Origin of the sequence: Candidatus Acidianus copahuensis (assembly GCF_000632495.1) — an archaeon.
Lineage (GTDB): Archaea > Thermoproteota > Thermoprotei_A > Sulfolobales > Sulfolobaceae > Acidianus > Acidianus copahuensis.
Genome location: NZ_JFZT01000035.1, coordinates 1 through 57,671 on the forward strand (window position 1 = coordinate 1; position 57,671 = coordinate 57,671).

Genomic DNA, 57,671 nt, shown 5'->3' on the forward strand with positions numbered 1-57,671 from the left:
GTGATGAAATGATACCCAGAATAGACCCACAACTATTAGAAGGATCCATAATTTTAAGTGCGGATCAGAGAGCTGTTGAGTTCTGGAAGGAGTTACCTTTAAGAAAGTATGCTGAAGTTTTTAAAGTTGAATTAGCTGACAGTATTAGAGGTAATTTACCTTCATTACCTAATTTGAATTCTACTGTAAATTTAAACGCCAATAAGGGAGATGAAAGTATAAAGAGTTTTCTCTTAATTGAATTAGGTATAGCTCTAAAGAAAATATTTTCTATTGACGTCAAAGTCTGTCTACAGCATGAAGACAAATGCGTTATTCCTAGCTATAGTTAACAACGGTTTATGTATCCCTCACTAGTTCTAATATTTTTATTTTGAATTTGCGCGTGTCCAACAATTCGCATGTAAAAGCAGTATAGTTCTTAAAAGCCCATTCTCTTCGATTGTCTATTAAGGATTTTATTATTTTTTTAATGTATTAATCGTCCCATAGGTTCTAACACGTTTGCTTCATTCACCCGAATTAAGGGTTTAATCATTTTTATATCAAAACAACATTTAAATATGTATTCCATGTTAAGGTAGTATATGATTAAACATATGATTTTACTATTGCTTCTTTTTTTATCTATTGTAAACACTTTTATCTTAGTTTTACCTTCTCAATCAGAGAATCTACCCGTTTATACTGAGAAAGAAGTTTCCCCTTTTAGACCTATGGAAAATACATCTCTCTCTAACATGTACTCTCCTAATGGAGTTAACGTTAATGCAATATATAGTTCTGAGCCTGCACCTATGGGGATTGCAGATTACGGAATCGGTCCTAACGGTCCTTATATTAGGACTACTACGCAATGGTTAGGGAAAATTTTCATTCAGAAATTAAGTGCAACGAATTCCTTTAATACCTTTTGCGTATCCTTTCAGGAGAACGTTAATCTTCACTATGAAGTAAATGGTAATGAATATGATCTCTGGGTTCAAAATGTGATTGCCTATAATACTACCGATAGTTGTATATATTTTGTTAATAATATATGGAACGCTTCATCATATAAGGCAAATGTAACTTCATTATCAGGGAACGGTAATATTTATATTGATCAACAAGGCGAATCTTATTATGCCTATGTAGCTAGTGGTTATCCAGGGAGCTTCATCAATTTACCCCTACCTAGAGATATTGAAGTTCTAGTTAACGTTACAACTAACGGTTATGGAGAACCTGTAATATGTTTTTGGTATAACGACGGTTATGGTTGGATAAATTACGATAGAGTTACAGTGACAAATGCACCATACGCATCGCAGGTTTATTTTATGGTTGATGGGTATCAATATACTCCCGTTGGTAATTTTTGGGATGCTGAACTAGTTTTGGGTGGTCCAGGAGGAGGATCGGAAGCCTATATTTTATATTCTCAAGTTTACATGCAACTGCAGTATTGGAATGGGAATAACTTTCAGGAAATCAGAAACGCTTATAATTTTGGATCTGATACCGCTGAGACTTCAACGGGAATTAACGATGGCGCTTATTATCGCATAGCGTCTGGGATAGTTGAGGCAGGTCTTACAGCAGGAAGCTCATCATTAACAACATTATGGCAGTCAAATCAAATTGAAACTCTTAAAGTTTATACGCCGATAAGTCAAGGATATGCTTACGTGTTTAATTATACCGATGGATATGGTTATCAAGATAATAATTACCTTCCACAGCATTATTTTGTGGGCGGTTCTTTAGAACTTACTCTGTCTTCAGAGATGAGCTATATAATCCTTGTTTATAATCAATATGGAGAGTTGGTTTCTGAGGGCTACTCCCCAATGATTGCCGGAAATTATACGGTATATACAGAACAGTTTTCCATCTCCCCTTCAATTTACAACGCCACATTATCTCAAGGTGGAGAAACCTCAATTCAGTTTACGGTAAATGGTGAAGGTCCAGTTTATATTAGCGTCTCGTCACCTCTTCCATATTCTCTTTCTCAGAATAGCCTATATCTTCAAGGTCAAGGAAGTTTTACTCTAACCTTAAGCGGTACAAATGTAGGCATTTACACTGTAAATGTAACTGTAGATTTCCTTAATGGTATGTATGAAGCCACGCCTATCGAGGTTGTTGTTAACTCGTATTCTATTCCAATAACTTTTTACATTCAAGTAAACGGCCAGTCCTTGCCTTCATCTCCGACTGTTACCTTCGAGTTTCCTAACGGCACAATAATTGCCATGCCGATATCTCAAGGAACGACGTTAAGAGTCCCACAAGGAACAACCTATTCAGTTCAACAGATTATAGGGGAAGGCAATGTTAGATGGTCTCTTCCTAGTGCGATAGCTGGGACTATTGAGGAGTCATTAACTATAAGCCTAACATATTACCAGCAATATTTGGTATCCTTTACCTTTTCAGTTCAAGGAGGAGAAGGATACTCTACTCCTTCAGTTAGCTACTACTATTTTGGAGGACTAACATCAACTTCTTTACCAAATACCGTTTGGGTTGACGCTAACTCTGAGTACAAGTTCACCCCCGTTATTCAAGGATTTCAGGAGAGATGGATTGACTTCTCATCAGAAGGAGAAGTCTCTTCTCCTGGTACAATATCCGGCTATTACTACAACGAGTATTTTGTAAACGTTGAGTTTCCAATTCAAGCTTACATTAATGGGACGCAAATGAATCTCAACTCAGGCTGGTATATTCAAGGTACAAACATTCAAATAATTAACAATAGTATTCTTTTAGGGCAAGGGATAAGAGAAGTTATAACTTCTGTTTCTCCAGCGATCGATTTTATTGTGAATTCACCAGTAACTGTTACAATTAAACTTCTGCCTCAGTATTTCATTACGTTTAATTCTCCAATTCCAGTGAAGGCATTAGTAAATGGAACTTTTGAGGAAGTAGAGACAGGATGGTTTAACAATAACACAGTAATTCAGATTGAGAACTACACATATTATGTGAACAACTTAGAAAGATATGTACCTATGTCCATATTTCCTTCAACCTTAGTTGTAGATAAGCCCACTACAGTTACAGTTAACGCTATCAAGCAATTCTACCTTAACGTTACGTCGCCAATGCCAGTTAAAGCCTTAGTTAATGGTAGTGAAGAGATAATTAACTCCTCTTGGATAAATCAAGGAACTAGTATTCAGATTATTAATTACACTTACTATCCGTCGAACCAAGTGAGGTTCGTAATAATTAGTGTGAGTCATTCCAATTTAATAGTCAGCTCACCGGAACATGTTACAGTTAACGCTATCAAGCAATTCTACCTTAACGTTACGTCACAGATACCAGTTTATGCCCTTATTAATGGAACAAGGGAGGTAATTGAACCTTCTTGGTTTAACGCTAACACAGAGGTTGACGTGATAAATAACACTTTTTATATAAATTCACAGGAACGCTTTATTATATCTAGGATTTCACCTGAGGAAAACTTTACTCTAAAGTCACCGGTAAACTTAATCGTTTTTACTATCAAGCAATTCTACCTTAACGTTACGTCGCCAATGCCAGTTAAAGCCTTAGTTAATGGTAGTGAAGAGATAATTAACTCCTCTTGGATAAATCAAGGAACTAGTATTCAGATTATTAATTACACTTACTATCCGTCGAACCAAGAAAGACTAATAACTTCTTACTTACCACCTAAATCAACAGTTGAATCCCCTTTGCAGATCTACATACCAGCTGAAGTGCAGTACTTAGTAACAATAAACGGTAACTCTACGTGGTATAATAAAGGATCAAGTATAGCGTTAAATGCCAATGTTCCAATATATATGGTGGGAAAATTTGTTGGAACTTATAACATATCTCCAGGTGGAGAGATAACGGTGAATTCTCCAGTAAATGAAAAGCTAGTTGAAAGCATTAATATCTTATTTGTAGGTGGAGTAATAACAGTAGTAACTATACTAATGGCTACAATCATTATATTCTTATATAAACAGAAGAAATAGATTTTTTTTAAAAATTCCTTAAATTATTTGTGTCATTGGATATGATTATTCGTTAAAGTAAAGAATAATTAATATCTTTTATTAAGATTTTGTAATATATTGTCTTATATTGTTAAAATCAATAAATCATGCTAATTACGTCTCGGCTAGTTGGTTAATCATGGTAAGATGACGCTATGAGGTTTTATCGACATTTGACGACGTTCAAGGATTTTTTAAAAATTATCTATTTATTTGGTATAACGTGACACTAAACGTTTCAGTTATTAAAATTTTAATACTATGAATAATATCTGAGAAGAGTTTTATATAGATCCCATAAGAGGTTATCCATAATCCATGATAAGATCTTTCCTTAACTATCCTTAAGACAAAAATTTCTTGATTTATTAGGACGTCCTACTGCACTATTATATATGAAATTAGCAGTTCTAGGTTCAAATAAGTTAGTTACAACAACTGATGCAATACTTACTGAGATCTTTGCTGGGGTAAGACCTGATGAAGTAATTATTCTCGCTGAGGAGGAACCGAAAAAGCCATTTAATGAACTAAAAAACGTCTTATCAGTGGTAGGATTAAACGCCGAAATTAAAGCGAAAGTCCTGGGAGAAGGGGTAAAGTCATGGAGAGAGAATATTCCTTCTGTAGAAGCAGACGTCGCAGACGTAACACCTGGAAGGAAATATATGGCATATGCAGTCTTAGCCTATTCGAAAACAAGGGAGATAAGATACGCTTATCTTAAAGAGGAGCAAAAGGGTTACAAGATTTTTGGATATGTCCCTTTTGATAAGATTAAACTTCTTGAAATGAGATCTGGTAATGAAGTCCAACTTGATCCACCAAAGACAAAAAGAGGATTAGAGAGAAAAGTAAAACTTTCTACGGATAGCCTGAATGCGCTTATAAACATCTACTCCCTTCTCGGAGAAGTTACCATAAGGTATGATCAAAATGAGATGAAAAAGAAAGACTTATCAAAACAAAATTTTTATGATCTATCTAATGAAGAGCAAATGTGTTTAACAAGGAGCGGATTCTTTAAGTTTGAAAGAGAGAAAGATGTCATGCAAGAGGCTATGGGGGACAGTTTCTTTTTTGCGGATACTAACATATATATAAAAATAGGTGATAGACTAAGAGATATAGCCTATAATAGAGCATCTGGAATGAGATTGCTCTCTTCCAGAGCAGTGTATAACGAACTAATAGAGCACACTAAGAATACTCAAAGGGATAATTCCGTTATTATGTTTCATTTAGGCATGTCAACTTATAGGAGACTCCATCAACCACCATTAACCTCTGAAATACGAGGGCAAGGAGATATTCCGTTAATATTTGAGGCTAAAAAACTCAAAGCAGAACTCCCTAATAATCTAGTTATTATAACCCAAGATAAGAGAGTATCCTCATCTTCTTCCTCTCAAGGCGTAAAGAGCATTTACGTAGGGAATCCCTCTCCTTCAATGAATGGAAATATAGGGGAGTTTTTATACTGTCTTAGCTTTTACAAGAATATTGACATAGTTGTAAAGGGAGAGAGAATGGCAGAGTTGCATAACGAAGTTTTATCTGACAATTTTACTAATAAACTTTCTCAGATTAAGACAATAAATGATGAATACAATTATCCCAAATTTCTTAGCGAACTAGAAAAATTTTTAATGCCCTCTGAGCATTAGAATCCCTCTTGATCTAAAGGGGAAACCGAATTCAATATATTTTCAATTTTATCTTTATTCTATAATTTTAGATTATTGAGTTATTTCAAATTTAATAAAATTTCATTGAGAAATTATCTCTATTTAATCGATAAATTAATTTATTAATACTCTTCCCTTCTAGAGGATAATTTCCTGATCTGAATACAGAAGAAAAATTTTTTATGAATAAGTAGAGTAAATTTAGAATTTAAAAAGTTGTATAAATTTTTATAACCCCCTATTTTAGAATTCCGCGTAGATATACAAAGGAAAATTATTTGTTCAAAATAGCATATAATTCCATATCTATAGGTTTAAATATATGGAAAAACGTTTTATATTCTTTGTGTTCAAAGAATTAAAAAATATTCATCCGTTAAGACAGTTAAGATCAAAGGTTAATTGTAAGGTTCTTCTAGGATAATTTTTAATCTTTGAGGTTAAATAATTTAACTTGTGTCCAGCGACATTGTAGAGAGGTTGAAAAACGATTCTGAATTCATTAAAAAAGTAGCTGAGGCACTATCTACTAATGCTATACTTTCACAGTTAGGTGTTATCGAAAGAAAAGTGGACTATCTGATGGATATAGATAAACTCGTGTGGGAGAAATTTTCAGAGAACGATAAGAAGTTTAACGCGTTACTAGAGGAAATCCATAAACTAAGGGAAGACTTAATCAAGGAAGACATGAGACATAACCAAGAAATGGAGAAGATGAGACAGGACTTTGACGAGAAGATGCAGAAGGAAGACATGAGACATAACCAAGAAATGGAGAAGATGAGACAGGACTTTGACGAGAAGATGCAGAAGGAAGACATGAGACATAACCAAGAAATGGAGAAGATGAGACAGGACTTTGACGAGAAGATGCAAAAATTTAGAACTGATATCAGAAAAGACGTTAAAGTTATAAAAAAGACTCTTGAAAACTTGAGTATATCTATTGAGGATGAAGCAATTGAGTTCTTAGCCTATAAGTTAAGAAAAGATTATAACATTGACGTTAATGTAATCTCTCTTAATATCCAAAAGGTAGTAGAGATAGACATTTTCGCTGAGTTGAGCGATTCGATAGTTGTTGGCGAAGTAAAGGTAAGAGCGGGAATAAAAGCAATCAAACAGCTTGAGGATTCAATAACTAAGTTAATGAAAGTTAGGCCAGAGCTAGGCAAAAAGAAAATAATCCGAATGATTTATGCTAAAAAGATGACTCCTGATCTAATCGAAGAATGTAGAAAGAGGGGCGTTTATTTAACTAACGGTATATCGGATTTAACCCATCTAGTTTTGTAAGTTTTTTAAAGACTTCGCGGAAAAGTTTGAAAGTAAATCAACGTCGAATAATTCCTTTATACCTTCTGAAGTTAAATTTCAGGGGAGATCTAAAGTAAGAGCAATCTGGTCTTTTCCATATATTATAAGTTGATAAACCTGCCTTCCTTTTTCCGCCTATATCAATTTGAGAAGTTACAGTTGTAGTCCAGGTAAAGGCTTGATTTATTGCTAGAAGACTCATAACGATTAAGAGGATAATAAACGTCTTGGAAAGGAAAAGGAGAAGATCTAAAAAATAGCTACTATCCAACCATACATCAGTATCCTTTTCCTTCCTAAAACATCTGAAAACCTTCCAGCTATAAAGTTAAAGCTTCCTTTTACAAATCCAAATATAATTAGCGGGATAAATATTAACGTGCTTTCCAAGCTCTCTTGGGCATAAGGGACAATTATTCTTAAAAAACCTAGATAAATGCCTGTAAATGTCACGAGTATTGTGAAAAGTAGAAATTGTCTCTTCATAAATGAAGTTAAAAAATATAAAGATAAAAAGGAATTATTCATTATGGAGAGTGAAAAGACCATCAAAAATCTCTTAAAGTTAGGATTAACAGAATATGAGGCAAGGATTTACGTTATACTTCTAAAGAACTGTTATATGACCATGAAGGATCTTTCTGAATTATCTAAGGTACCTTATCAAAGAGTATATGATGTAGTGAAAATGCTAGAGCAAAGGATTAGTTAAAGTAATATATAGAAGACCGAGAAAAGTAAAGTTAATAGATCCAAAAATAGCTCTCCCCACATAGAGGGATTCTATTGTAAAAAGGATAGATTTATGTATTAACTCAATTCTCGTTTCGTGGAAGCCTGAGATTGTTAAGTTAGAAAGATCTATTCATCTTGAAGGAGAGAGGACAATAAGAAGAGAGTTTAGAAAGTTAATGGCTGAATCTAAGGAGCTGAGAATAGTTTATGATAATCCTCCTGCTTGGATGTTAAACTACCTAAATAAATTTAGAGGAAAAGTGCAATTTATAACTTCAGCTAAATTAAGGGCAAGGATTGGATAATTAAGGTTGTCCCAAACGTTAAATCAAAGTTTATTATTTTTGATAATGCGATAATGATGACAATAAATGACAATGATGAAACTGCCATTATAGATTCATGTATAGGTTGTATAATACAAGGAAGTGAGCACTTTGAATTACAGTGGAAATTAACTGAATAAGGTGAATAAAGTCTTTTTTCGCCTTTATGAAGAATAATCCATGATATTTAGGCAATTAATAAGGGAGAATGGAGGATGTGTAACTTACATTTTTGGATATTCGCAAGCAAGGGAATTGTTTGTGGTGGATCCAATATTAGAAGGAGTAGGAGGTATAATAGACCTTTCCAAAAGACTTAACATGAAAGTAGAATATATTATAGAAACTCACACTCATGCCGATCACTTATCTGGCGCTAGGAAACTGGCATCGATAACTGGTTCGAAGGTAGTCTACGGAGAGGGACACTCAATTATGTACCCAATAGAGACTATTAAAGATGGAGAAGAGATAAAGCTAGGTAATACAAGAGTAAATGCATTAACGACACCTGGACATACACCGGATTCTATATCGCTTTTGATAACGGATCTTAAAGGAGGCAATGAACCTTGGGCGGTAATAACTGGTGATACGCTTTTTGTCGGTTCTGTTGGAAGAGTAGATATAGGAAAGGAAGATTCCTGGGAAGATTTGTTCAGATCTCTTCAAAAATTGAGAACTCTCCCTGACTACTTAGAAATCCTTCCAGCTCACACATCTGGTTCCGCCTGTGGAATAGACATAAGTGGAAAACCTTTTTCAACAATAGGTTTCGAAAAGAAGTTCAATAAGTATCTCAGAATTGAAAAGAAAGAAGAATTTGCTAAGTTATTCATAAATCAGAGCAAACCTGAAGAGTTTGAAAAAAATATAGAGAAAAACAGAGAAGGTGTATTATAGAGTATTGTTTCTTTGTATTAAAAATAAAATATAAAATTCGAAAAACAAATGAAAACCGTGTAAACTAATCAGTACATTAGACAATTTAGAAGCAGTGAGGCCACGCTAAAGTAGCCTATTACCTTTATCGCCTTCCTTAAAGTTCAAGACGATAATGTTTTTTAACTTTCTCTTAACAAAGGTTAACGGGACCGTAAATGATACGTGTTATTCCTCCTTGGTAATACATCCTCTCTAATCTTTTTCTGTTTAGTTTAAATTCAATTAGTTGGATATTGATCTTTTATATATGTTTTTACTACTGTGAGTTTTGCTCTAAAACTATGTGAAGTCTTTTGCCCAAGATAAAAAAATATTTATCTTTTCAGGTTTAGACTTATTCTTTCCCATAATTCGTCAATATATCTCTCGAGATCCTCTATACCTTTCTCATCTATTTTCTTAAATCTACCTTGAATTGAGAGAAAGTCTTTAAGTGGCCTTCTCGTTTCCTTTTTTAAGCAGTGGAGCGACTCCGGACTGACCTCTATCCTACCATCTTTCCATTTGAAGAGAGGCCAGTAACACGTTTGAACAGCTAACTTAGCTACCTCTGCTGTTCTTGAAGGATCGAATAACCAACCATAGGGATCCGGTGTAAGAACATGGACATACTTAAATCCTCTTATTGTTTTTGCCTCCCTAACTTTATCTATAAAGTCATGTGGATAACCTACTGAGGCAGTTGCAACATAAGGAATGTTATGATCGATCATAATAAAGGGTATCTCCTTCTTATTTCCACTCTTTCCCTCTGGAGTAGTCGGCGTTAATGCTCCGTGAGGAGTTGAACCGCTCCTATGTCCTCCTGTGTTCATGTAAGCTTCATTATCAACGCACAAGTAGATAAAATCCTCATTTCTTTCCGCCGCCCCACTAAGCGACGCAAAGCCAATGTCTGAAGTTCCCCCATCTCCTGCCCATACTACAACAGTAACATCCCTATTTCTTCTCTTATACGCTCTCCACATACCAGATGCAGCAGGTGGTCCTGCAGCGAAGGCTATATTAAGTGAGGCGTAACCGTAGGCGTTCTTTGGAGCTAACCCTTGAGTTACAGATGAACAACCAGCTATTACAACCAGAGCGACATCTTTTCCGAGCGCCATACTTAACATTCTCATAGCAATGTTCTCAGGACAACCAGGACACGCTGAAGTCCCGGACATCAATGAAGTGTCATTCAACATCTTTCGGATTCCTAAGCTCAACCTTTTCCACCTCAGCAGGATAATACCACTCTACTCCGTCCGATCTTTCCTCTTTTGCTTCTTTCAAAAACTTAAGGATAATTCTCTTAAAGTCTTCCTTGTTAAGGAGAACACCACCAAGACCAGTTACAACTCCTTTAACTTGATTTCTAACAGTAGCCTTTACTTCCAAGTAAAGTGGACCTCCTCTTCCCAATGAAGTTGCCCTATCCATAACTAATATACCCTTAACGTTTTCTAGTTCCTTAATCTCGCTTTCAGCCCAAGGTCTTAAGTAACGTATCCTTAGCATTCCAATGTTTATCCCCTTTTCCCTAAGTTCATCAATCGCCTCCATTGCATCCCCAGCCCAAGCTCCCATCAAGACTAGCGCATAATCAGCGTCTTCCATTCTGTACTTTACGTTTAACGTTCTATAATTGTTAAATGGGCTAATTTTCTCGTAATCCTTTCCTATTTCCTTTATTACGCTCTCAGCGGATTGAATTGCACTGTGAATTGAGTGCCTCAGCTTCATGTATTCCACAGGAGGAAATATATTTCCCATTCCTATTGGTGCCTCAGGATCAATAACGTAGGGTTGTCTCCTAGGTGGAAGGAACGCGTCAACTTCCTCCTGTGAAGGTAGGTAAACATTTGTCTTCATGTGAGTCAATATGAATCCATCCATTCCCACCATCATTGGAAGGAAAACCCTTTCATCCTCGGATATTCTAAAGCCTTGAAGAACAAGATCAAAGGCCTCCTGAGGATTTGAGGCGAAAGCCATTATCCACCCGCTATCCCTTTCTGACATAAAGTCGGTATTCTCGTTCCATATATTCCAAGGTGCACCAACAGCTCTAGTACCTACCATCATAACTAGCGGTACTCTAGATCCCGATGCCCACCAAACCATTTCGTGCATGTATAGAAGTCCTTGAGAACCGGTAGCTGTAAAAGACCTAACTCCAGCTGCACCTGCTCCTAACGTAACCCCCATTGCTGCATGTTCGCTTTCTACTCTTACTATATCGGCATCAATTTCTCCTTCTGCCTTCATTTCAGCTAACTTTTCTATTACTGTTGTCTGAGGAGTAATGGGGTAAATTCCCACTACTCCTACTCTAGCTAGCTTCACTGCATTTGCTACAGCCTCATTTGCTGACATAACTTTTCTCATTGATCTTCTCCCTCCATTAATATTGCCTTCACTGGGCAAACATTGGCGCAAATTCCACATCCCTTACAGTAATCGTAATCAACCTCGACTTTACCGTCAATAACGTGAATAGTAGCCTCTGGACAAAACATCCAACAAGCCCTACACCCTATACACTTATTTAAGTTTACAACCGGTCTCACAAACCTCCATGTTCCGGTTTGCCCTCCTGCTCCTTTTCCTGGGACAGTAATAGGAAAGTACTGATATTCATGCTGCAATTTTCACAGCCCCCTTAACTCTTTCATAAGCCAACTTGACTCCTTGAACGTTTAGCTCGGCAACCTTTCCATTAAACTCCTCTCGTATTGCCTTAATTAAGGAATCCATACTCACAACCCCCATTACCCTTATAAGTGCTCCTAACATGATTAGGTTTGTCATTGGCCATCCAGATTTTACGAGACCGATCTCCTTAGCTAATGATGTTGCATCTAAATAGTAAGAATTTTCCAACGTAGTGTTTTTGCTATTTACAACAATTACTCCTCCTGGCTTTAATCCTCTTAATGGGTTTACAATTTGAAGGAGAGTTGGATCAATTACAACAACAAAGTCTGGGTTTTCCACAGGAGAGGTTATTCTTATGCTCTCCTTGGAGATCCTACAATAGGCCTCGATTGGAGCCCCTCTCCTTTCGGCTCCGTATATTGGAAAGGCTGAAGACCAGAGACCGTCTAAGCCAGCTGCTGAGGCTAGGAGTTCAGCAGCTGTAACAACTCCCTGTCCACCTCTTCCATGAAAGCGTATTTCTATCAACATAATTCCCTCAAGATATTAATGTTTTCAAAGTTTTATAAAGTTGTCAATAAAAAAGTTTAAACGTTTGGAATTCCATAATAAACAATATTTTTGAAGAATGAGTTTCTGCTTAAGACCTCAGATGATAACGCTATAATGAAAGCTAGTATCGCCATATCGGGAAATACTAGTGAAATTAGTAGGCCTACAATGTAAATGAAGTTAAGGTATCTAGACTTATACTGTGTATCAAGAACTTTCGATTTTCTATAAGCTGTGTAGATCTCTAGGATACTAAACACGATTCCAGGTATTGAGAAGATAAAGTTATGAAGGAATAGAAAGGCTAAAGGAGAGGATAGGGTGAATATTGTGCCTATGAAGGACGTTGGAGTATCAACGTTATACCATGAAGGCCTTGCCTTAAGCAGATAAACCATTAGAGAAGAGATAAAGGCCAAGGTTAGAAAGAACATAGCGGGATAATATAGCGTTGAAAAGAAGAAATTACCTAGGAAGAAGAGCGAGGCTAACCCTCCAAAGAGAACTTCCCTACTTAACCATGAACTTTTAAGCCCTAAGGCAACTCTAAGTGACCTTTTTCCAACATTCGCATGTGATATTGAGGCAAGAAGAGTTATCCCTAAAATCAGAAAAGTGATGATCGAAAAAAACGGTAGTCTAAACATAGAATATCCAAGGGCAAACTCTGAACCTATGGTGAACCCAACAAGAGGGAGAAATTTTTCTTCGCTTTTTACCTTTTTAGGATTTGCAACTATACTTTTCTCCTTTGGTAAGATCACCTTTAACCTAGGCTCAGTTATTTCTGGTGGTGCGAGGTAAGGTATAGAGGAGTCTTCTTGATCTATCCAACCAAATGCTAATGCGCCTGTAGGACAAGATTCTACACAGTAAGGCATTCCTTTACCTAAATTGTCCTTGCAGAAGTGACACTTGGTCATCACACCTTGACTATTAAACTTAAGAGCTTCATAAGGACAAGCCCAACTACAGTATCCACAACCTATACATTCTTCCTGTTCTATCCAGACCACTCCTTTCTCATCCTTTTTTATAGCGTTTGCTGGACAGACTTCCATACAGGCTGGTTTGTCACAATGGTTACACGAAATAGATAATGCAGTCTTATATCCATCCATCTCGAAGACGGGAAGCTTTCTCCAGTTTAATCCATAAGCTTTATTGCATGCCTCAACACATGCTCCACAGATTATACACTTGTCATGGTCAAAAATGAAACCTAGCTTCCTTTCCATGATATAAACTTTGTCACAATAAATAATAAGACTGTTCAACTATTGAATATTATGGAAACAAGGTTTTATCGAGAAGCTCTTATAAGAAATGCATTAGCAGAAGTTCTTTCTGGTAAGAGCGTTAAGGACGTTCTCGATTCAGGAAATAGGGAAAGGTTATGCTCTACCCCAAAAGAAGATCTAATCTCTTTCTGTGAGGAAACTATGGAGTTTATCTTAAACGAGAGAAGAGATGAAGAGAGATCTAAAAGAGTAGTTGAAGAGATAGAGGAGGAATGCAGAAAATGAGAAGATCGCAACTTTATGTCCCAGCAAATAACGAGAAAATGATAAAAAAGAGCTTAGAGATAAAAGCTGATACTATAATTTTTGATCTTGAAGACGCAGTACCGCCTGAAGAGAAAGGGAAGGCAAGAGAGATGCTAAAACAATTCATAAGCGAGTTGGACTGGGGAAAGGAAAAGGAACTCGCAGTAAGGGTAAATGAGATTAATACAAAAGAGGGATTGAGGGATTTGATCCAAGTAGCTGAACTAGGGAAAATTAATACAATACTAATCCCAAAAGCTGAAGGAAATCTCTCATTCGTTCACAAAGCGACGGGAAAGGAGATCATCCCAATAGTTGAAAGTGCTAAAGGCCTCTTCAAAATAGAGGACGTTCTTACATCTGAGGGAGTATCCGCTATAACTTACGGAATCGCTGACCTCTCTCTCTCGTTGGAAGGAAAAGTAGATGAATATATCAAGAACGATTACGTCAGGACAAAGATTGTCGTCTCGGCAAAGGCTTATAATGTGGAAGCGATAGATAGAGTCTACTTCGACTTACAGGATCCAGAAGGATTTAGGCAGGAGTGCCTGAAAGCTAAGAACTTGGGTTATAATGGAAAACAGGCCATTCACCCTTCACAGGTTGAGATAGCAAATACTGTTTTCTCACCAACTGAGGAGGAAGTAGAATGGGCTAAAAGGGTTATTGAGGCATATGAAAAATCTATTAAAGAAGGAAGGGGGGCTATTCGAGTTGACGACAAGTTGGTAGATTATGTTCACTATAAGTTGGCTAAAAGAATTTTGTCAACTCCTCATTAGTTTCAATACAAACTCTGGAGTTATTGGAACTTCAACTTCACTTATCCTTACTTTTAAAGCATCTTCCAAAGCGTTTACTATAGCGGCATATGGAACTGTAGCCCCTCCTTCTCCAACTCCTTTTGTTCCTAGAGGGGTAAATGGAGACGGTGTTATCATATGCTTTACATCTATTCTTGGAGCCTCTAACGAGGTTTGGATTCCATAATCTCCTATTGATATCTGTTTGGGTACTCCTTCCTCGTTATAGTCAATTGATTCATATAGAGCAGAACCTATACCCATTACAGTTCCTCCAATTAGCTGTCCATCAACTATAGCCGGGTTTATCATCTTACCGGCATCGCTTAAAACCACGTACTTTAAAATCCTAATAAAGCCAGTGTCCTCAACTCTAATTACTACTCCATGAGCGTTTACTCCGTAAGTTGACGAAAAGTTCACTCTCCTATCCTTGTCAGCTACGTTTACATTTGGCGAATTTATTACTGCCGAGCTCTCAATCCCTATTTCATCCCCTATCAAGTATGACTTATTATATATCATGTTAGCGATCTCTTTAACAGAATATTCTCTTCCCTTAACTATTACCTTCCCATCCTTGAAGTCAACTTCTGAAAGTTCAACGTTAAAGAGTTTTGAGGTTAATTCCCTTATCCTTTCAATTAACTTTTTAGTAGCAGCGTAAACAGCACTTAATCCAACCACGGAAAACCTACTTCCATAAAATCCTGTTCCAGGTGGGCCATCGGTATCTCCTAAGATAACTCTAACGTCTCTCATTTCTATTCCTAACATATAGGAAACTACTTGGGAGATTGATGTTTCATGCCCTGTTCCCATAGAGTTAGTACTCATTGTAACTGTAACATCTCCTCCACTGTCCATCTTCATATAAACTCCTTCGTAATAAGGAGTTCTATCCTTTCCGACCAATGTTTGGAAGGCTAATGAGGAACCTGGCTCTAAGGCGAAGGCTATTCCTACTCCAATTCTTCCGTAAAATTTTTGCTGATATAATTCTGAGATTAATCTATGTAACGCTTCAGAGTAGTCCCCACTATCGTAAATTGCGCCAGTAATGGACTTAAAAGGAAAAGACTTGATAAAGTTCCTCTCCCTTATTTCCTCTTGAGTTAATCCAGTAGACCTAGCTACATCGTTTACCATGTTTTCCAAAACTAAAACTGCAGGAGGAATCCCTAAGCCTCTATAAGGTCCGGTAGGAGGTTTATTTGTTAAAACTCCCTTTATCTTAAAGTGAAGGAACTTCAAGTCATAAGAACCCGATAGGTGATAAATTTGCCTCAAGATTGGAAGGGGTTGATATGTGTGAAGATATGATCCAAAGTCCTCAAGGAGTTCTACTTCCATTCCCAGCAAGTTCCCTTTATCATAGTACATCCTTGCCTTATACCTTCTGTCTGGACCTTGAACTCCAGCTATTAAATGTTCATATCTAGTCTCCACGTACTTAACTGGTCTTTCCTCCACAATAGATGCTAAAGAGGCTAAGACCAAAGGTTTTAAGAAAATCTTCCCACCAAAGCCCCCTCCAGAGTCTGGGACAATTATTCTTATTCTACTTCTTGGAATGCTAAACACTATACTTAATGCAGTTCTAAAGACTTGAGGAACTTGAGTATTAGCGTAAAGAGTTAGGGAATTCTCGCCTGGAGAGTAATCTGCTATAACAGCGTTTGTCTCAATAGGCATCGCTGAAATTCTATTAACTCTAAAGTTTTTCTCTACAAAATTTCCTTTAGGTTCTCCTCCAAAATGAAATTCGTCCTCGTAAACTAGATTTGTGCCAAGTTCAGGATGAATTGGTTCTGCTTTAATTGACTCTTCTGGATTTAGTATAGGACTCTCTGGCTCATAATCTACCTCCACTTTCTCGAGTTTGTCGTATGCCTCATATCTATCTTTTCCAGTGACAATAGCTAAAGGCTCTCCGAAGTAGTTCGCTTTGTCAACTGCTAAAGGGTATTCCTTTGGGGCTTTTGGAGCAAAGAAGTTGGGCATCGGGTTGACTTTAATGGTTTTAGCAGTGATCGCATCTGAGTATATGTTGAATCTTGCCCTAGCATAGTTTGACCTAACTACAGCCATGTATAGCATGTTAGGTAAAATAATATCATCTACGAATTTTCCTCTACCCGTTAATAATCTAGGGTCTTCTACTCTCTTTACTGGTTTGCCTATCACACTTTAAGCCCCATTATCCTAAAGGCCTGCCTTCCAGCAGTTATCCTTTGAATGTCATTAGTCCCCTCGTAAGTCTTCAATATTTGTACGTCTCGAAGTAGTCTTTCAACTCCAGCTGAACTTGAAACTCCATAACCTCCATGTATAGCTATTGCTCTTAACACTGATCTTTCAGCAGCTTCTGTAGCGTGAAATTTTGCTAGAGAAGCAGCAGCAATATATTCCTTTTCTTTCCCTTTCATGTATAGAGATCCGCTCCAATAAGTTAGCAACCTAGCTGTTTCAACGTCAGCCAATGTCTCAGCTATCTTAATTTGCACGTTCTGAAAGTTTGCTATAGGCTGATTGAAAGCGTTTCTCTGAGCACTATAAGAAAGACTTTTCTCCAAAGCTGCTTGGGCTATTCCTACTGCTTGTGAAGCGACAATAGTTCTAGCGTAATCAAACGACATTACGGCATATTTAAATCCTAATCCCTCTTCTCCTATAACTCTATCCTGCGGTACCTCAGCGTCAAAGGAGATCTCCGTTGTATGAGAAGCCTTTAGACCTATTGTATCTATTCTTCCCTCAACTTTTACTTGACTCTTATCCAATAAGAACATGGTTATTCCCTTCCATCTAGCGTCAGTTGACGGTGAAGTTCTAGCGGTGATGAGATAGTAGTCTGCAATATCACCGTTTGTTATGAATATTTTCCTTCCAGTAACCCTGTACTTTTCACCTTCTTTTTTAGCTATGGATTTAATTCCAGCTACATCGGTTCCTGCAGACGGTTCTGTGTTGGCAAAGGCTGCAGTGGCCTCTCCTTTAGCTACCGGAGGTAAATATTCCTTTTTCAATTGTTCGGAGCCGAATTTTAGAAGAGCGTTTGTATACATCCAGTTAATTAAGAAGTATGTTGCCATTGATGTCCAAACCCTGCTCATTTCCTCTGATGCTATCAAAAGAGATATGTAATCTCCACCTTGCCCGCCAAAAGTTGTTGGAACGTCAAGACCATAGAGTCCTATATCTCTTGCCTTTTCCTTTATCTCTTTAAAAACATCCCTTTCGCTCTCACCTTTCTCAACTAAAGGCGAGACTTCCCTCTCCATAAATTCCTTAACAGCATCTCTCACAACCTCGTGATCTTGAGTTAGTTCTATTTTGAAGTCTGGCAAAGAAAACGGATACATAATTTCACCTTAACTTCTCTATTTCTTCCTTAATAATATTTGTAGCCTTCATTGCAATATCTTCTTCAATTACTAAGGGTGGTTCAACTCTTACTACTGATTCTCCTGCTCCTATAGCCAAAACTCCTCTATTGAAGGATCCATCTAGGACTTTAGCCAGTCCCTCTTCATACGGTTTACCATCCTTTCTAAGTTCTGCACCTACGAGTAAACCTTTTCCTCTAACCTCATAAAGGAAGGGAGAAAGGGCTGAAGACAATTCCTCAATGATTTTTTTACCTAAGTAACTCACGTGATCCAGAAGTTTTGGGACTTCATCCAATACAACTTCAGATGCAGCTAAAGCTAATGGGTTACCTCCAAAAGTACTTGCATGAGAACCATATGGTAAATCCATAATTTCCTCTCTTCCTACTACTGCTCCAAGAGGTAGGCCCCCACCTATAGCCTTAGCTAGCGTAACTATATCTGGTACTACATTAAAGTGTTCAAATGCAAACATTTTCCCTGTTCTTCCTATACCTGTCTGCACTTCATCCATAATCATGAGGATGCCGTTCTTTGACGTTATTGACCTTAACTGAGAGAAGAAGTCGTCGGGAGGGACTATTACTCCTCCCTCTCCTTGAATTGGTTCCATAATAAAAGCTGCTATCTCAGATGGGTCTACAATTTTTTTGAACAGCCAGTCTTCTATATAGGAAATTATTTCGGAAGCACAGTCTTCCCTGCAAAGAGGGTTTCTAGGATCTGGATAAGGTATTAGGAATGTAGAAGGAAGAAGAGGAGAGAACCCAGATCTCTGGACAGCCTTACTTGACGTAAAGGCTAGGGAACCAAGAGTCCTTCCATGAAAGGAATTAACAAACCCTATAACGTATTCCTTTTTTGTATGATGTCTAGCTATCTTTATTGCAGCCTCAACGCTTTCTGTACCGCTATTAGTGTAGAAGACTTTTCCTTTAAATGGAAAAAAGGAGAGAAGCCTTCTAGCTACAGAAATAGCTTTTTCATAGTAAAAATCGGTTAAGCTATAGTGGAAAAACTTTCTAGCCTGCTCCTCTACAGCCTTTACAATTTTTTCATTAGAATGACCTAGAGCAACCACACCTATTCCAGCGTTCATATCTATGTATTCTTTTCCTTCAATATCGTAAATGAGGGAACCCTTTCCGTGATCAATCACTACAGGATACCATCTCTTAAAGGATTGCATTAGCATCTTTTTATCTTCCTCTATTATTTCGTTTGAGGAAACCATAATTATAGATAGTTTGTTGATTTATAAAACTGAACTAATGCGTTTTGTAAACGTAATCTTCTTATCTTAGTGAACTTCCTTTTTGAGAAGAGTTCTTTATTATGTCAGTCTTTGCCAGCAGTTTCACTTAAACCTTATTTACAAGCAATTTAATTCTTATTATCTATATATCAAAGCTAATAACACTATATCAGTTCATCCCTCTTCTAAGGGAGATTTTCGATGCGTTTTTCTAAATCTCCTCAAAAGAATTGATGTTTTCAGCTCAGAATACTTTGTATTTTTGTATTATCTGGCATGCCATTTGGTAAAGGATTAAAGAAGTAAATAAAGACTTGTTTTACAACACAATAACTAGGATAAGATTATAATGTTAAAATGTGAGTATAAGCTATGAGTTTTGACGCAGACGTTGTAGTGGTAGGAGGAGGATTAGCTGGGATCTCCGCTGCGATAACTGCAACTAGAGAAGGTTTATCTGTAATAGTCTTGGAGAGAGGAGATTATTCGGGTTCAAAAAATGTTGCTGGTGGTAGAATGTATATACACGCTTTAAAGGATTTAGTTGACATAAGCGATGCACCGCTTGAGCGCAAAGTTGAAAGGGAAATTTATGAGGTTTACTGCGGTAATGGTAGAAAGATCTCCTTTTCATATGAGGATAAAAACAGAGTAGATAGTTACACTGTACTTAGAGCGAAATTTGATCAATGGTTTGCTAAAAAGGCTGAGGAAGAAGGCGTTTTGTTTTCTTACTCCACCTTAGTAAGCAATGCCAGAAGGGAAAAGGGGGGAATAACGCTTGAGACTAATAGAGGGGAGGTTAGGGCTCCTTTAGTCATAGAGGCAGACGGGGTTACTGCAGGAATTTCTAGGTATTTAGGATTAAGGAATCTTAAGCCTTCCATGTTAATGTTAGGAGTTAAGGAAGTTATAGGTACCGCTTGGGATGAAGGAGTAGCCAGGACAATAATTGGATTTGAAGGACTAAAAGGTGGAGGTTTTGTATATTCCAATAGGGATACACTATCTATAGGGTTAACAGTAAAAGTTGACTCACTACAAGGGTCTGAAGTAAAGGCTCAAGACATTGTAGAGAAGTTTAGGGAAATGATTGGAATTGAAGGGCCAATATTAGAATACTCAGCCCATTTAATTCCGTACTATGGATACGCAAATTTGCCTCAGCTCAATGCTGAGAACCTAATTGTAACTGGTGATGCGGCTGGTTTCTTGATAAATGACGGGTTTACAATAAGGGGCATGGACTTGGCAATAGAGTCAGGAAAAGTTGCTGGAAAGGCAGCTAAGTTGATCAAAGATGAAAATTACGCTGACACTTCGATCTACGTGAAGATGCTTGAGGAAAGCTTTGTAATGAGGGATATGAAAAAGGCGTGGAAAAGCTTCTCCTTATTGGGAGAAAAGAGGATTTTTAGCGATTACCCAAAAGTTCTATGTGAAGTTCTAGGAGATATGTTTTTAGTCAATGGAGAAAGGAGAACTCTAAGAGAAGAATTGATGGAAAAGATTAAAGAGGAAAATCTAAACTTAACTCAGATGGTTCTTGACTTGGTGAGGTTCATTGGTTGATTTAATTAAGAGACTGTCTCTAAACAAGTATACCGTTGATAAGGAATCACATATTCAAGTTAATACACAGATATGCAAAACTTGTAAAGATAAGCCATGTGTAAAAGTATGTCCAGCTGGTACATATGAACCAGATGAGAAGGATGGTCTAATAGTACATTATGAAAGATGCCTTGAATGCGGAGCTGCTCTTGTTGCGTGCCCTTATGGAGCTTTAAAGTTTAGATTCCCTTATGGTGGAATAAGCTATAGGTACGGGTAACTGTTCCATCTTTACTAGATATCAGAGCTCCAGATATCAAATCATCGATCAATGCTCAGCTCGATCATCATTAGAAATATAAACGAATCCTCGCCTTTATATTCATGGTTACACTTGAAGATCTTAAGCAAATTGTTAAACCAAAGCTTAAGCCAATTCTCTGGGATGATGAAAAGAATGTTCTAACTCTCCTTGATCAGTCTGCACTTCCTTTTCAAAATAATTATGTAGATGTTAGAACACCTGAAGAAGCGTCATTAGCAATAAAACTCATGAAAGTTAGAGGAGCTCCAGCAATAGGAATTACTGCAAGTTATGGTATGGTGCTTTCTCTCATTTCATCGAAGCCCTCCTCTCTAGAGGATTCAATTTCCATCCTTGAAAGAGCTAAGAAAGTTCTAGATATGGCTAGACCGACTGCAGTAAATCTAACATGGGCAACATCTGTTATGCTAGAAAGTTCTAGACATGCCATTGAACAAGGAGAAATTAAGTCTGTAAATGAATTAATTACATTACTAAAAGTTCAAGCTAAGAAGATATTTGACGATGAATTGGAGGCTGAATTGAAGATGGGTCTCTACGGTCTAGAGAAGATAAACGATGGAGATACTATATTAACTCAATGTAATGCCGGAGGTTTAGCTACTGGAACTGGAATAGGAACAGCGTTAGCTCCAATAAGGGTTGCACATGCTCTAGGTATGAGAATTTCGGTCATTGCTCCTGAGACTAGACCTTGGCTCCAAGGGAGTAGGTTAACAACTTATGAGTTAATGACAGATAACATCCCAGTTACTTTGATTGCAGATACTGCAGTTGGCTTAGTAATGTATAAGGGAATGGTAAACAGCGTAATGGTTGGTGCAGATAGGATATTGGCTGATGGTCATGTATTCAACAAGATAGGCACTTTCAAGGAAGGAGTAATCGCCCATGAGCTTGGAATTCCTTTTTATGCCTTAGCTCCGCTGTCAACCTTTGACTTTAAGAGTAAAGCAAACGACGTCACAATAGAGGAAAGAGATGCAGACGAGGTTAGGACAGTTAGAGGTATACCTATAGCTCCAGAAGGAGTGAAGGTATATAATCCAGTCTTCGACGTAACACCACCTAAATACGTCACTGCTATAATAACTGAAGGAGGAATAGTTTATCCTCCTTTCGAGAAGAATTCCTTAAAGTTGCTTTCCAAAGAAAGATAAAATGTTTGAAAGCAAACTTTTTTTCTTCTAATTAAAATGTAAGGCCATGAACAATAAGGCAATTCTCTTGGTCTTAACTTTAGGGACTTTAATGGCAGCAGTCGATACTACGATTGTGTTATTAGCACTTCCAACTATAACCATAGATCTTCACACCGATCTCCTAACCTCTATTTGGGTGCTGTTAGGTTATCTTCTAGTTTTAGCTATTTTATCAACACAGGCTGGTAGAATAGGAGATATAGTGGGAAGATCTAAAGCATATAACTTAGGCTTTATCCTGTTTACAGTTGCTTCGGCTCTCTGCGGGCTATCTTTTGAAATTTATATGTTAATAGCTTTTAGGATTATCCAAGCTATAGGTGGAGCGCTTCTGACTGCAAATAGCTATGCTGTCATTGCAGACATATTTCAACCAAGGGAGAGAGGAAAGGCCTACGGAATAACTTCTTTAGGTTGGAACGTAGGAGCGCTACTCGGAATAGTTTTGGGAGGAATAATAACTACCTTTATATCGTGGCAGTTTATCTTCTATATAAATGTACCAATTGGGATTATAGCTGTTCTTCTAGGAATGAGAAATATAAGAGATGTAAATAGAGTTAAATCCAAGATAGATTTTTCAGGTACTATACTTCTAGGAATATCACTAGCGCTAGTAGCACTAGGAACTATAAATTTTGCCGGATATGGACCAACTATAGAGGACTTATCAGAGATTTTCGTTGGATTATTAGTTCTTCCACTCTTCATCCTAAATGAGAGTAGAGTAAGTAATCCTCTAATAAATTTGAAAGTATTCAAAATAAGATTGCTGTCATTTTCACTTTGGGCAAGTCTACTCCAAGGAATAGGAGGTCTTTCACTGACATTTCTGCTTATAATGTATCTACAAGGAGTAAGGGGATTAAGCCCTCTCGATAGCTCCCTCCTTCTAACTCCAGGCTATATTGTTGCCACTATTCTAGCCCCAATTATGGGAAGAATAGCTGATAAAGGAAGGCCAGGTACTTTAGCAGGCATTGGAATGCTATTTATATTTTCCTCTCTTATTATCTATTACTTCGGGCTTCAGGTTTCTACTCCATTTTCCTTTATCCTAGCGATAACGACAATTACAGGGATAGGTTCTGCCATGTTCTGGCCATCTAATGCGACAGCAGTTATGTTTAGTGCACCTAAAGAGTTTTATGGTTCAATATCAGGGATAAGTAGAACTCTGGGAAATATAGGGACAATACTGAGTTATGTGTTAAGCATATCCGCAGCTACATTATCAATTCCTAGATCGGTAGCTTTTGAGGTATTATTAGGAGTTCATTCTCTAGATGGGGGTGTTAGCCAGGTTTTCGTGGATGGTCTTCATATAGCTTTCATTGTTTCGGCAATAATTATTATTTTTGGCGCAATATTTTCATTTCTAGGAGGAAATACTAAGGTAAAAAATAATTAAACTGATTTAAAATAGATTGTATAAAAGTATCTTAGACTTTTGAAAATTTTTAAATTAAAATCCATCTGATAACTTAGTCCCCTAAGTGAAATAGAGATGTTGAGAATTAGATTAGGTTGAAATAATTCCTTAATCACGTTAGTATATGGAATTGCATGAGGAGACTATAACAGTACACAGAAAAAAATTATAATTGTTTTTATATTAATATAGGAGAACATACAAGTGGAAAATAGTACTACGTTAAACTATGCTTCTTACTTCTCTTTATATTACATTGGTTTCTACTAAGAGAGTTCTTAGATAGTAAATGAAGAAACAAAAGGAAGAGTTAGGACTAGTTAATCTAATGGATATACCAATGACATGTTCACGTTGTAGTTACAACTGAAAGCCTCGCTCTTCAGAGCGGGGAGGAGGTCAGATAAAAGATCTCTCTCTTTCAGAAAGGACTTTTGTTTATGATAAGTGTGCGGTTATAGATTTGACTTGGACTCAGTTGTTCCACTTAATATCTAACCTCATGATATCTATTCTCATTTTTATTGAAAAATCTCTTAGCGTTTGTGAGGTTTATCCCTCTACTTTTTTGGGTTTGAGTTTTATGAACACTTTTTGCCATGTCCATAAAACCTTTGGGCTTCACCACGCTCTGAGTCAACACCCGTAATTACGATCAGACCATCAGCGAGGTAACCACTCCCACAGCCTATCAAATACCTCAGGATTGTGGGGTCGTGAAACTGTTTCTTATTCTAGGGTAGCTAAAGGTTTTTAAATATGTTTTTAGGGAAAGTTTTATGATGAACTCCATACTGATGCTGTGCACTGCACAAAGGTGTGGGGTGATGTCTAGAGGGATCCGTGCCGTTGATCCCGATTCCTTGATCTCACACTGGAGATAGTTGTACTACCTATGAAGGTGTGGGTGAGGAGAAAGTCCCTAGAGGACTGAAACACACTAAACGACCTCTAGGTACCCTCTAGGGGCAAACGGAAACTCCTATGCCCTTAGAATATTTATTTTTTTCTCACTTTTTGCTCCTTTATTAGTTCCCTCCTTCAGTCTACATATTAACATCTGGGTCGAATTAATGTTTTTAAAGATATAAGCGTTTTAGAAGGGAAAAATCATGACACTCGTAAAAATGTCATAATAAGTGAAATTGCTGTCTTTGGCAAGAGGTTGACAGAGAGACAGTAAGGTCAACCGAAAGATCTGTATATTCATACAAGTGAGCTAAGGACTTCCCATTGAACAATTAGTTATCAGAAAAGTTTCTTAAGTCAGAGTTAATATATTGATATAAGATAACTACATGAGTACCTCAGAAGATAAGATTAGAGAAATGGTGAGGGATGAAATAGAGAGATTCTTCGGTAGAAATGCAATTGACCTTGTACGTATTTTTCCAGAGTTTGCTGCATCAGTTGACCAAAGGTTTGACGCTGTAGATAAGAAGTTAGATACATTGCTAAAACTTGCTGAGGAGTTAGCCAATTCAAGTATAAAAGTAAATAAGGCGTTCATTAGGCTTGAGAAAAGGACTGAGGAAAACAGCAACGCTATAGCTGAGTTAAGGAAAGCTACGCAAGAGAACACGAACGCTATAGCTGAATTGAGAAAGTCAATAGAGGAATTAAAGAAGATATCTCAAGAGAACACTACTGCAATTATTGAACTTAAGAAAAGGACTGAGGAAAACAGCAACGCTATAGCTGAGTTAAGGAAAGCTACGCAAGAGAACACGAACGCTATAGCTGAATTGAGAAAGTCAATAGAGGAATTAAAGAAGATATCTCAAGAGAACACTACTGCAATTATTGAACTTAAGAAAAGGACTGAGGAAAACAGCAACGCTATAGCTGAGTTAAGGAAAGCTACGCAAGAGCACTCAGTAATCATAGAAGATATGAAGAAATCAATTAGCAGGCTTGAAACCGCTGTTGAGTCCTTAACGAATTCTGTAGATAAATTAGCAAAGGTTGTTGAAGAACATAATAAAAGGCTAAATAATCTAGAAGAGGAAATTGGTGGACTTTCTGATTCCTTCGGTATGGTTACAGAGATCGCAGCGAGAAAAGCAATAATGATATGGTTTGAAAAGCAAGGGATAAAGGTAAATTCCGTTGGCTATACTACACTAATCATTAATGATAAACCTCGGCAATTCGATCTCTACGTTGAATCCGGAAATAAGCTTTATGTAGGTGAGATCAAAGCCACATTAAGTGAAGAGCGTGTAACTAAATTCTCTAATAAGATAAAGGAATTAAAAAGTGTAGAGAATAGAGAAGTTATCCCACTAATAATATACTTAGCGAAATCAAAAGGCGATTCTATAAATTTAGCGAAAAATCTAGGGATAAAGGTTTTCAAATTAGGGAAACTGGGAGATATTATTGAAAGATAGTTTAATTTTCCAAAAATAAATATTATCTTCTATTAATTTTATTCTCTCTATGTTAAAAATAAAGAGAAAAGTTTTCGTCGAATCTATATATCCTTCAACTCTCTTTTTAGTTATCCACTCTATTTGTTTCAACCTCTTTCATATTCTTGTACTATATGGAACTGAATATTATTCTATATATTTGTAAGAAGCTTAAGTCATATGTGTAAATGGGGATTATTTTTTAAAGCTACGAAAAGGTGATAAATGTTTTATGAGGAAATCGTTACTTTTTATTTCTTTTTTCCTTTTAACTTATTTTGTCCACACTCTTCTAACTTATCAAACTATGCAGATCTTTTTTCTTTACTCACTACAAGTCATTACATCCATGTTTACTTTGTTATGGCTAAATACAAGGCTAATATAAGATATAATATAAAAGTATTTATTGAAAAAAGTTGAAGTTCTTTTGAATAAATCTAGGAATGGAAAAGTATAACGAAGTAAAGCAATATAAACCAGATAATTGAAAGACTTAATATGAACGAAAACTATAGAGAAAAACTCTCAGATAACGTTTACGCTAATTTAAAAAGGGATATAGTTACTGGAAAGTTTAGAACCAATGATAGATTAACAGAATCTGATTTAACTAAAACATATGGGGCTAGTCGAACTCCCATACGAGAGGCCCTAAAAAAACTCGAAAAAGAAGGGTTAGTTATAAGGGGGCCTGATGGTTATAGGGTTCTTTACCTCTCAAAAGATGAGGTAATTCAGCTCTATGAAATTAGGACAAGGCTAGAGGCCCTTGCGGCTGAAAAAGCTGCTATGGGGAATAGAGACAGATTGAAAGACTTAGAGACCATACTTGAGGAAATTAAGGAAAAAACGTACTCCGATGAGGATCCAGTAAATTTAGCCGAATTGAATGGGAAACTTCATATGATAATTGCAGAAATGAGTGGTAACAAATTTCTTATTCAGTGTCTTCAGGATATAAGAAATAGATTAACTGCTGTTAGAGTAACTTTATTTGCTGTTCAAGGAAGAAGAGAGATGGAAATGAAAGAGCATGAAGCACTAGTAGAGGCCATCAAGGACGGAGATCCTAAGAGAGCATCCGATCTTATGTTTGAACACGAAAAAAATGTAATGGAATTTATAAGAAAAAACCTTTTTATCTACTAGATAAATCACTAAATTTGAGTAATCTTAGCTTTTTCTCAAATTTAATTTGGGATAATTTTTCCTCTTCAGGTTTAATATCATCTGGGACTTTAACTTCTCCCTCTTTTATCTCAAATCTTATTCCGAAAAAGTCTGGAATAGGAGCTAAGGGAAATTCCACCAATTGAATCCCTCTCCTAGCAGAAGCAACTTGAAGAGTATGGAAGATAGCTATTGCAGATCTATGAGGTCTTAAGTGAGGAAAAACCTTAACGTTATACGATTCAGCTAAAGCAATAACTTTAAGGAACTTTGATATGCCGCCAATTTTCGCTATATCTGGTTGGACTATTGAAATTCCACTTTCAATTAGGTCTCTAAATCCTTGAATTGAGTACTCATTTTCTCCTGCGGCAATAGCTATATCAGTTTTTTGAGTTAGTTTTGATAGAGCTTTATAGTCGTTTGGAGGCCAAAGAGGTTCCTCTATCCAGTCTACGTCAAATCTTTGGATTTGATTAATAAATTTATTCGCATCGTCTAACGAAAAGGGCGAATTTAGATCAACTGCTATTCTAATATCATTTCCTATCCTTTCCCTTATTTTCCTCAATGATTCAAGAGTTGACTGTGGAGGTTGATGCAGTTTTACTCTGGTAAAACCTCTTTCTATTGCTAAATCTGTAGCCTCAATTACTTCTTTTTCAGAAGGATATCTAGGTAGACTGGCATATACCTTTATCTTTTCCCTTTCCTTTCCTCCGAGGATTTTATAAAGCGGTACCTTTAAAGATCTACTTAGGCAATGCCATAGCGCTTGATCAACTGAACTTATCGCACCAGTTGTTACTCCTTGTCCTGCGGTAAATAGAGCTTTTTCCATTACTTCTTCAGTTTCTTGAATAGAATTTACCTCCTTAAGGAAGGGAATAACGAAATCATTGAGGACTCCTAAATAGGCTGAAATTATTCCGCTACCAGCTACTAGAGTCTCCCCCCAACCTTCGCAATCATCTCCTTCAACCTTAACGTAAAGCTGGATTCCCCATTCATCTTTCCATTCAGTAATAATTTTATCTTCGTAGGGTATAGATACTGGAAAAAGTTCAATTCTCCTTATCTTCACGTCAAGCACTCACGTACAGCTTTATTGGTGAGAATTCGTCGTGTTGAAGTATCTCTGAGGCCGTTAATCTTCCATTTGCAGTTCTAATTGCATACTCAAACACTCTTTCTCCAGCTTCTCTAAGATCTATCTTCAGTCCAAGCAAATCAGATACGTCAACGTCTATGTGTTCTTTCATCGTACTAATAGTTTTTGGATTAGCTGAAATCTTTACCACAGGAATTATTGGATGCCCAACAATATTTCCTTGTCCAGTAGTGAATAGATGAAGAACAGATCCCTTAGCTGCAAATAGAGTTACAGCTTCTGCTGCAGCTGAGGAAGTATTAACGAAGCAAAGTCTAGACTTTCCTTGCGGTAAAGGATCTAGATAGTCCAATACGCAAGTAATGGGTTTAGTTCCTAATTTCTGAATATTACCTAAAGCTTTTTCCTCAATCGTCGTTAAGCCTCCCTTTATATTTCCTTCTGTTGGTTGCGAACCAAGTAGATCCACTCCTTGAGACTCAATTATATTAGTATATTCTTTAAATATTTTCCAAAACTTTTCCCTTAATTCTTGAGTTGAAATTCTACTAGCAACTATGTCCTCAGCCCCAGTTAGTTCTGAGGTTTCTCCAAACATTACTGTGGAACCGTAATCAATTAATTTATCTACTGCATAACCAGTTGCTGGATTTGAGGCCGCACCTGAAGTTGTGTCAGATTCTCCACATTTTATACTTGCAACCAATGAGGATAAGTCGACTTCTGTTCTTTGTTTCTCGGAAGATATTTGAACGAACTCTTTAGCTTTCTCGCTAGCTCTATTTATTGTTTTTAGATCTCCGTAACCTTCGATAGAAAAAGCAGCAACTGGTTTTCCAGTTTCAGCTATCTTATCAGCTACCTTGTTTGTCCAATTATCCTCAATCCCTATAACAATGGCTGCGGAAATGTTGGGGTTTGCCCCAGTTCCTGAAAGAATATGAAATAAAAGATCTAGATCAGATCCAAACTGAAGCCTTCCGTATGGATGGGGAAGTGCAACTGTTCCCCTTATTAGCTTTGATACTCCGACAGCAGCAGTGTTAGATAAATCATCCACAGGAATAACTGCCACGTAATTCCTTACACCTACAGAACCATTTTCTCTTATATACCCTTTTATTGTTGGATTCATTTACATCACCTCCTTAAAGGAAAACTCCACCTCTTAGATCTAAGGTTATGTGTATGTACATGTTCTCCCCGTTTTATATCTTTTGTAGCTACACCTATAATTCTTCCATATTTAATTACTTCTTCACCTTGCTTTATATCTCTCAAGGCAATTTTATGGCCTAATGGTATACTATCTTGTGATACAACCTTTGTTAATGGGTTCTTATCCGCAATATAGAATACTTCCACTTCTTCACCTTGTTTCGTATCAGAAATTAGTACACCTACATTATCTTCCTTCTCATGGATTAAAGCTTTAGCCATAAACTAATGTCGTATAAGTCATTTATATACATTTCTGTATACAGTAAAAAGTTCATTTTATCTTGATATATTATGAAACAGTTTCACCTCCTATTTTCCTCTCCGAGATTTCCTCTAACGTTTTACCTTTAGTCTCAGGAGCTAGAAGAATAGAGAGAATTAAACCAGCAAAACATGCAAAAATAATTATAGATAACTCGTCAAAAGATGGTAGAGCTGGAAATATCAATCCCGTTATAACTCCTCCTAACCTTCCTATTCCTTGCTTCCATCCCTCCGCCGTAGCCCTAATTTTTGTTGGAAATAACTCTGGCGAGTAAACCATATGAAGGCTCGCAGGGCCTATGCCCTGAAACATTGCAAATAGTATAAAGGATAAAAGCTTCAGAACGTTAAAAGTCGGAGGAGCAAACGTTAAGAATAATATTGTTACTAGCATACCAGCCCATCCTGTTATTGTTGAATTTCTTCTTCCAAACGAATCAATAATTAAAATGCATATTATATCCCCAACAACGAATAATGACCAATATAATATTGAGCCTATAAGCCCAGATTCTCCAAAGGAAGCCAGAATTGATGGACCATATATTGTCGAATCAATAAAGGCTATTGCGAAAAAGAAGTAAAACAGACCAATAAATATAGCCCATTTTGTGTATTTTGTGAGAAGATCTTTATAATATTTAGAAGATTCTTCTTCAAGTTTCGCATCCATTATTAACTTTTTTGTTTCCGTTGAAACTTGTGAATTAGTGACTTTTTCGATAACTTTTATTGCTTCTTCTTTTTTTCCATGCTCTAATAGCCATCTAGGAGATTCAGGTGTTCTATATCTTGCTATTATGGCTATTATTGCAGGTATTGCAGCTGATATTAACATATATCTCCATGCTATTGTACTTCCTAAAGGTAGGAGGGAATAGCCAACCAGTGCTGCTACAATTCCGGCAATATTGAAAAACGTTATATTCATCACCAAGAATTTTCCTCTTGGTTTTACCGGAGTAAACTCGCTGAGATAGGAGGTTGCAATAGGATAATCCAAACCAATGCCTATTCCAACCAGAAATCTAGCGAAAATTAATTCTATGGCATCGGTAACTAAACCGGATATAATAGCGAAAAATACAAATAATATTAAATCTACAATAAAAATTAATCTTCGACCCAACTTATCAGTGAAATAGCCGGAAATTAATGCCCCTATAAGATTTCCTATTATGACGGAGATGCCTATAAGTCCTAAAGTAAATGGTTGATTCTGTAGTCCAAAGGCTTCCTTTATTCCAGCTAAACCAAATGAAATTATAATTATATTATATCCATCTACAAATATTCCACTTCCAGTGAGAAGAAGCATCTTATAATTGAACCACCTTGATTTTCCCCAGTTTAGGTTCTTGAATAATTCGTCCTTAAGTTCTTCCCAGGACTTTGACATTTTAAATCATTTGAACACTCTGAATACTGTATAATATACTTTTCTGTATACAACCATGTGTATGCAGCAGTTAAGGGGACTGCATGGGAGAGGTTAGATTGATCTCTTCTAATAAATAGAACCTTTTTCAGATAATAATACAATTTTACAATAGTGTGCTAGTTTAGATCTTATATTGATAAACAGATAATGGGCAAAAATCTCAGTTAGAGTTAAACGTTTGAGGTATATAACAATATACAGTCTATATCGGTCTACTTCTATGAAAGGGACAAAAGAACTAAATAAGATGAGTTAAGGCAAATTAGCCATAACTAAGAAAATAGAACAAGAAACACCGACTCTACTTCTAAGTAATCAAAACATCGATGTTCTTTTTTATGTTGCATCAAAGAAATTCTTCAATGGATAAAGCTGTTTTCCCTAAAGGAAAAATTAAGATTAAATATCTCTCTCCTGTAACCGCAGGGATAAAATTTAAAGACAGAGATAAGAGGTTTAAAACCTTCTCTACTTTGGTCAAATTCAAGGTTAGGGTACACTAAGAATCCCAAAATATGGTAAAACACGCTATCATCAGGCTAAACATGTGTGGTAAAATCTTTGTGACTTTAGTTATAGACGGTCATTTGCTTCCCCGAGTGAAAAATCCAGAAAGGTGTAGGTGTATATAGACTTCACAATACATGAATTATGTTTAATATCCTAGGAGTTACTAAAAGCGACTACAAAGACTTAAGAGGTTTCCAGTCACTCTCCTTGAAGGTCAATAGATCAAAGAACTTTGAGATAGCAAGAGTGGAGATCGAAATGTCTTTGGGAAGGGTTGTAAATTTTCATTGTAGCTTGAACCTAGAGAAGGAAATACTAAGCTGAGGACTATGACGTCCAGTCATCGAGGATATTCAAGTGAGAGATTAGTTATGAGGTTTACAAGGATCTTACTCCCCTAGTTATAGGTTGTTGATTTTCACCATATGATAGATATTCAGATGGCAAATGGAGAAAATATGGAAAGATTTTCAGAGGTTGAACAGGTATATACATGCAGAGCCTGCTCATTAGCAGTTACGTAAAGGTGAAGCATTTTTCAATAGAGGGCTATCATTTGCAAAAATACGGTTATGCTGCGATCTCGAATTCTAGACCCCCTTAAATTATTGATAATTTTAAAACACTATTGGCGTTTAAGATAGCCATAAGTTAGAAGACAAACATGATATTGCTGGCTTTCTGGGTAAAATATAAGCTAAATCTCTCGTCCTAATTTTAAGCAAAGTTCTTTTAGTTAAAGAAATGAAAGAATTTATACTATTCTACATTTATTAGTCTATGCGCTATGAATTTTCGTATTCTACATCGAGTGGAGTTGCATTAGGAGGCATTGGCTCTGGGAGCATAGAAATAAGAGCTGATGGTCTCTTTTATAATGCGGATTTCCTAGGTTTTTGGCAAAAAATCTTCAATCCAGAGGATATTTTCTTCGTAAATAGGACAGGAGATCAACTTAGAATTTTGGCATCAACTCCTTACATTCACGGATCGACTCCATATGAGATGCCATGGGTCAGACCTGTAGAGAGAATCGTTTATGATGGAGAACCTCCTTTCGCTCATCTAAATTATGGTATAGCATCAGCTACTTTTTTATCTCCCACAATACCTCTTGACCTAAAGAGGTCTATTTTTCCTTTATTTTATGGAAACTTTAATTCAGAAGGAGAGATTACTATATTTATAAAACCGGAATTCCTATTCTCAGTAGAGAAAGGGAAGGACTATATAAAAATAATAACAAAAGAAGGGGAAATAGCTATAAAGAGCCCTAACATGTTAAATTGCGGCTTAGTCGAGGACATAAGGAAGGCTTATGTAGACTTAAGATTGAAAGGATATGTTGAAGATCAACAAAAAGGAAATTATGTGTTTGTATCCATGAGCAAATCCCCAGAATTTACCTTTTCCTGGTATTTTCCTAATTACGAAATAGGAGGAGAAAAGTATAGACGATATTATGCCAAACTGTTTAAGGATTCAGTTGACGCTTCGGCGTCGTTTTGGGAGGAGAAAGAGGAAATAATTAGCAAGACTGCAAAGTTCCACGACCTAATATACAGCCCAAAAGGAGTAGAACAGTGGATTGCAGATCTAATAGGATCTCAGATATCCACACTAAAGAAAGTAACAGTCCTTTTAGAGGATGGAGATGTTGCTATTTGGGAAGGTCTATGGGATCCGTACTTTGGTGGTCCCTTACCTAAAGAACTTAATTTTTTTGGTGAGAGTAATTCAGGCGTTTTTAATACAACTGATCTCTCCTTCTATTATGCTCCAGCTCTTCTAGCTCTTTATCCAGAACTTTTAGATAACTTGATCTCATGGACATCAAAGTTTCTCCTAAAAGAAAATACTAAGGAACATTTACTTTACTCTTCATCTTTCTTGGAGAATTTGATAGAATTGAAGAAGGATATGATTAAGGATCCATCAATACTAGTAGATTTAAACAAGATGGAAGAGGAAATTGCAAAGATAGTAAAGAAGACAGGAAAAGATCCAGCAGGAAGAGTACCACACTTCTTTATCGCCCCATTTAGAAAAGCAAATGATTATAGAATGCTCGGTAATCAAGTAGAGTTTCCACTCCAATTACTCCTTCTTTACGCATACACAGGAAAGAGTGTTAAAGAGGATATAATAAAAGTATTTGAGTCAATTAGAAGAACTCAGCTGGGAGATCTTGGGCTTCCATACCACACTACTCCAGCAGGGTTAGAACAGGAATTTTTCACACAAAAAATATTAGGAACTCAAGAATTCGCATTTCTTAGGGGTTACAACTATCCCCCTATAAGTTTCCAAACCTTTGACGGTTGGTCTATGCTTGGTTATTCATCGTATACGTCCATAATGTGGTATTCTATGCTTTTCCTGATGCGGAAAATTCTTAATATAGAGGAATATAAGGAAATGGAGGAAAAATCTAAGGAATCATTAAAACAATTGTGGAATGGTAAATACTACGATCTATGGTATGAACCCATTACGGGAATAAGGGATACAGCTAGCAATATTGCCCAAGTTATGGGCTTTTGGTATTGTAGACTAATGGGATATGAAATGGGGGAAGAAGATGTACTTAAGGCAATTGTAAAGAATAACCTGATAAAGGGAGAAGGAACTGTTAATGGAATTTATCCAGGTGAAGTCAGACCCTCATTCTCAGAAAGTAGGAAGTATAAAAACAATACTGGTTTCCCATTTATCGGTGGACCTGATGTTCCGTGGGGCGGTATGGAGTTAGCGCTTGCTTCTCACTTATTATACGCGGGCATGAGAGAGGAAGCTGAGAAAGTCTTGAAGGAGATTTATGAAAGATATAAACTTGCAGGTATGTTTTGGAAACACGTGGAGTGGGGTTCCTATTACAGCAGAAACTTAGATGCTATAACTCTAATATGGGGTTACGAGGGCTTATCTTATAATAAAGAGAGAAAAAGCCTAAAAATCAAGGGAATGTGGCCGATGGAGTGGATTTTTATGCTTCCATCAGCTTGGGGAAAGATTAGTATTGAAGAGTGCTTAACTCTCGAAATAGAGGATGGATATCTTGAAATCTCAGAGGTTGAATTCAAAGGAAGATCGATCAAGTTGGAAAAAGAACTAACAAAAGGAGATAAAGAAAAAATTTGTTAATGAAACTTGAAACCCTCTAATCCCCTAACTTTCACTTTTCCCATTAAAAGATATCCTCCATCTTCACCAGCTGTCGTAATGTAAACTATATCAAGATCCTTCCCACCAAACGTAATAGAGGTAGTATATCTAAACCCGGTCCTAATTTCTTCAACCTTAACTCCTGTTGGCGACCATCGACTGACCTTACCTCCTCCCCAATGAGCAATCCACAAAAATCCTTCTTCGTCCACGCTCATACCATCTGGATTTCCAGGTTCATTTGCAAAATCTATTAAGATATCTCGATTATAAATATCTCCTTTATTGATATCAAAGTCAAATGAGTACACCTTCCTTGTTGGACTATCAATCAAATACATCTTATCCCAATCAGGACTCCAACCTAAACCGTTAGATACTCTTAGTCCTGTAAGTATCTTCGTTAACTTTGTTCCTTCGAGTTTATAAAGACTGCCTAAAGGTTCCCTTCTTTCGTTCATAGTGCCAGCCCAATACCTCCCTAGTTTATCGCATTTTCCATCGTTGAATCTGTTATCGTCAGTTTCATTTATTTTAATTATTTCATCAACTTTTCCTTCTTTTACGTAAACTGTCGAGAATGAGTGTTTTACAGTAGCTATAACTCTCTCACTATCTATTACACAAAGAGATGATACCATATCATTTAAGGAGACTATATTTTCCCTTTCATTCTCGTCAAGGTAAAGTATTTTTTTCCCGAGAATATCTACCCAGTAAATTCTATTGTTTTCCTCATCATATGTAGGTCCCTCACCTAAAACTGCTTTGTATTTTGAGACTATTTTAAGATTTACACCACTCATGTTAGACTTCCCCAGAGGAGATCTCTACTGGATCTGGTCTCCTACTTATTAGTCTTCCTCCGTCAACTATTACTTCACTTCCCGTTATAAAGGTATTGAGATCTGAGGAAAGAAAGAGTATAACGTTGACTATTTCCCTCATTCTTCCCATCCTTCCAAGCAGAGTTGCCGATCTCTTGTCAAGCGACTCTGGCGGTTCCTCACTCTTTGAATATATAGGCCCTGGTGTTACAGCTATAACTTGGATTCCGTATTTTCCTAGATCAACAGCCATACTTCTTGTCATTCCAAGAAGACCACTCTTAACAGTTACATATGGAAAAGAGGACTCAAGCGGAAAATGGGCTTGAATTGCTGAAATATTTATTATTTTCCCCTTGATACCCTTTTCTATCATTAGCTTGCTAGCCATTTGTGACAAGAGAAATGGAGAAGTTAGTTCTAGATTAATCATGTAGTTCCATTCTTCGAGTGATGTATCAAGTATGCTATATCTCGAATTTCTAGATGCATTATTTATTAGAACGTGAATATCCCCAATCTCCTTTTCATACCAATTAACAAAATCAAGAACTTCCTCCCTCTTTGAGAGATCTACCCTCTTAAAAGTTATGTCGTATTTTTCAAGATTCCTTCCGGCAGACTCGTCTCTGCCTAACGTTATAACATTAGCATTCAGAGATTTAAATGCCTTAGATAGTTCAAGACCTATACCATGAGTCCCCCCTGAAATGAGGACTTTCTTTCCGCTAAAATTTATATTCATAATCCTTTTTGGATGATCAAATTTTAAAATCATTTATTTACGATTCAGAATCTTCCTCATTTAATTAAAATTAGTTTAAGGGTTTTACGATAAAAAGTAAGATGGAACATGTATACATAATTATATGCGTAAAAATTTCCTTTTTAGAGGATTAATCCATCTCAGCTACCTTGGAAAAATTCTATAGCTCGTTATAACATTCAATAAATAGTTCAAGGTTTGAATATATTGGATAAGGAGTGAATGTCCTTCTCAAACAAGTGATTGTATAACGGAAAGCAAATCCACTTATTTTATATATTTCCTTAATGGAGGAGTTTCAATGGCAAATAAAATATTTAAAGTTCTCTTCCCTTGGGATTTAGGAATAGAAGACACAAAAATTGGCGTTGGTTCTCCATGTTTAGTTTACGATCCAAGAAGGGATTCAGTATGGATGCTTTTTACAGGCTGGAAGGATCCTGTAGGACTAAAGAGAGAAGTCTACATTGTCAAGGTAGATAATTCTTTCAATTTAGAAAAAAATACTTTAAGGAAAATAATATCTTTTGATTTTCCTGAGGTAAGAGAGTACAGTCACAACACCGTTAGATGTATCTATAATGAAGTTAGAGACGAGTTCTTGGTAACCACTAGTCATGGAGAGAAAATATATCTTTTTGTCTATGATGGAAATTGGAACATAAAGTGGTATAAGGAAATATGGAGGTATTCTAAGGCTAAAGATGCAGGTTTTCCTCTAAAGCCTGCAGGAGCGTACTGGAACCTCAAAGATGCTTATGCTGTTGCCCCTATTCAAGAACCTGAGGAAGAAGGAATAGAGTTTTTCCTCGTAAAAAACATACACTCCAAAGATGTTAAAGTTGAGAACATGGGTATTATTGGAAGATGGGGACGAGCAAATGACGTATTAGATTTCGTAACTATCCCTAGATTTCAAGTCTTTATAGAAGAGAATACAAAGCTCAAATGGCTTCCTCACACTTTTATTGGTCCAACACTCGATGAGCTTAGATCGATCAATGATTTCAAGTCGATCTTTATCCTTGAGGGTTCACTAACTCCCCTTCTTCCTTTTGACGAATCATTTGTTCAGATAGGCCATCCATTCTACACAACTCTCCCAGATGGGAGACCAAAGCTCTTACTAGCATCATTCAGGGATACGTGGACTATAAAAGATAGCAGTGATGAAAAGGAAGGGAGAGAAGGGTACTCACATGAGATATGGGGAATCGAAGTTGATTCAACTATTTTCAATTCAGATTCCTACGGAGAATTGAGAGGAAGAATAAATGAGGATTCTTCTGGGAGATGGATATATTGCCCTAACAGAAGAAAGATTGCCATTTCTTCGTCCAAAGATTTAAAGATAGAAATGAAAGTGTCATTATCTGATAACGTCGCAGAAGAGATTAAGGCCAACGCTGGAATTAATGTTATCGATTCTCCTTTAACGTGGGTGAGAATATCAGGAGAGGGGAACATTTCTGCAACAGTCGTTGCCACAAAATAATCGGTTTATATTTTTACCAAAAAATATATTTTATTTGAAATTAAATGATTTTCAATTTTTATTAGCTAAGATTATTAGCCTAGCTAGCGTATATATTACGGGAACATAGAGTATGGTAAAGCATAGAAGAATTCAAGATAGAGGCATTGAAATGAAGTTAACAAGCCAGATAGGAAATGAAAGAATTAGAACTCAACCATATAGCATTCAGGGATAGGATGATAGACTCAAGGAAGTTACCTTCCTCGACTACTTCCCTATATATTACTATAAACCTAACAGGAGAAACTAAAAGAACTTTAGAGGGCGTAGGGATAGCACCTAAGGTAGTTCCCATGAATAGAATACTTCCATGCTATAAGGCTCAGTTACTGCAATGATTTATGATTAAGCATCTCGTATTATGGCTATTCTTAGGTTTATACCAAACTTGAACCTCGAGTTTGCCCTATGACCTAGAAAATTATTCCCAAAATTCCGTTATTAAAGACAATTAATGATATTCTTTACAAAGCTATTGTAAGGTCAGCGTTTAGTTGGAACTCTTTTACTTTAAACATCCATTGATTAGGATAATTTAATGGAATATCGTCTTATCGATATAAACTTAAAATATAAAACTCTTAAGTAAATCTTATGGATTACAATAAGGAAATAAATAAGGCATTGAGGGGAAAAATAAAATGGTTAGCGGTGTTTGGGGATATACATGGAGCTCTAGACGAGATGTATAAAACGGTTAAAAATATAGAAGAAGCTTTTAGTATTGAGATATCTGCTGTCCTTCAAGTAGGAGATATGGGCACATTCCCAGATCTCTCTAGGTTAGACAAGGCTACTATGAGATTCTTTCGTCAGGATTTTTCAGAGGCAGGTGTAGTAGATTACATTAGAGGTGTAAAGACTTCCAGTCATTTGACGATATTTGTGAGAGGGAACCATGAGGATTTCGATTTCCTAAAGACAAGGAAGAACAGATTTATCGATCCAGATAACATGATATTTCACTTATATGGGGGACCAATAGTCTTAGGTAATGTTAATATTGCTGGGCTTGGGGGTATAGAGACAAGGGATAGTGGTAGAAAACACGCTGATAACACATGGATGTACATTGATAGTAGGGAGTTATCAATGATCGAGAATAAAAAGGTTGACATTCTCCTAACCCACGACGGACCCCAGGGCTACAGTCTATCTCAAAATTTAAGCGCTGGTTCTGAAACAATATTACAATTGATTAAGGATCTTAAACCAAGGTTTCACTTTTTCGGGCACTATAGCAGACCATTACCTCCAACTCTCATTGGGAAGACTATAAGTGCATGCCTAAACTTAGACGAAATAAATGGAATAGAGTTTTATAAAGTCCCTAATAGAGAGGCTACTGTGGGTCTAGTAGATGTAGAGGAATGGAAATTCTACTTATTATCTAAGGAATTTGAGTTAATAGATCTAGAAATTGGATAAAAAAAAGATAATCTATCATTTACCTTGAAAAGTTTAATACTAAGGCTAACTTATAACTAAACTAGTCTTAGAAAAGAAACGTCCAGAATGCTGAGCTTCCAACATAGTGATCAAGAAAATCGGTTACGGGTTCTGGCTTTCCGGTGATTGCGCTAATTCTTGAAGGATTATTCCATACTAGTCCTTGGTTAACAAGGTTGTCCCATTCCTTCTTTAACGCTGGAAGAAAGTCAATTCCATACTTCTTCCCTATCCAAGCTACAGCAGTTAAAAGCCTTGGCCATGAGGAATAGGTCTGCGGACTTAACATAACGATCTCTCCGTTTTCCTTAACAAGATTAGGCGTACAGTACTGAGAGACACTAGCGTTTACTCTCAAAGCCCAGTTCAAGGAGCTCGCCATTTTTTCTTTATCAATAATATGATCTAAACCTAGAAGGGTTGCCCACCATTCTCCCCAGAACTGTCCAAGGAAGATAGCATTATCAATTTTGGGATCTCCCCTCCATGGTATAAAGTATTTCCCGTTAAAAAGAGAGGAAAAGGAATCTCTAGCCCTTTTAAGAATTTCTGCGTAATTTTTACATTCTCTTTTAAGGATATCACATGCTCTCATGAAGGCAAGAAGCGAGGCAATAAAGAGAGAAGATGTATAAGAATCAACTCCTTTTATGGCTATAGCATCGAAGGCATTATCCATTTCCCCTTCAAGCTCTGGTAGACCATCTCCATCCTTATCTTGAGAGATCTCCCATTCGAGAACTTTTTCCATAACTGGGAAAAGTTCCTCTAAAAAACGTTTATCCCCTGTGAACTTAAAGTAACGATATACAAGTAGAATGAAAGAAGGGTTCATATCTTTCCATCTAGGTGGGGACGTCGTTCCATCTGTAGGTATATCAAGAGAATGGAATCCTAGATCGTGAGGAACGTAGCCATCTTCTCTCACTTTTGAAGCAAGTAATTTTAGAAAGGACTTCTCTAGTTCTGGAAACATGAGTAGAACTGGAAGAGACCCGAGCTCATAGCATGTTCCTATTGTTCCTTGATATGGACAATTCTGAGGCGACTCATAAATAGAGAACCGTCCATTATCGTCTAACCAAGTGCTAGTGGAAAGAATATAGGTACTATTAATTATTGCGTCCTTTAGCCATGGTATATCGTTAGGTATCTCGCTATGCCATCTTAACGTTTCATTCCTAAGTCTAAGGAACTCTTCCTTAAAGTACTTTGCTACTTCCCATGAATCTTTGAATTTATTTTGATAATAATGACCATATGGATAGAAAACATGTTTCCCTGAAAAGTACCATGAGAAAACAAATCTAATCTCTTCACCGTCCTTTACCTTAGAGAAAACGATCCCTACAGGTTCATCACTTTCTCCGGTAACTTCGTGAGGATTATCACGAGGAACTTGATCCGAGTTGATAGAAATCCATGGTTCCTCATTTTCATAGAGGCTCTTGTCCTTAGAATAGAAGACTTCGCTTAACTTCCTTCTCAAGTTATACTGAGCAAGAACTAGATCCGGCTTTTCAGCAATTATTGATATGTTTCCCATAGCTGGATCGTGTTCGTTAGTCTTTAAGTTAGTCATAAATATTCCACCTTCTCTTGCTAGATTTATTCTTCCTTCAGTTCTTGTCCCAACGATGTTTTGGATAGAAATACCTAAGATTCCGCTCGATCCAGAGACCTTAATTGATATACCTAAAGCTGGAAGAGAAGAATCATCTATATTCCTTGGAATAATTGGAGAAAAGGCCTCAAAGTTAACTAAGTATTTTCCCTTCATTGAGATCCTTGTAAAGGGATACTCTCCCTCATATACTAGATCTCCTTGGAACTCCTTGATAGACTGACCAACCCTTCGTTGAAGAAATACTCCATCTGTCTCGTTCGGTTTGAAGAATACATGGAACCCCCTCATAATTTTGAACGGAGAGCTCCAGTTATTGGCTATACTAATGTTAACTAGCTTAACCTCTCCATTTATCTCGACCTTTCCAGCCCCTATCCCTCCCATAGGAACTCCTTGAGAAGGTAAAGAGGAGTAAATAACCATAGATTAAAGGAAAACTGTATGATATTAAGCTTATGTCCAATAGCATCTCCTAGTTAATTCTCATGGAGACATTATAAACTATCCCTCCAGGTCCCCTTTACTACCCATATCGGCTCTTTTAGATTAAGATACTCCTCCCCTTTTACAACGTTTTCCTCTATTACCTTTTCGTTTATTTCTACTCCAATCCCAGGCCTCTTTGGAACTATAGCGTAACCTCCCTCCACTGGCGTACTATCCCTTATTAGATCTCTTTTCCATTGAGGAAACCAATCGTAAAATGACTCTTGGATTAGGAAGTTTGGTATAACAGCATCAAGCTGTATTGAAGCTGCGTTGAGTATGGGACCTTGGGCATTATGAAAAGCCATATCTACATCAAAAGCCTCTGCAATTCCACTGATCTTTTTCGCCTCAGTTATTCCTCCAATTCTATATAGATCTGCTTGAAGGAAGTCAACTAAACCCTCATTCATAAATAGAACTGCATAGGCCTTATTTATTATCCTTTCCCCTAAAGCAACCTTAAGACTAGTGTTCTCCCTATATTTTTTGAGTCCTTGGATATCTTCTGGATGGACTGGCTCCTCTACGAATAGCGGATTATACTTTTCTAACATCTTTGCTATATCTATTGCCGAGGAGTAGTTGAACCTTCCATGATGTTCAATGAGTATATCTACGTCTTCTCCAACAGCTTCCCTAACCGCTTTTACTCTTTTCTCAGCTATGTCTATCCCTTCCTTTGATATATAGTTAAAGTTCGCCCCGAACGGGTCAAACTTTAACGCCTTGTATCCTTTGCTTACAACTTCTCTTGCCTTTTTTGTAAAATCTTCAGGAGAAACACAATCCGAATACCAACCATTGGCGTAAATCTTTACTTTTTCTCTAGTTACTCCTCCTAAAAGTCTATGGACTGGCTCTCCTGTGTATTTTCCAATCAAGTCCCAACACGCAATATCAATAGCGCTAAAAGCAGAAGTAGATTCTAAAGATATAGAATTATTAAAATCATGTTTATACCACTCAAGTCTGTTTTTCTCCACATTAAATGGGTCTTTCCCAATAAATATTCTAGATATGCTTCTAACTGATTCTACCATAGTTTTACTCCTCAATGCGGTTACAGTTTCTCCCCATCCTACTTGCCCGTCTGACGTAGTTACCCTAACTAAGACCATTAAGGAAGCCCATTGAGCTGATGTAGTCTGTTTTCCTAAAAGAAAAGGTTCTATGCTAACTATTTTCCCCATAATCAAGGTAAGGAATATGGTATTTTAAATATATCGATATTATATGATATTATGCTAAATAATTTTCAATTTTATGTTTTTGGGAAGAAAATCTGTCTTTACCTACCTACTCCTAATAACATTATAAAATAATTTAACGAATTTATCATGGTAGCTACCTCAGTCCAATAGACCAGACAAAGGTAGTTCGGTTAGAAGAATTTCTTACCAATTTGAACCTGGTTAATCCAGACGCAAATTTGGGCAATAGGCTAGACTAGAAAATTTTTGGTAAGTTTGTTAATAACTAAATAAAGGTAAGATGTAAGTTCTATCCTGCAATGGATCATATTAGCGTAAACTATGTAATTATTAAAAATTACCTTAAGATAAAACTATATTCATATAATTAGTAATTTTACGAATTTAACACAACTTTATGGTCTGCTTCAAAATTTTCCCAATGTCTATATAGACTATAGTTGACCGGAATATGTCTCCTAGATCTTGCATACTATAAATTATTTCAGTAAACTTAAAATAAATGAAATATATAGATTTATGCTTAAAGATTAAATGATAAATAATCTAATCGTCTGGCTAGAATTAAGCGTATCTATGTTAGAGTAAACGAGATTGATATTCGTTCGAAAACAGCTTAGTTATAGCGTTTAGTTTTTACGCCTTTCCTTTCAGTGTTGCCTCCATTTATGGGTAAATTAGACATTTTGAAAAGAAGGAATAATTTTTCCTTCCGGGGAGTTTTTAGGTTTTACGGATTTACTATCATGTCCATGAAACCCTTGGGCTTCACCACGTTCTGAGCTCATCATTACGTTCATCCCCTTTGTGAGGTAATCCCACCCACTAGGGTGTGAGGAACCCGCACATCCTTAGTCCCTTACCCTTTTACAATCCCTTCTTCGGGTCTACATACCCTCATGTGGGACAAATTAATATTTTCTTTAGAATATATATGCATTTTAAAGAGGGAAAAATCATGAAATATGTAAAAATGTCATGATTTAAGTGAAACGACTTTCAATGGCTTCTAGAAGGATTTTATCATGATCCTCAACTAAATCTACTATCTGCATATCTTCCTCCAATACTTCACCTATAATGGTAAATGTTGGATCTGCTGGGGAATCCTTGGTCCATATCCAAACTTCAATATAATCAGGTCTATTTGTCATTATAGAGACCGATCCCTTGAATTTTCTTACTACGCACCTAGGCGTAACTTTATTCTCTATATAGTCTCCTGCGCTGACAGCAAATTCTCTTTTTCTAGAGTATAATACGTGGTTAAATGCTTTCCTTTCCTCATCACTGATGTTATAAGGAATAACCCTTATTTTTATATAATCTCTAGAAGCAACCTCCCCTTCCTTTTTTAGATCTTGACTATCCTCCAAAGGATCTCCGATTATTACTCTATCTATTTTACCGGTTGCAAATAGGATCTCTTCAGCTTGCCATGGACTATATTTTCTTAAGGATTCGACTGTATTTCTCAGCTTTTCCCTATTAGATCCCACAAATATTCCAACTGGAATTCCAAATCTCTTAAATGGAGATGACTTTCTTATTACTTCCTCTAAAGATATTCCAGTATAAAGAGGCGGATAGAAATCGTGGCTAGCCTTTACATTCTCAAAATCAGTTAGTTTGGATAATTTCTCTAAATCACCCTCAGAAAATATTGACGCATTCAGCTCAACGTAAAGGTTTAGTCTCCTTGCATTTCTTATGATCTTAGCCATTTCTTCAACATTAAATCCGTAGTCTAATCTTATCCCCTTTACCCCAGTTTTCAGATAAGGTTCTAGATTGTCAGGGGATGCATTAAAAAACTTCATAAATTCTGGATTAATATCAGTAAAGACATAATATCCTAAATTTTCTGCATATATTGAAAAGTCCCTTATTTCCTTTAACTCTTTGTCTACATTCTTCTCCTTTAGAATGAAACCTATTCCCATAAATATTTCTGAAAAACCAAAAACTTTTGCCTCACTTATATAATCACGATATTTAGGTCTATTTTCCTTTATTCCAAAATACACTCCTAAACCTACAGATCTCATTAAAGTTATTTTCCTTATAGCTATTAATAACGTTTGTCCATAAATGTAGCGTAAAAACTAATTATATAAAACGATTGATTCTTCTCATTTTATATTTTGTTTGGTATGTGTTTAAATGTAATCACAAGGAGAAAAAGCGGATATAGTTGATCAAGTTAAAGTTAGAAAAGGAGATTTTTAGATTATAAACTTCAATAGGATTTTAATTAAATATATGTAAAATTTATATTGTATATTAACACAGGGTCATCTATTAACTTATTTCATAGATATTTTTAAAAATTTATCTATTTTCTTATTTATAGTGAAAACAAAAAAATATCAATAATTTTACCTATTATAATCAACTCCTTAAAGTGTTATTCATGGTCTTACCAAGAGGTTTACTACCTCAAAATTTTTGAAGGGGATTAAAATCTCTTGATTAGCCTTTAATTCCCTGATCCTTTCAGTTTCAGTGAAATCTGTTAGGAAAGACTCCTCAGGTTTGAACCAAATCCTAATCCTATCTATACCCCTAACGTTTTCTGGTTCGTATAACCTTAGCAATATACCACCGTCTTCAGCCCATTTCATTGATTCAAGGATAAGTTTTGTTTGTACGAAGGATTTACTACCTCCTTTTCCTCTTACAACTATAATCGGAGTTATTGCTTCATACCCTAGTCTGTAAACCTTAGCTTCTCTCCAATTTCCTTCATGGGGAACAATTATCAGTTTAGCTTCAACCTCCTCATTATCAGTATAAGGATCAGGATATATGGGCGTTCTGCTAATTGATACTCCAACTTCTGTCCCCTTTATAGAGACACCGTGCTTAAAGTCCGAAACTATAGCAACCCCGTAATTTCCCTCATCCATATCTACCCATCTTAACATAGGTACTTCCCACCTTGCCTTATCCCAAGAAGTGTTTTGATGAGTAGACCTTTCAACGCATCCTCCAGGTATCTCAAATGTTGCCTTATCCGTATTAAGATCAAAGCTGTTCCATATCTTAACTAAAAGTTCCCTATCTCTCATCTTTGGGACAAATCTTAACTCAACCTTTTTTAAATCTGCATAGAGAATTATTCTTTCTCTAACTTGTGAATTTCTAAATTTCCATACGATCTCGATCGTGGCTCTTATAGGTCCTTTCTCCAAGATATTTATTTTTTCAATTTTAGGAATAAATGTAGTATATTCGAAATCTTGCTCAATATTCCATGCGTCAGCCCAACCTGGAACATTTTCATAGAAAATTAATTTATTTCCCCATTGCTTTAACACTTCTCGATTTTTCTCCTTATCGAATAAAGAGGTAAACTCACCAGTACTTCTGTTGATTTCGACCCTTATTTTTTCTCCTTCCATGATTATCTTATCATTTTCCTCCTTTACTTCTACCTTTCCTTCAGTATTAACCACTTCTCCAAATCCTACTGATGGAACCTTTACTTTAATTATTGATTTCCCGCCGTTTTGCTGTTCTTCAGAGTTATCAATCTCAACGTAATCCTCTCTCTCCCAGCTCAGAGAATTAAATGCCATTATCTTGTCCCCACTTCCCGCTATTTTCTTTATCATTTCTATAGAAATATTCTTAGCCTTATCAATTATTTTCTCAAGCTCGGGATAAACTACGTCATAAACATCCTTTATTGCGGAACCTGGAAGCACATCATGAAATTGATCTTTTAGTAGGACTTTCCAAAATTGAGAGAAGTCCTTCCTCTCTCCAAGAATTATCGACCATATCTCGGCTTCTCTTAACCACGTCTCTGCGTAAGCATTTAGGAACTTCATCTTTGAATGAGAAGTGAATACACCTTGGTGATCCTCTAAGTATAACTCTCCTCTCCACCTCTCTGTTGGGTAAAATTCCGGAATCCCAAAGTTAACTTTAGGTAGAATAGGGCTTTCTTCTACAGCTCTAGATCTGATTAGCATCTCCTCAGTTGGTCCTCCACCTCCATCTCCATGACCATAGGAGTAAAGCATTGGATTTCCCTTATCCTTCCAATTGTTCCACTGCTCCAATAAACTGGGAACGTCAAAGGGCGAATTATATCCCCCTTTTCCATTTCCAAAAGCGACTGCCTTAATCTTTGTCCCATCAATTCCTTCCCAATAAAATACAGAATAAGGGAATTTGTTAACTAAGTTCCAGAATACTTTATGAGTTGCAAAGATTTCCGATCCTCCTAATTTTACGAGCTGCGGAAGAGAGGCTGGAAAACCAAAAGTGTCTGGTAACCAGTAAATCGTTGCCTTTTTACCAAATTCCCTTAAAAAGAATCTCTGGGAATAAAGGAATTGCCTGGATATTGATTCCAGAGAAATCATATTTACATCAGATTCAACCCAGCCAGATCCCAATATCCATTTCCCTTCCCTTACCTTTTCCTTTATTTTTTCAAAAACAGACGGATAATCCTCCTTTATCCACTCATAATAAAGAGCAGAGCTTTGGATAAAGACAAGGTCCTTATATTCCTCCATAAGACTTAGAACAGTAGAGAAAGTTCTAGCGACCTTTCTTCTGGTTTCGTCAAAGTTCCATAACCAAGCCGCGTCCATATGAGCATGACCAATAGCGTAAATTTCACCTCTTTTACCAAACTTCTCCCTAAGTTTAGATAAGGAGTTATGCAAGAACGTTAAGGCATTTATATATCTTAAATCATCACTAGTTTCTCTATATCCTAAATTCTCCTCTTCTGAAGGAATTGTGGTTGCAAAATCCGGTTGTATAGAATCAAATTCCTCTGCTACCTCTAACTGCTTTCTCGTGATCGAGTCAAAGTGTGAGATCCTTAGGGCTTCTTGAATTACTTTTCCAACGTCATCTTTTACTTCCTGATCTAAAGTTTGAGTGTAAAATTCCGTCAAAGTTTTTAAGTAAATCCATAATATAAACCCCTCTTTCACTATCTCAGCATAAATCGGTCTTCCAGGATTTACCTTAACCCTTTCACCAAAAGCGAGAAATGGAGAAAATTTCGCCTCTACCTTATTAGATCCTTGTCTTAGAGGAAAGTATTTATGATAACCGTCCAAAGAATAATATGGTTTTCCATTAAGTAAAATTAATGCAGAACCTCTATACTCCTTAACTACAATAATAGGAATATAATTTGGGTTAACGTTTAACTCAAGGGAAAAAGTTTCTCCATCTTTTGCCCAATTCTCCTCTTTTATATTCCTAAATATACTAGCAAGTAATAAAGATTCTCTCTTGAAAATCTCATCTACTGTATACATAGAATAGCGTTAAGGAGCTAGGTTAAATCTTTTACTGGACGGAATTTTTTATATATTAGGGCAGAAGTTAATAAGAGTGGAGCAACAATTACGATAAGTTCTGTAGGTTCAAGAGAACTTGCAGCAACATACGTAATCATTGAGAATGTTATTCTACTTGAGTTTAGAAAGATTTGCCTGTTCACTAAATACTCCATAAGTCTCATACCGTTCATCAGGTCCCATACATCTACATCAATTAACGGATAGATTAGAGGGGACAACATGGAATAAGAAAACAAATATAGCAAAGCAGTGCGAAAGTCAAAGAACATCATAATTGACGAAAACAATATAAAAACCGATGCTATAAAGTATATTCTTGTTGGATATAATTTAGCTAATTTTCCACGTAGATAGACAGAAATTAAGGATATTGTTGATAGGAAGTAGTTGACTATACTGAAGTCCTCATAATTTTTAAACAGAGAAAATAAAATTATTGGATTTACATATCCAGCTATATAATTAAATCCAGCTACTAAAGTAAGAGATATAAGCATCCTGCCGTAAGCACTGTCCTGAATATGCTTTCTTAGTGAGTTTTTAAGATCGAAGTTTGTAGAAGGGAGATGAGCTGACTCCACTAACACAAGAGTCAGAAGTAGAATCGATGTAGATAAGATAAAAAGAATTACATAACCGGAATTACCTAAAAAAGTTAGGATAGATCCCACTATTGCAGGACCAGCTAATGTGGTTATAGCGCCTAGATATGCACTACGATTAAAGAACTGTAGTTTTTTATTCGTTCTATAATAAAAAATAATGTCCCAACCAGACCAATAAAGTCCTTGTGCAAATCCGTAAAGTGTACCAAGGTAAGGGATGAAGAGAAAAGTTCTGTGTCCTAGATATATGAGTATAAAGTAGAATAGAATTGTCGTGGCTATTCCGAGCCTATAATACGTAAGTGCATCTTTCACCTTTGATGAGAGAAATCCGACCATAATATACGTGAAAAAGATCGAAATGGAATTAAAAAGCAGAAATAATAACGAAGAATAAAGAGATGAATTAACATAGAGGTACAGACCTAAAACAGATGAGGAAAGACTCATCCCAAAACCATATACCCAAGACGATAGTAGAAGACTACGCAACTTTGAACTATCTGTTTTTTTATTTTCCCAGCTTTAAGTCTATCTATGAAAATCACGGGTTGTCGAATAGTTACTCCAAGTGGAGAAATTGAAAGGGGTACTTTACTTATAGAAAAAGGGATAATAAAAGACGTTTATCCTTGGATTGAAGATGGAGAAAGACTTGATGGTATGATCGTAGTTCCGAGTTTTGTAGATTTACATACTCATGGAATATCGGGCTACGATTTTATGAAAGAAGATGTAGAAGGGCAACTGCAGGGTATGTCAAAAGAGTATATGAAACATGGTGTTACACATTTTCTTCCGACAACCGTTTCATCCCCGCTAACTCATATGATAAGAGTGTTGAGAGATTTTGTTGAAGTCGAAGGATCTGTTCCTGTTGGAGTTCACTTTGAAGGTCCATACATAAATAAAGCCATGAAAGGTGCACAAAATCCGTCTTATATTCGTGATGCTAATTTGAGAGAAATTAAAGAAATTATATCTATGAATTTTAAAAAATTTTTAACCATTACCTTAGCTCCGGAAGTAGGAAATAACTTTGAGGTTATACCAGAATTGGTTGAAAAAGGAATTAGGGTATCCCTAGGCCATACAAATGCTGATTTCGACACTGCTGTAAAAGCAATAAATGCTGGGGCAGACAGAATTACACACCTCTTTAACGCGATGAGACCTTTCCACCATAGAGATCCCGGAATTATTTTAGCTGCTCTACAGAGCGACATTTTAACTGAAGTAATTGCAGATGGAATACACGTAAATCCTGAAGTAATCAGGTTTGTGGTAAAAGTCAAGGGTTCATCTAAGGTAGTAGTAGTTACTGATTCTATTTCAGCAACAGACCTAAAAGATGGGGAGTATGAACTAGGTGGACTCAAGGTCAATGTTAAAGGAGGAATAGCTAAAACAGAAGATGGAAAACTAGCTGGAAGTACCATAACAATGGAAAAGGAATTCTCTAATTTAATAAGATGGGGAATTCCCTTAAAGGATGCTGTACTTATGACCTCGACTAATGCATCTAGATACATGGGGCTGAATACTGGAGAGATTTCCAAAGGAAAAGAAGCGAATCTTGTTGTCTTAGACGAAAAAATGAACTTAAAAAGAGTCTATCTGAAAGGTGAAATTATATACGAAAACTAATTTATTTTTAGAATTTTAAAAACGATTAATCTGTTATTTGTTATCTTCACTAAAATTATATATTCATCGTTATAGGATTATAGGAGTTATTTTAAAACTTCTGACTCTATATTCGTAGAATACAATTAGCAAATGTACATATATCATCCAAAATATGATTATACTTAAAAAGATCAAAATACTCTAAAGAAATTTTTTCTTAAAAATTCTCACTTTACTATTATAGCTACTCTATACGCTAAAGCTGCAGATATAGCACCTATTACCGAGTCGCCAATCAAATATGTTGTAAACAGGAAAAGTATTCTAAGATAGTCCGGAACGAAACCAAACACAAAAGGAGCTATAAATCCATAGGTGAAAAATGGATGAACAAATGAAAATGCCAAACCAAGAGCTACACCTTCAATTATCCCTATATATGATAATTTACTTCCAATATTAAATATTTTTCCTTTAGTTAGAAAAATTAGAATATCTGCCATTAATCCATAAGTCAACACATCCTCAATTAACCATAATGGCTCTCCCGTAAATGAGAAGTGAATTATATCCCCAACTATATCGAAAACTGCCATTGTAAGCATACCGGCTCCGACTTTCCGAATGATCCCTATAACTATAAAAAAGGTTAATATTCTGAACCATATTGGGGGATTTATAACAGGATATAATGGTGAAGGTAAAAATATGGCATCTCCAACTAAATGATCGGCAACGGCTACTAGACTCCCTCCTATACCGGCGAATACATAATCCAATGTGTTCATCTTATCTTTCTTCTTAAACAGAATATATCCGGCAATTATTGCGGCTATTATAAAATATGTGACGACAATTTCCCACGGTGTCATGCCAGGTTTTAAGGTATATGAAGAATAATGGGACATAATAAATATGACCTAATAGAAATATTTAAAACTTACCATATATATCAACTTGAATCTTTATATTTCTCTATTTTGTGGAACAAATCTAAAGCTTTAAGATGACTAATGTTGCGTTTAGAATCTTTTATTCCCTGAACTATTTCACTAAAGACAAAAATAGCGAGTATATAAGAACCTCATTTCACAAAACATATTTAGCAAGACATTACAACTGAAAGCCTCGCTCTTTAGAGCGGGGAGGAGGTCAGATAGTGAAGAAGCATGTCTCCTTAAATTCTCCTAACATGAACATTATATCATGGGAGGGATATTCGGTTTTGTGTGTAGAAATGAAGAGCCGATTTCCAAACTTAAGGAAGGCCTAAGAAGGCTTGTTTATAGGGGATATGATGGTGTTGGTTATTCATTTTTTAATGGAGAACTTAAGGTAAGAAAATCTCCTCTCCAGGTAGACAAGGCTGATATATTTTCTGGAAGCGCTAAGGTAGCAATAGGACATACAAGATACGCAAGTAGAGGATGGCCAACGATGGAAAATACTCATCCAATACTTGACTGTAAAGGAAAGATAGCAGTTGTAATGGATGGTATAATCGAAGACTACGAGAAGCTAAGAGACGAACTAAAGGCCAGAGGACATAATTTTGTTACAACAACAGACACTGAAGTGATCCCACATTTGTTAGAGGAGATAGATCCAAAGGATATCCTAAGGATAAAAGGAATGTATTCCTTGGCCTACCTGACTGAGGAAGAGAAGGATAAAATATTCTTCATTCAAAGCGGGCAACCTCTCTATATAGGTATAGGAAAAGGAGAATGCACATTCATCTCTAGTGATATACCTTCACTATATGGTTTTTCTGAAGAAGCCCTAGAAGTTCCGGATAGCTCTTACGGTTTCGTTACCTATAATGTATTCAAGGTATTTGACAATCAAGGAAGGGAAATTAAAGATATTAAATCTAGAAAAGTCAAGTATACTCCAGAAATTGCAGAAAAAGCTGGATATCCTCACTTCATGCTTAAGGAAATATACGAAATTCCTGAGGCAATAATAAGGTCTTTTGAATCATTAATGGATAAATACTTAAGGCTTTCAGCTATGATAATTTACTCTGCAAAGCATGTTTATGTGGTAGGAAATGGAACCAGTTATCATGCTGGTCTAGTATCATCTTACTATCTTTCTGAGAACGGTATAGGAGTAAACGTAGTTAGCTCAGCTGAATTCCCCTACTTTGCATTGGATAACGTAGGTGTAGGAGATGTGGTTGTTGCGATAAGTCAAAGCGGTGAAACAGGAGATGTGGTAAGAAGCATAAAAGCAGCTAAGATGAGAGGTTCAGTTATTCTTGGAATTACCAATTCAGTAGGCTCGAGGCTAGCTCTAGAATCGAATGTATATCTTCCAATTACCGCAGGACCTGAAATGGCAGTTCCGGCTACTAAAACATTCACTTCTACTTTGATTGTTTTACTTGCTTTATCTAATTACGTTGGCATGATGTCTGGGAAGAAAGATGAGGGAGATTTTAATAGGCTAAAGATCAGTATAAAGGATCTCTCAGAGAGTTTAGAGAAAAGAATGGATGAAATATCAAGTAAAGCTAAAGAAATCGCTGAAAAAGTATATAAACATGAGGGACTTTATGTGTCCAGCTCGGGAATCAATTTTCCCATCTCTCTTGAGGGAGCCTTAAAATTCAAAGAAGCTGCTTATCTACACGCTGAGGGGATACAACTCGGAGAATTACTTCACGGCCCAATCGTATTAACTAATATGGGATATCCAACAGTTATAGTAAGACCGGCTGAAGATGCTTCAATTCCCTTGTACGAAAAAGTATTAGATAGGATTGCTAGCAAAAACAATGTCGTAACCTTAGGACCTGAGGAATCCTTTGGATCCGTTAAAACTTCCAAGGAATTATCTCCAATAGCTAACATCGTCCCTCTTCAACTTTTAGCCTATTATACTGGAGTGAAAAGAGGTACGCCAATAGATACCCCAGCTGGACTAGTTAAAGCCGTTATTACATAAAGTGAACTTTTTATTTCCCTTTAAGTCTGTCTAATCATGAAATATGAGTTTTCGTATAGCAATTCTAGTGGGGTTGCCCTAGGCGGTATAGGATCTGGAACCATAGAAATAAGACCCGATGGGCTATTCTATGATGTGAATTTTTTCACAACTGAAATAGGCATAAAGGACAGAAAGGAGTATATATTACCTGGAGACATTTTCCTAGTTACTAGAAAGGATAAGCAATTGAGAATTTTAGCCTCTACCCCTTACATTCAAGCTTCCTCTCCATATACAATGCCTTGGGTTAGACCAGTAGAGAAGATAGTATTTGAGGGTAAACCGCCGTTTGCATATCTAAAATATGATGATATAGCTTCTGCTACTTTTTTCTCTCCTATTATTCCGTTGAACCTAAAAGACTCCTCCCTTCCCTTATTTGAAGGAAAAATAGAATCAGAAGGAGAAGTGACACTCTTCATAAAACCTTCATTTAATTTTAATTTGGAAAAAGGAGAGAAATATGTAAAAATAATTTCAGATTCTCCGAAAGGGGATATTACCGTTTTTGCGGACAACGTCCTTTCTTGTGGTAGAGCCAAGGACATAAAAAAGGCCTACGTTGATATTAGATCCAAGGGATTTGCTGAAGATCAAGGAGAGGGAGAGTATGTTTTCATATCGATGGCGAAGTCTTCAAGATTTACAATGTCTTGGTTTTATCCTACTTACAAAGTCAGGGACTTTTTCTATACCAGGTACTACGCAAAGTTATTTAAAGACTCAATGGATATCGCAAGATATTATTGGGAAAATAGTGAAATAAAAGAAAAAACCAGAAAATTTTACGATATTTTTTACAATCCTAAAGGAATAGATGAATGGATAGTAGACTTAATTGGGGCACAGATCTCAACTTTGAAGAGGATAACTGTACTGTTGGAGAATGGAGACTTAGCTATTTGGGAGAGTATTTATGATCCAGACTCTGGAGGTCCAGAAGCTGGAGCTTTTAACACTACCGATGTACTATTTTACTATGCTCCTACTATATTAATTCTTTATCCAGAGCTTTTAGAAAACATATTAAAATGGACGAGAGAGTTTTCAATAAAGGAGAAAAGTAAGGAGCACATTCTTTATACCGTATCTTTTCCAGAAAACTTAATTTTACTTAAGGAAAGGATGAAGAAAGATCCATCAATTTTATCCGATATGAACAAGCTAGCGGAAGTAGTTTCTGAGATCGCTAAAAAGACAGGAAAAGATCCCGTTGGAAGAATTCCTCATCTTTTCACTGCTCCAATGAAAACCGTAGACTCCTACCATATGGTAGATAATCAAATAGATTTTATCATAATCTCGACTCTCTTGTCCGCATATACAGGAAAAGATGTTAAGAATGATGTGATTCCTGTAATTAGATCTTTTATAAGGACTCAAATAGGAGATTATGGACTTCCCTATCATACAACACCGGCTGGAATCGAACAAGAATGGGGAACTACATATAAGTTCTTTAATTCTCCAAACTTCTCTTTCTTAAATGGCTATAATTATCCTCCAATTGGATATCAAACATTTGATGTATGGTCTATGCTTGGTTACGCTTCTTATACGTCAATAATGTGGTATTCCTCGCTTTTCCTTCTGAGGAACGTTCTTAACATTGAAGAATTTAGGGATCTAGAGAATAAGGCAAAAGATTCATTGTTAAAATTATGGAATGGAAAATATTATGATCTCTGGTTTGATCCGGAAAGCGGACTTAGGGATAAAGCGTGCGCAGCTTCTCAACTAATGGGTTTCTGGTACTCTAGACTCATGGGATACAATATGGAAGAAGAAGAAATCCTCAAGGAGATCATAAAGAATAATCTGATCGAAGGAGAAGGTGTAATTAATGGTGTATACTTAGATTATCCTAGACCTTCTTTTAATGGCAGCATGAAGTACAATAATGGAACTAAATTTCCATATTCCATTGCCACTCAAATGGATACTCCATGGGAAGGTGTAGAGTTCGCTTTAGCCTCTCACTTATTATACGCGGGCATGAGAGAGGAAGCTGAGAAAGTCTTGAAGGAGATTTATGAAAGATATAAACTTGCAGGTATGTTTTGGAAACACGTGGAGTGGGGTTCCTATTACAGCAGAGGTCTTTCAGCGATTTCAGTAATCCTTGGATATGAAGGAATATCTTACAATAAGAAAGAAGGAATTCTGAAGTTAAGATCAAAATGGCCCTTTGAGTGGATTCTTCTCCTACCTTCTGCCTGGGGAGTAATAAAGTATGATACTTGTTTACAAATAAGAGTTGAAGAAGGAGAACTAGAATTAAAGACAATAGAGTTCCAAAAGGGAAAATTTGAAGTAAATAAGAAAGTGAAAAAGGGAGAGGAAATTAAGGTATGTTAATTTTTAATGGGAGGAAACCTCGTCCTTCAATATAGGAATGAGTTAGAGAATTTAATTTCCTTATAAGCTTAGAGAAGGAAAAACTAGTTGATAATTTTGAATATCGGATAAATAAATACCATTCTCTTTTATTAAGAAAAACGGAACTTTCCTCTCATAAACAAAAAACGATGTATACAATTCGATATATGGAGGGTAAAACATTTCATTTTAGAGGAACATTGTAAAAAATCTCTAATGAGTCTTCAAGAGTAGATATAACAAAAAACCCTATGAGGATTCTCAGCAACTTCTGGAAAAGAGTTAAGACAAGCGTCCCTAACAAAGGGACATCTTGGAGCAAAGGGACACCCTTTCAGAGGTAAGTCATTAGTCTCTTGATAAACCATCTTTTTCAATATCTCTTGTGAACCTACTCCCTCAAGATCCTCACTTGACTCCACCAAAAACTTTGTATAAGGATGTAAAGGATCACTTAAGATTTCAGAGAAGTTCCCTTCCTCAACTATTCTCCCTCCATATATTACTATAGACCTCATTCCTCCTAGTCTATAGTTCACATATCTAGCTAAAGCCAGATCATGAGTAATCATAATTAAATTAAGACCCCTATCGTTCTTCAGACTTGTTAATAGGTCTACTATCCCGACTCTTATTGATGCATCTAACATAGTTACTGGCTCGTCTGCGACAAGAACTCTAGGATTTGTAGAAAGCGCTCTTGCTATATTAATTCTTTGAGCCTGTCCACCCGATAGTTGATAGGGATATCTATTCTTTAGTTCAGGTTCTATTTCAACGGATTTTAGAAGGTTGTCCAGTTCTTCCTCTAACTTTTCTCCTCTAACTTTTCTCCATTTCTTTATAGAAGGTAAGATAGAATCACGAATTGTCTTGGACTGATTCAACGCACTAATAGGATCTTGATATACGTATTGCACTTCTTTTCTCAATAGCTTCATGTTCTTTCTGTAATCCTTTCCACGATAGAAGTACTTACCTTTAGTCAGTTTTTGAAGGCCTACTATCACTCTTCCAAAAGTTGTTTTCCCTGCCCCACTTTCACCCAAGACCAGAATTGATTCCCCCTCATTTATTCTGAGATTTACGTCTTTAAGCCCATACACTTTCCTTCCTTCATTTTCGAAAACTACAGTAGACTTTTCAAGCCTTATTAGCTCCATAAAGGAAACACCTCACTTTATCTCCCTCTATAGTATAGGTCTCGGGTTCATTATTTTCACATATACTCATAGCATTAGGGCATCTATAAAAGAAAGGACAGCCCTTAGAGTTTATTTTCCCCTCGGTAACTGGCTTTATTTTAGATAGATCTCCAAAAAGCTTAGGAACGGAGGAAAGAAGGGAAATAGTATATGGATGAAGAGGATTTTTTTCTATTTTTTCTCTATCGCCAAATTCCATTAACTCTCCTCCATACATTACCAACAGTTTAGTCGCTAGATATATTGCCAGATTTATCTCATGAGTAATAAAAATAATTGATGTTCGGTTCTTTTCATTTAGTTCCTTAATGATGTTTAATATGTGACGCTGTGTTGCTATATCTAAAGCTGTTACTGGCTCATCCATTATAATTAACTCTGGTTCAAATAGAAGACTTAAAGCAATGAGAACTCTCTGTTTCATTCCTCCGGAAAGTTGATGTGGGTATGATTGTAGTATACTCTTAGGAAGTCTCACCAGTTGTAAGAGCTTAACTGCTCTATCCTCTATTTCTTTTTTATCCCTTAATCCATGAGACGTTCCAGTATCAATAAAATGTTCAATTATCTTCTGAGTCGGATT

Annotated in this window: 46 protein-coding genes (1 of these 46 running past the window's edge); 22 read left to right on the forward strand and 24 right to left on the reverse strand. The window is 36.4% G+C overall.

Annotated features, from left to right (window positions below; translation table 11 throughout):
• The 4 genes from CM19_RS13065 to CM19_RS04145 all read left to right on the forward strand — a co-directional run.
• On the forward strand, positions 1-332 hold a 332-nt coding region (locus CM19_RS13065; RefSeq protein ID WP_048099197.1), incomplete at its 5' end, for a hypothetical protein.
• A 255-nt stretch (positions 333-587) separates the two neighbouring features.
• Positions 588-3,992 (forward strand): thermopsin, encoded by a 3,405-nt coding sequence (locus CM19_RS04135; RefSeq protein WP_048099198.1) that lies wholly within the window; start codon positions 588-590, stop codon positions 3,990-3,992.
• Positions 3,993-4,408: 416 nt separating this feature from the next.
• The gene (locus CM19_RS04140; RefSeq protein WP_048099199.1) at positions 4,409-5,680 is read left to right on the forward strand and encodes a PIN domain-containing protein; all 1,272 of its coding nucleotides are present in this window, start codon (positions 4,409-4,411) and stop codon (positions 5,678-5,680) included.
• 477 nt (positions 5,681-6,157) lie between these two features.
• On the forward strand, positions 6,158-7,000 hold the full coding sequence (locus CM19_RS04145; protein ID WP_048099200.1) for a DUF8196 domain-containing protein: 843 nt from the start codon (positions 6,158-6,160) through the stop codon (positions 6,998-7,000).
• Positions 7,001-7,037: 37 nt separating this feature from the next.
• Here CM19_RS04145 and CM19_RS04150 read toward each other — a convergent pair whose 3' ends face one another.
• Positions 7,038-7,223, reverse strand: a complete 186-nt coding sequence (locus tag CM19_RS04150; RefSeq protein WP_150111379.1) for a hypothetical protein — start codon at positions 7,221-7,223, stop codon at positions 7,038-7,040.
• Positions 7,224-7,270: 47 nt separating this feature from the next.
• Positions 7,271-7,507 carry a hypothetical protein gene (locus CM19_RS13070; protein WP_160164864.1) on the reverse strand — a complete coding sequence of 79 codons (237 nt, stop codon included), beginning with the start codon at positions 7,505-7,507 and terminating at the stop codon, positions 7,271-7,273.
• Positions 7,508-7,550: 43 nt separating this feature from the next.
• On the opposite strand from CM19_RS13070, the gene CM19_RS12530 reads away from it, so the two are divergent.
• The 3 genes from CM19_RS12530 to CM19_RS04165 all read left to right on the forward strand — a co-directional run bounded on the left by CM19_RS12530 (position 7,551) and on the right by CM19_RS04165 (position 8,985).
• Complete coding sequence (locus CM19_RS12530; RefSeq protein ID WP_052349453.1) at positions 7,551-7,733, forward strand: helix-turn-helix domain-containing protein; 183 nt, start codon at positions 7,551-7,553, stop codon at positions 7,731-7,733.
• A 199-nt stretch (positions 7,734-7,932) separates the two neighbouring features.
• Positions 7,933-8,061 carry a hypothetical protein gene (locus tag CM19_RS13405; RefSeq protein WP_268744929.1) on the forward strand — a complete coding sequence of 43 codons (129 nt, stop codon included), beginning with the start codon at positions 7,933-7,935 and terminating at the stop codon, positions 8,059-8,061.
• Between the two features lie 201 nt (positions 8,062-8,262).
• Positions 8,263-8,985, forward strand: coding sequence for an MBL fold metallo-hydrolase (locus tag CM19_RS04165; RefSeq protein WP_048099203.1), 723 nt, complete (start codon positions 8,263-8,265; stop codon positions 8,983-8,985).
• A gap of 356 nt (positions 8,986-9,341) precedes the next feature.
• On the opposite strand, the gene porB is transcribed toward CM19_RS04165, so the two are convergent.
• The 5 genes from porB to CM19_RS04190 are packed head-to-tail and all read right to left on the reverse strand — an operon-like array spanning position 9,342 to position 13,457.
• Complete coding sequence (gene porB, locus CM19_RS04170; protein ID WP_048099204.1) at positions 9,342-10,235, reverse strand: pyruvate synthase subunit PorB; 894 nt, start codon at positions 10,233-10,235, stop codon at positions 9,342-9,344.
• Positions 10,204-11,397 (reverse strand): pyruvate ferredoxin oxidoreductase, encoded by a 1,194-nt coding sequence (locus tag CM19_RS04175; RefSeq protein WP_048099205.1) that lies wholly within the window; start codon positions 11,395-11,397, stop codon positions 10,204-10,206. Before CM19_RS04175 ends, porB begins: the two co-directional genes overlap by 32 nt.
• Positions 11,394-11,657, reverse strand: coding sequence for a 4Fe-4S binding protein (locus tag CM19_RS04180; RefSeq protein ID WP_048099206.1), 264 nt, complete (start codon positions 11,655-11,657; stop codon positions 11,394-11,396). Before CM19_RS04180 ends, CM19_RS04175 begins: the two co-directional genes overlap by 4 nt.
• The gene (locus CM19_RS04185) at positions 11,647-12,195 is read right to left on the reverse strand and encodes a 2-oxoacid:acceptor oxidoreductase family protein (RefSeq protein WP_048099245.1); all 549 of its coding nucleotides are present in this window, start codon (positions 12,193-12,195) and stop codon (positions 11,647-11,649) included. The genes CM19_RS04180 and CM19_RS04185 overlap by 11 nt, the downstream gene beginning before the upstream one ends.
• 59 nt (positions 12,196-12,254) lie before the next feature.
• On the reverse strand, positions 12,255-13,457 hold the full coding sequence (locus tag CM19_RS04190; RefSeq protein WP_048099207.1) for a 4Fe-4S dicluster domain-containing protein: 1,203 nt from the start codon (positions 13,455-13,457) through the stop codon (positions 12,255-12,257).
• 51 nt (positions 13,458-13,508) lie between these two features.
• On the opposite strand from CM19_RS04190, the gene CM19_RS04195 reads away from it, so the two are divergent.
• Positions 13,509-13,745, forward strand: a complete 237-nt coding sequence (locus CM19_RS04195) for a flagellar basal body-associated FliL family protein (protein WP_048099208.1) — start codon at positions 13,509-13,511, stop codon at positions 13,743-13,745.
• On the forward strand, positions 13,733-14,551 hold the full coding sequence (locus tag CM19_RS04200; protein WP_235185616.1) for an HpcH/HpaI aldolase/citrate lyase family protein: 819 nt from the start codon (positions 13,733-13,735) through the stop codon (positions 14,549-14,551). The genes CM19_RS04195 and CM19_RS04200 overlap by 13 nt, the downstream gene beginning before the upstream one ends.
• Here CM19_RS04200 and CM19_RS04205 read toward each other — a convergent pair.
• The 3 genes from CM19_RS04205 to CM19_RS04215 are packed head-to-tail and all read right to left on the reverse strand — an operon-like array spanning position 14,537 to position 19,198.
• The gene (locus CM19_RS04205; RefSeq protein WP_048099210.1) at positions 14,537-16,759 is read right to left on the reverse strand and encodes a xanthine dehydrogenase family protein molybdopterin-binding subunit; all 2,223 of its coding nucleotides are present in this window, start codon (positions 16,757-16,759) and stop codon (positions 14,537-14,539) included. The genes CM19_RS04200 and CM19_RS04205 overlap by 15 nt on opposite strands.
• Positions 16,756-17,940, reverse strand: coding sequence for an acyl-CoA dehydrogenase family protein (locus CM19_RS04210; protein ID WP_048099211.1), 1,185 nt, complete (start codon positions 17,938-17,940; stop codon positions 16,756-16,758). Before CM19_RS04210 ends, CM19_RS04205 begins: the two co-directional genes overlap by 4 nt.
• 1 nt (position 17,941) lies before the next feature.
• Positions 17,942-19,198: an acetyl ornithine aminotransferase family protein gene (locus tag CM19_RS04215; RefSeq protein WP_048099212.1), complete on the reverse strand. Its 1,257-nt coding sequence runs from the start codon at positions 19,196-19,198 to the stop codon at positions 17,942-17,944.
• Between the two features lie 393 nt (positions 19,199-19,591).
• Between CM19_RS04215 and CM19_RS04220 the strand changes: the two genes are divergently transcribed.
• From CM19_RS04220 to CM19_RS04250, 6 genes are all read left to right on the forward strand, one after another.
• Complete coding sequence (locus tag CM19_RS04220; RefSeq protein ID WP_048099213.1) at positions 19,592-20,791, forward strand: FAD-dependent oxidoreductase; 1,200 nt, start codon at positions 19,592-19,594, stop codon at positions 20,789-20,791.
• Entirely contained in the window at positions 20,784-21,053 is a 270-nt protein-coding gene (locus tag CM19_RS04225; protein WP_048099214.1) for a ferredoxin family protein, read from the forward strand. Before CM19_RS04220 ends, CM19_RS04225 begins: the two co-directional genes overlap by 8 nt.
• A gap of 104 nt (positions 21,054-21,157) precedes the next feature.
• Positions 21,158-22,258 carry an S-methyl-5-thioribose-1-phosphate isomerase gene (locus tag CM19_RS04230; protein WP_048099215.1) on the forward strand — a complete coding sequence of 367 codons (1,101 nt, stop codon included), beginning with the start codon at positions 21,158-21,160 and terminating at the stop codon, positions 22,256-22,258.
• Between the two features lie 46 nt (positions 22,259-22,304).
• The gene (locus CM19_RS04235; protein ID WP_048099216.1) at positions 22,305-23,711 is read left to right on the forward strand and encodes an MFS transporter; all 1,407 of its coding nucleotides are present in this window, start codon (positions 22,305-22,307) and stop codon (positions 23,709-23,711) included.
• Positions 23,712-25,030: 1,319 nt separating this feature from the next.
• Positions 25,031-26,125, forward strand: a complete 1,095-nt coding sequence (locus CM19_RS04240; protein ID WP_048099217.1) for a DUF8196 domain-containing protein — start codon at positions 25,031-25,033, stop codon at positions 26,123-26,125.
• 522 nt (positions 26,126-26,647) lie between these two features.
• Positions 26,648-27,298: a GntR family transcriptional regulator gene (locus tag CM19_RS04250; RefSeq protein WP_048099219.1), complete on the forward strand. Its 651-nt coding sequence runs from the start codon at positions 26,648-26,650 to the stop codon at positions 27,296-27,298.
• Here the strand turns inward: CM19_RS04250 and CM19_RS04255 are convergent.
• The 4 genes from CM19_RS04255 to CM19_RS04270 form a co-directional block, all read right to left on the reverse strand.
• Complete coding sequence (locus CM19_RS04255; RefSeq protein ID WP_081801207.1) at positions 27,288-28,412, reverse strand: mandelate racemase/muconate lactonizing enzyme family protein; 1,125 nt, start codon at positions 28,410-28,412, stop codon at positions 27,288-27,290. The two genes, CM19_RS04250 and CM19_RS04255, sit on opposite strands and share 11 nt — an antisense overlap.
• A complete protein-coding gene (locus CM19_RS04260; RefSeq protein WP_048099220.1) occupies positions 28,405-29,565 on the reverse strand; it encodes a UxaA family hydrolase in 1,161 nt (386 codons plus the stop codon). Before CM19_RS04260 ends, CM19_RS04255 begins: the two co-directional genes overlap by 8 nt.
• 5 nt (positions 29,566-29,570) lie before the next feature.
• Positions 29,571-29,870, reverse strand: a complete 300-nt coding sequence (locus CM19_RS04265) for a UxaA family hydrolase (RefSeq protein WP_048099221.1) — start codon at positions 29,868-29,870, stop codon at positions 29,571-29,573.
• A gap of 70 nt (positions 29,871-29,940) precedes the next feature.
• Positions 29,941-31,314 carry an MFS transporter gene (locus CM19_RS04270; protein ID WP_048099222.1) on the reverse strand — a complete coding sequence of 458 codons (1,374 nt, stop codon included), beginning with the start codon at positions 31,312-31,314 and terminating at the stop codon, positions 29,941-29,943.
• A gap of 1,332 nt (positions 31,315-32,646) precedes the next feature.
• Between CM19_RS04270 and CM19_RS04280 the strand changes: the two genes are divergently transcribed.
• Positions 32,647-35,010: a GH116 family glycosyl hydrolase gene (locus CM19_RS04280; RefSeq protein ID WP_048099224.1), complete on the forward strand. Its 2,364-nt coding sequence runs from the start codon at positions 32,647-32,649 to the stop codon at positions 35,008-35,010.
• Here the strand turns inward: CM19_RS04280 and CM19_RS04285 are convergent.
• Positions 35,007-35,837, reverse strand: coding sequence for an SMP-30/gluconolactonase/LRE family protein (locus CM19_RS04285; protein WP_048099225.1), 831 nt, complete (start codon positions 35,835-35,837; stop codon positions 35,007-35,009). The genes CM19_RS04280 and CM19_RS04285 overlap by 4 nt on opposite strands.
• Before the next feature lies 1 nt (position 35,838).
• Entirely contained in the window at positions 35,839-36,603 is a 765-nt protein-coding gene (locus tag CM19_RS04290; protein WP_235185617.1) for an SDR family NAD(P)-dependent oxidoreductase, read from the reverse strand.
• A gap of 322 nt (positions 36,604-36,925) precedes the next feature.
• Here CM19_RS04290 and CM19_RS04295 point away from each other — a divergent pair, with 322 nt between their 5' ends.
• From CM19_RS04295 to CM19_RS12535, 3 genes are all read left to right on the forward strand, one after another.
• Positions 36,926-38,119, forward strand: coding sequence for a hypothetical protein (locus CM19_RS04295; protein WP_048099226.1), 1,194 nt, complete (start codon positions 36,926-36,928; stop codon positions 38,117-38,119).
• Between the two features lie 176 nt (positions 38,120-38,295).
• Positions 38,296-38,499 (forward strand): hypothetical protein, encoded by a 204-nt coding sequence (locus CM19_RS04300; protein ID WP_048099227.1) that lies wholly within the window; start codon positions 38,296-38,298, stop codon positions 38,497-38,499.
• A gap of 256 nt (positions 38,500-38,755) precedes the next feature.
• The gene (locus tag CM19_RS12535) at positions 38,756-39,589 is read left to right on the forward strand and encodes a metallophosphoesterase family protein (protein ID WP_052349454.1); all 834 of its coding nucleotides are present in this window, start codon (positions 38,756-38,758) and stop codon (positions 39,587-39,589) included.
• 67 nt (positions 39,590-39,656) lie between these two features.
• Here the strand turns inward: CM19_RS12535 and CM19_RS04310 are convergent, their stop codons facing one another.
• From CM19_RS04310 to CM19_RS04330, 5 genes are all read right to left on the reverse strand, one after another.
• Complete coding sequence (locus CM19_RS04310; RefSeq protein WP_048099228.1) at positions 39,657-41,660, reverse strand: GH116 family glycosyl hydrolase; 2,004 nt, start codon at positions 41,658-41,660, stop codon at positions 39,657-39,659.
• A gap of 71 nt (positions 41,661-41,731) precedes the next feature.
• Positions 41,732-42,916: a mandelate racemase/muconate lactonizing enzyme family protein gene (locus tag CM19_RS04315; protein WP_048099229.1), complete on the reverse strand. Its 1,185-nt coding sequence runs from the start codon at positions 42,914-42,916 to the stop codon at positions 41,732-41,734.
• A gap of 1,004 nt (positions 42,917-43,920) precedes the next feature.
• The gene (locus CM19_RS04320) at positions 43,921-44,985 is read right to left on the reverse strand and encodes a MupG family TIM beta-alpha barrel fold protein (protein ID WP_048099230.1); all 1,065 of its coding nucleotides are present in this window, start codon (positions 44,983-44,985) and stop codon (positions 43,921-43,923) included.
• Positions 44,986-45,348: 363 nt separating this feature from the next.
• A complete protein-coding gene (locus tag CM19_RS04325; protein ID WP_048099231.1) occupies positions 45,349-48,231 on the reverse strand; it encodes an alpha-mannosidase in 2,883 nt (960 codons plus the stop codon).
• Positions 48,232-48,248: 17 nt separating this feature from the next.
• Entirely contained in the window at positions 48,249-49,373 is a 1,125-nt protein-coding gene (locus CM19_RS04330; protein ID WP_150111380.1) for a hypothetical protein, read from the reverse strand.
• Between the two features lie 45 nt (positions 49,374-49,418).
• Between CM19_RS04330 and nagA the strand changes: the two genes are divergently transcribed.
• Positions 49,419-50,528, forward strand: coding sequence for an N-acetylglucosamine-6-phosphate deacetylase (nagA, locus tag CM19_RS04335; protein WP_048099233.1), 1,110 nt, complete (start codon positions 49,419-49,421; stop codon positions 50,526-50,528).
• Positions 50,529-50,737: 209 nt separating this feature from the next.
• Here the strand turns inward: nagA and CM19_RS04340 are convergent, their stop codons facing one another.
• A complete protein-coding gene (locus CM19_RS04340; RefSeq protein ID WP_048099234.1) occupies positions 50,738-51,418 on the reverse strand; it encodes a hypothetical protein in 681 nt (226 codons plus the stop codon).
• 298 nt (positions 51,419-51,716) lie between these two features.
• On the opposite strand from CM19_RS04340, the gene glmS reads away from it, so the two are divergent.
• Positions 51,717-53,462 (forward strand): glutamine--fructose-6-phosphate transaminase (isomerizing), encoded by a 1,746-nt coding sequence (glmS, locus tag CM19_RS04345; RefSeq protein WP_048099235.1) that lies wholly within the window; start codon positions 51,717-51,719, stop codon positions 53,460-53,462.
• Positions 53,463-53,498: 36 nt separating this feature from the next.
• Positions 53,499-55,862 (forward strand): GH116 family glycosyl hydrolase, encoded by a 2,364-nt coding sequence (locus CM19_RS04350; RefSeq protein ID WP_048099236.1) that lies wholly within the window; start codon positions 53,499-53,501, stop codon positions 55,860-55,862.
• Positions 55,863-56,107: 245 nt separating this feature from the next.
• Here CM19_RS04350 and CM19_RS04355 read toward each other — a convergent pair whose 3' ends face one another.
• Together CM19_RS04355 and CM19_RS04360 are read right to left on the reverse strand one after the other, a co-directional pair.
• Positions 56,108-57,046, reverse strand: coding sequence for an ABC transporter ATP-binding protein (locus CM19_RS04355; RefSeq protein ID WP_048099237.1), 939 nt, complete (start codon positions 57,044-57,046; stop codon positions 56,108-56,110).
• Positions 57,027-57,671: the 3' portion of an ABC transporter ATP-binding protein gene (locus CM19_RS04360; protein ID WP_048099238.1), read on the reverse strand. The gene runs 309 nt beyond the window's last position; only the last 645 of its 954 coding nucleotides appear in the window; the start codon falls outside the window, past its right edge; the stop codon is at positions 57,027-57,029. Before CM19_RS04360 ends, CM19_RS04355 begins: the two co-directional genes overlap by 20 nt.

Coding starts and splice junctions, on each gene's coding strand:
- CM19_RS12530 (WP_052349453.1), top strand. CDS start 7,551: ATGGAGAGTGAAAAGACCATCAAAAATCTCTTAAAGTTAGGATTAACA.
- CM19_RS12535 (WP_052349454.1), top strand. CDS start 38,756: ATGGATTACAATAAGGAAATAAATAAGGCATTGAGGGGAAAAATAAAA.
- CM19_RS04250 (WP_048099219.1), top strand. CDS start 26,648: ATGAACGAAAACTATAGAGAAAAACTCTCAGATAACGTTTACGCTAAT.
- glmS (WP_048099235.1), top strand. CDS start 51,717: ATGGGAGGGATATTCGGTTTTGTGTGTAGAAATGAAGAGCCGATTTCC.
- CM19_RS04320 (WP_048099230.1), bottom strand. CDS start 44,985: ATGAGATCTGTAGGTTTAGGAGTGTATTTTGGAATAAAGGAAAATAGA.
- CM19_RS04175 (WP_048099205.1), bottom strand. CDS start 11,397: ATGAGAAAAGTTATGTCAGCAAATGAGGCTGTAGCAAATGCAGTGAAG.
- CM19_RS04355 (WP_048099237.1), bottom strand. CDS start 57,046: ATGGAGCTAATAAGGCTTGAAAAGTCTACTGTAGTTTTCGAAAATGAA.
- CM19_RS04240 (WP_048099217.1), top strand. CDS start 25,031: ATGAGTACCTCAGAAGATAAGATTAGAGAAATGGTGAGGGATGAAATA.
- CM19_RS04300 (WP_048099227.1), top strand. CDS start 38,296: ATGAAAGAATTAGAACTCAACCATATAGCATTCAGGGATAGGATGATA.
- CM19_RS13070 (WP_160164864.1), bottom strand. CDS start 7,507: ATGAAGAGACAATTTCTACTTTTCACAATACTCGTGACATTTACAGGC.
- CM19_RS13405 (WP_268744929.1), top strand. CDS start 7,933: ATGGCTGAATCTAAGGAGCTGAGAATAGTTTATGATAATCCTCCTGCT.
- CM19_RS04135 (WP_048099198.1), top strand. CDS start 588: ATGATTAAACATATGATTTTACTATTGCTTCTTTTTTTATCTATTGTA.
- CM19_RS04195 (WP_048099208.1), top strand. CDS start 13,509: ATGGAAACAAGGTTTTATCGAGAAGCTCTTATAAGAAATGCATTAGCA.
- CM19_RS04150 (WP_150111379.1), bottom strand. CDS start 7,223: ATGAGTCTTCTAGCAATAAATCAAGCCTTTACCTGGACTACAACTGTA.
- CM19_RS04260 (WP_048099220.1), bottom strand. CDS start 29,565: ATGAATCCAACAATAAAAGGGTATATAAGAGAAAATGGTTCTGTAGGT.
- CM19_RS04350 (WP_048099236.1), top strand. CDS start 53,499: ATGAAATATGAGTTTTCGTATAGCAATTCTAGTGGGGTTGCCCTAGGC.
- CM19_RS04200 (WP_235185616.1), top strand. CDS start 13,733: ATGCAGAAAATGAGAAGATCGCAACTTTATGTCCCAGCAAATAACGAG.
- CM19_RS04315 (WP_048099229.1), bottom strand. CDS start 42,916: ATGGGGAAAATAGTTAGCATAGAACCTTTTCTTTTAGGAAAACAGACT.
- CM19_RS04270 (WP_048099222.1), bottom strand. CDS start 31,314: ATGTCAAAGTCCTGGGAAGAACTTAAGGACGAATTATTCAAGAACCTA.
- CM19_RS04140 (WP_048099199.1), top strand. CDS start 4,409: ATGAAATTAGCAGTTCTAGGTTCAAATAAGTTAGTTACAACAACTGAT.
- CM19_RS04235 (WP_048099216.1), top strand. CDS start 22,305: ATGAACAATAAGGCAATTCTCTTGGTCTTAACTTTAGGGACTTTAATG.
- CM19_RS04190 (WP_048099207.1), bottom strand. CDS start 13,457: ATGGAAAGGAAGCTAGGTTTCATTTTTGACCATGACAAGTGTATAATC.
- CM19_RS04230 (WP_048099215.1), top strand. CDS start 21,158: ATGGTTACACTTGAAGATCTTAAGCAAATTGTTAAACCAAAGCTTAAG.
- CM19_RS04340 (WP_048099234.1), bottom strand. CDS start 51,418: ATGTCCCATTATTCTTCATATACCTTAAAACCTGGCATGACACCGTGG.
- CM19_RS04165 (WP_048099203.1), top strand. CDS start 8,263: ATGATATTTAGGCAATTAATAAGGGAGAATGGAGGATGTGTAACTTAC.
- CM19_RS04215 (WP_048099212.1), bottom strand. CDS start 19,198: ATGGTTTCCTCAAACGAAATAATAGAGGAAGATAAAAAGATGCTAATG.
- CM19_RS04295 (WP_048099226.1), top strand. CDS start 36,926: ATGGCAAATAAAATATTTAAAGTTCTCTTCCCTTGGGATTTAGGAATA.
- CM19_RS04220 (WP_048099213.1), top strand. CDS start 19,592: ATGAGTTTTGACGCAGACGTTGTAGTGGTAGGAGGAGGATTAGCTGGG.
- CM19_RS04310 (WP_048099228.1), bottom strand. CDS start 41,660: ATGGTTATTTACTCCTCTTTACCTTCTCAAGGAGTTCCTATGGGAGGG.
- CM19_RS04290 (WP_235185617.1), bottom strand. CDS start 36,603: ATGAATATAAATTTTAGCGGAAAGAAAGTCCTCATTTCAGGGGGGACT.
- CM19_RS04285 (WP_048099225.1), bottom strand. CDS start 35,837: ATGAGTGGTGTAAATCTTAAAATAGTCTCAAAATACAAAGCAGTTTTA.
- CM19_RS04280 (WP_048099224.1), top strand. CDS start 32,647: ATGCGCTATGAATTTTCGTATTCTACATCGAGTGGAGTTGCATTAGGA.
- CM19_RS04265 (WP_048099221.1), bottom strand. CDS start 29,870: ATGGCTAAAGCTTTAATCCATGAGAAGGAAGATAATGTAGGTGTACTA.
- CM19_RS04325 (WP_048099231.1), bottom strand. CDS start 48,231: ATGTATACAGTAGATGAGATTTTCAAGAGAGAATCTTTATTACTTGCT.
- nagA (WP_048099233.1), top strand. CDS start 49,419: ATGAAAATCACGGGTTGTCGAATAGTTACTCCAAGTGGAGAAATTGAA.